Source organism: uncultured Nostoc sp. (assembly GCF_964245575.1).
In the GTDB taxonomy this organism is placed as follows: Bacteria; Cyanobacteriota; Cyanobacteriia; order Cyanobacteriales; family Nostocaceae; genus Nostoc.
In genome coordinates this window covers 1-53,058 of the sequence record NZ_CAXTNP010000017.1, presented here as the reverse complement: position 1 = coordinate 53,058, position 53,058 = coordinate 1, and the positions used below count along the sequence as shown (strand labels likewise).

General features: G+C 42.1%; 54 protein-coding genes and 2 pseudogenes. 23 read left to right on the top strand and 33 right to left on the bottom strand.

The window, feature by feature from the left end; genetic code table 11:
- Positions 1 to 124: 124 nt before the first annotated feature.
- A complete protein-coding gene (locus ACFFAP_RS04750; RefSeq protein ID WP_375510143.1) occupies positions 125 to 1,000 on the bottom strand; it encodes an SDR family oxidoreductase in 876 nt (291 codons plus the stop codon).
- 298 nt (positions 1,001 to 1,298) lie between these two features.
- Positions 1,299 to 1,676, bottom strand: a complete 378-nt coding sequence (locus ACFFAP_RS04745; RefSeq protein ID WP_375510142.1) for a hypothetical protein — start codon at positions 1,674 to 1,676, stop codon at positions 1,299 to 1,301.
- A 128-nt stretch (positions 1,677 to 1,804) separates the two neighbouring features.
- Between ACFFAP_RS04745 and ACFFAP_RS04740 the strand changes: the two genes are divergently transcribed.
- Both ACFFAP_RS04740 and ACFFAP_RS04735 read left to right on the top strand, forming a co-directional pair.
- Entirely contained in the window at positions 1,805 to 1,993 is a 189-nt protein-coding gene (locus ACFFAP_RS04740; RefSeq protein ID WP_179071541.1) for a hypothetical protein, read from the top strand.
- Positions 1,994 to 2,630: 637 nt separating this feature from the next.
- On the top strand, positions 2,631 to 3,581 hold the full coding sequence (locus ACFFAP_RS04735) for a GUN4 domain-containing protein (RefSeq protein ID WP_375510141.1): 951 nt from the start codon (positions 2,631 to 2,633) through the stop codon (positions 3,579 to 3,581).
- A gap of 52 nt (positions 3,582 to 3,633) precedes the next feature.
- On the opposite strand, the gene ACFFAP_RS04730 is transcribed toward ACFFAP_RS04735, so the two are convergent.
- The 3 genes from ACFFAP_RS04730 to ACFFAP_RS04720 all read right to left on the bottom strand — a co-directional run bounded on the left by ACFFAP_RS04730 (position 3,634) and on the right by ACFFAP_RS04720 (position 6,298).
- The gene (locus tag ACFFAP_RS04730) at positions 3,634 to 3,798 is read right to left on the bottom strand and encodes a hypothetical protein (protein WP_375510140.1); all 165 of its coding nucleotides are present in this window, start codon (positions 3,796 to 3,798) and stop codon (positions 3,634 to 3,636) included.
- 714 nt (positions 3,799 to 4,512) lie between these two features.
- Positions 4,513 to 5,415: a S1 RNA-binding domain-containing protein gene (locus tag ACFFAP_RS04725; RefSeq protein WP_375510139.1), complete on the bottom strand. Its 903-nt coding sequence runs from the start codon at positions 5,413 to 5,415 to the stop codon at positions 4,513 to 4,515.
- Between the two features lie 142 nt (positions 5,416 to 5,557).
- On the bottom strand, positions 5,558 to 6,298 hold the full coding sequence (locus ACFFAP_RS04720; protein ID WP_375510138.1) for a dienelactone hydrolase family protein: 741 nt from the start codon (positions 6,296 to 6,298) through the stop codon (positions 5,558 to 5,560).
- A gap of 295 nt (positions 6,299 to 6,593) precedes the next feature.
- On the opposite strand from ACFFAP_RS04720, the gene ACFFAP_RS04715 reads away from it, so the two are divergent.
- A complete protein-coding gene (locus ACFFAP_RS04715) occupies positions 6,594 to 7,577 on the top strand; it encodes a GntR family transcriptional regulator (protein ID WP_375510137.1) in 984 nt (327 codons plus the stop codon).
- Positions 7,578 to 7,634: 57 nt separating this feature from the next.
- The gene (locus ACFFAP_RS04710) at positions 7,635 to 8,831 is read left to right on the top strand and encodes an FAD-dependent oxidoreductase (protein WP_375510136.1); all 1,197 of its coding nucleotides are present in this window, start codon (positions 7,635 to 7,637) and stop codon (positions 8,829 to 8,831) included.
- A gap of 14 nt (positions 8,832 to 8,845) precedes the next feature.
- Here ACFFAP_RS04710 and ACFFAP_RS04705 read toward each other — a convergent pair whose 3' ends face one another.
- From ACFFAP_RS04705 to tig, 4 genes are all read right to left on the bottom strand, one after another.
- The gene (locus tag ACFFAP_RS04705; RefSeq protein WP_375510135.1) at positions 8,846 to 9,766 is read right to left on the bottom strand and encodes an alpha/beta fold hydrolase; all 921 of its coding nucleotides are present in this window, start codon (positions 9,764 to 9,766) and stop codon (positions 8,846 to 8,848) included.
- A gap of 104 nt (positions 9,767 to 9,870) precedes the next feature.
- Positions 9,871 to 11,211 carry an ATP-dependent protease ATP-binding subunit ClpX gene (clpX, locus tag ACFFAP_RS04700; RefSeq protein WP_375510134.1) on the bottom strand — a complete coding sequence of 447 codons (1,341 nt, stop codon included), beginning with the start codon at positions 11,209 to 11,211 and terminating at the stop codon, positions 9,871 to 9,873.
- A gap of 9 nt (positions 11,212 to 11,220) precedes the next feature.
- The gene (gene clpP, locus ACFFAP_RS04695) at positions 11,221 to 11,919 is read right to left on the bottom strand and encodes an ATP-dependent Clp endopeptidase proteolytic subunit ClpP (protein WP_229492674.1); all 699 of its coding nucleotides are present in this window, start codon (positions 11,917 to 11,919) and stop codon (positions 11,221 to 11,223) included.
- A gap of 489 nt (positions 11,920 to 12,408) precedes the next feature.
- A complete protein-coding gene (gene tig, locus ACFFAP_RS04690) occupies positions 12,409 to 13,848 on the bottom strand; it encodes a trigger factor (RefSeq protein ID WP_375510133.1) in 1,440 nt (479 codons plus the stop codon).
- Positions 13,849 to 14,765: 917 nt separating this feature from the next.
- Here tig and ACFFAP_RS04685 point away from each other — a divergent pair.
- From ACFFAP_RS04685 to ACFFAP_RS04670, 4 genes are all read left to right on the top strand, one after another.
- Positions 14,766 to 15,809 carry an aspartate-semialdehyde dehydrogenase gene (locus ACFFAP_RS04685; protein WP_375510132.1) on the top strand — a complete coding sequence of 348 codons (1,044 nt, stop codon included), beginning with the start codon at positions 14,766 to 14,768 and terminating at the stop codon, positions 15,807 to 15,809.
- 133 nt (positions 15,810 to 15,942) lie between these two features.
- Positions 15,943 to 16,827, top strand: coding sequence for a 4-hydroxy-tetrahydrodipicolinate synthase (gene dapA / locus ACFFAP_RS04680; RefSeq protein WP_375510131.1), 885 nt, complete (start codon positions 15,943 to 15,945; stop codon positions 16,825 to 16,827).
- 278 nt (positions 16,828 to 17,105) lie between these two features.
- Entirely contained in the window at positions 17,106 to 18,878 is a 1,773-nt protein-coding gene (locus tag ACFFAP_RS04675; RefSeq protein ID WP_375510130.1) for a ribonuclease J, read from the top strand.
- A 299-nt stretch (positions 18,879 to 19,177) separates the two neighbouring features.
- Positions 19,178 to 19,762 carry a hypothetical protein gene (locus ACFFAP_RS04670; RefSeq protein WP_375510129.1) on the top strand — a complete coding sequence of 195 codons (585 nt, stop codon included), beginning with the start codon at positions 19,178 to 19,180 and terminating at the stop codon, positions 19,760 to 19,762.
- A gap of 71 nt (positions 19,763 to 19,833) precedes the next feature.
- On the opposite strand, the gene ACFFAP_RS04665 is transcribed toward ACFFAP_RS04670, so the two are convergent.
- Positions 19,834 to 21,030 carry an anion transporter gene (locus ACFFAP_RS04665; protein WP_375510128.1) on the bottom strand — a complete coding sequence of 399 codons (1,197 nt, stop codon included), beginning with the start codon at positions 21,028 to 21,030 and terminating at the stop codon, positions 19,834 to 19,836.
- Positions 21,031 to 21,543: 513 nt separating this feature from the next.
- Between ACFFAP_RS04665 and ACFFAP_RS04660 the strand changes: the two genes are divergently transcribed.
- Entirely contained in the window at positions 21,544 to 21,921 is a 378-nt protein-coding gene (locus ACFFAP_RS04660) for a Mo-dependent nitrogenase C-terminal domain-containing protein (RefSeq protein ID WP_375510127.1), read from the top strand.
- Between the two features lie 128 nt (positions 21,922 to 22,049).
- Here ACFFAP_RS04660 and ACFFAP_RS04655 read toward each other — a convergent pair whose 3' ends face one another.
- Entirely contained in the window at positions 22,050 to 23,930 is a 1,881-nt protein-coding gene (locus tag ACFFAP_RS04655) for a caspase domain-containing protein (RefSeq protein ID WP_375510126.1), read from the bottom strand.
- A gap of 201 nt (positions 23,931 to 24,131) precedes the next feature.
- Here ACFFAP_RS04655 and ACFFAP_RS04650 point away from each other — a divergent pair, with 201 nt between their 5' ends.
- The 3 genes from ACFFAP_RS04650 (at position 24,132) to ACFFAP_RS04640 (ending at position 26,155) form a co-directional block, all read left to right on the top strand.
- Positions 24,132 to 24,599 carry a hypothetical protein gene (locus ACFFAP_RS04650; RefSeq protein ID WP_375510125.1) on the top strand — a complete coding sequence of 156 codons (468 nt, stop codon included), beginning with the start codon at positions 24,132 to 24,134 and terminating at the stop codon, positions 24,597 to 24,599.
- Positions 24,600 to 24,940: 341 nt separating this feature from the next.
- Positions 24,941 to 25,114, top strand: coding sequence for a 50S ribosomal protein L32 (gene rpmF, locus ACFFAP_RS04645; protein WP_094328804.1), 174 nt, complete (start codon positions 24,941 to 24,943; stop codon positions 25,112 to 25,114).
- Positions 25,115 to 25,549: 435 nt separating this feature from the next.
- Positions 25,550 to 26,155: a sulfite oxidase-like oxidoreductase gene (locus tag ACFFAP_RS04640; RefSeq protein ID WP_375510124.1), complete on the top strand. Its 606-nt coding sequence runs from the start codon at positions 25,550 to 25,552 to the stop codon at positions 26,153 to 26,155.
- A 111-nt stretch (positions 26,156 to 26,266) separates the two neighbouring features.
- On the opposite strand, the gene ACFFAP_RS04635 is transcribed toward ACFFAP_RS04640, so the two are convergent.
- Both ACFFAP_RS04635 and ACFFAP_RS04630 read right to left on the bottom strand, forming a co-directional pair.
- Entirely contained in the window at positions 26,267 to 27,649 is a 1,383-nt protein-coding gene (locus ACFFAP_RS04635; RefSeq protein WP_375510123.1) for an aldehyde dehydrogenase, read from the bottom strand.
- Positions 27,650 to 27,844: 195 nt separating this feature from the next.
- Complete coding sequence (locus ACFFAP_RS04630) at positions 27,845 to 28,990, bottom strand: response regulator (protein ID WP_375510122.1); 1,146 nt, start codon at positions 28,988 to 28,990, stop codon at positions 27,845 to 27,847.
- Positions 28,991 to 29,176: 186 nt separating this feature from the next.
- Here ACFFAP_RS04630 and ACFFAP_RS04625 point away from each other — a divergent pair, with 186 nt between their 5' ends.
- Both ACFFAP_RS04625 and ACFFAP_RS04620 read left to right on the top strand, forming a co-directional pair.
- A complete protein-coding gene (locus tag ACFFAP_RS04625) occupies positions 29,177 to 29,521 on the top strand; it encodes a CU044_2847 family protein (RefSeq protein ID WP_375510121.1) in 345 nt (114 codons plus the stop codon).
- Positions 29,522 to 29,530: 9 nt separating this feature from the next.
- Complete coding sequence (locus ACFFAP_RS04620) at positions 29,531 to 29,911, top strand: AAA-like domain-containing protein (protein WP_375510120.1); 381 nt, start codon at positions 29,531 to 29,533, stop codon at positions 29,909 to 29,911.
- Positions 29,912 to 29,960: 49 nt separating this feature from the next.
- On the opposite strand, the gene ACFFAP_RS04615 is transcribed toward ACFFAP_RS04620, so the two are convergent.
- The gene (locus ACFFAP_RS04615) at positions 29,961 to 30,170 is read right to left on the bottom strand and encodes a hypothetical protein (protein ID WP_375510119.1); all 210 of its coding nucleotides are present in this window, start codon (positions 30,168 to 30,170) and stop codon (positions 29,961 to 29,963) included.
- A gap of 205 nt (positions 30,171 to 30,375) precedes the next feature.
- On the opposite strand from ACFFAP_RS04615, the gene ACFFAP_RS04610 reads away from it, so the two are divergent.
- Complete coding sequence (locus ACFFAP_RS04610; protein WP_375510118.1) at positions 30,376 to 30,507, top strand: hypothetical protein; 132 nt, start codon at positions 30,376 to 30,378, stop codon at positions 30,505 to 30,507.
- An 8-nt stretch (positions 30,508 to 30,515) separates the two neighbouring features.
- Here the strand turns inward: ACFFAP_RS04610 and ACFFAP_RS04605 are convergent.
- From ACFFAP_RS04605 to ACFFAP_RS04565, 9 genes and pseudogenes are all read right to left on the bottom strand, one after another.
- A pseudogene (locus ACFFAP_RS04605) lies at positions 30,516 to 30,815 on the bottom strand (type II toxin-antitoxin system VapC family toxin); the annotation flags it as partial.
- 38 nt (positions 30,816 to 30,853) lie between these two features.
- Complete coding sequence (locus ACFFAP_RS04600; RefSeq protein ID WP_375510117.1) at positions 30,854 to 31,063, bottom strand: hypothetical protein; 210 nt, start codon at positions 31,061 to 31,063, stop codon at positions 30,854 to 30,856.
- Between the two features lie 113 nt (positions 31,064 to 31,176).
- Entirely contained in the window at positions 31,177 to 32,892 is a 1,716-nt protein-coding gene (gene ureC / locus ACFFAP_RS04595; protein ID WP_375510116.1) for an urease subunit alpha, read from the bottom strand.
- 63 nt (positions 32,893 to 32,955) lie between these two features.
- The gene (locus tag ACFFAP_RS04590) at positions 32,956 to 33,261 is read right to left on the bottom strand and encodes an urease subunit beta (protein ID WP_375510115.1); all 306 of its coding nucleotides are present in this window, start codon (positions 33,259 to 33,261) and stop codon (positions 32,956 to 32,958) included.
- A 21-nt stretch (positions 33,262 to 33,282) separates the two neighbouring features.
- Positions 33,283 to 33,585 carry an urease subunit gamma gene (gene ureA / locus ACFFAP_RS04585; protein WP_375510114.1) on the bottom strand — a complete coding sequence of 101 codons (303 nt, stop codon included), beginning with the start codon at positions 33,583 to 33,585 and terminating at the stop codon, positions 33,283 to 33,285.
- Positions 33,586 to 33,627: 42 nt separating this feature from the next.
- The gene (locus ACFFAP_RS04580; RefSeq protein WP_375510113.1) at positions 33,628 to 34,467 is read right to left on the bottom strand and encodes an urease accessory protein UreD; all 840 of its coding nucleotides are present in this window, start codon (positions 34,465 to 34,467) and stop codon (positions 33,628 to 33,630) included.
- Between the two features lie 74 nt (positions 34,468 to 34,541).
- On the bottom strand, positions 34,542 to 35,828 hold the full coding sequence (locus tag ACFFAP_RS04575; protein ID WP_375510112.1) for a photosystem II assembly protein: 1,287 nt from the start codon (positions 35,826 to 35,828) through the stop codon (positions 34,542 to 34,544).
- Positions 35,821 to 36,759 (bottom strand): radical SAM protein, encoded by a 939-nt coding sequence (locus ACFFAP_RS04570; protein ID WP_375510111.1) that lies wholly within the window; start codon positions 36,757 to 36,759, stop codon positions 35,821 to 35,823. Before ACFFAP_RS04570 ends, ACFFAP_RS04575 begins: the two co-directional genes overlap by 8 nt.
- Before the next feature lie 66 nt (positions 36,760 to 36,825).
- Positions 36,826 to 37,605, bottom strand: a complete 780-nt coding sequence (locus ACFFAP_RS04565) for a methyltransferase domain-containing protein (RefSeq protein ID WP_375510110.1) — start codon at positions 37,603 to 37,605, stop codon at positions 36,826 to 36,828.
- Positions 37,606 to 37,702: 97 nt separating this feature from the next.
- On the opposite strand from ACFFAP_RS04565, the gene ACFFAP_RS04560 reads away from it, so the two are divergent.
- Positions 37,703 to 37,819, top strand: a complete 117-nt coding sequence (locus ACFFAP_RS04560) for a type II toxin-antitoxin system HicB family antitoxin (RefSeq protein ID WP_375510109.1) — start codon at positions 37,703 to 37,705, stop codon at positions 37,817 to 37,819.
- Positions 37,820 to 38,066: 247 nt separating this feature from the next.
- Here the strand turns inward: ACFFAP_RS04560 and ACFFAP_RS04555 are convergent, their stop codons facing one another.
- The 4 genes from ACFFAP_RS04555 to groES all read right to left on the bottom strand — a co-directional run bounded on the left by ACFFAP_RS04555 (position 38,067) and on the right by groES (position 41,217).
- Positions 38,067 to 38,687, bottom strand: a complete 621-nt coding sequence (locus ACFFAP_RS04555) for an SMI1/KNR4 family protein (protein WP_375510108.1) — start codon at positions 38,685 to 38,687, stop codon at positions 38,067 to 38,069.
- Between the two features lie 129 nt (positions 38,688 to 38,816).
- The gene (locus ACFFAP_RS04550) at positions 38,817 to 39,002 is read right to left on the bottom strand and encodes a DUF4351 domain-containing protein (protein ID WP_375510107.1); all 186 of its coding nucleotides are present in this window, start codon (positions 39,000 to 39,002) and stop codon (positions 38,817 to 38,819) included.
- A 136-nt stretch (positions 39,003 to 39,138) separates the two neighbouring features.
- On the bottom strand, positions 39,139 to 40,773 hold the full coding sequence (gene groL, locus ACFFAP_RS04545) for a chaperonin GroEL (protein WP_375510106.1): 1,635 nt from the start codon (positions 40,771 to 40,773) through the stop codon (positions 39,139 to 39,141).
- Between the two features lie 132 nt (positions 40,774 to 40,905).
- Positions 40,906 to 41,217 carry a co-chaperone GroES gene (groES, locus tag ACFFAP_RS04540; RefSeq protein ID WP_100898362.1) on the bottom strand — a complete coding sequence of 104 codons (312 nt, stop codon included), beginning with the start codon at positions 41,215 to 41,217 and terminating at the stop codon, positions 40,906 to 40,908.
- 309 nt (positions 41,218 to 41,526) lie between these two features.
- Between groES and ACFFAP_RS04535 the strand changes: the two genes are divergently transcribed.
- The 3 genes from ACFFAP_RS04535 (at position 41,527) to ACFFAP_RS04525 (ending at position 43,008) form a co-directional block, all read left to right on the top strand.
- Positions 41,527 to 41,751, top strand: coding sequence for a hypothetical protein (locus ACFFAP_RS04535; protein WP_375510105.1), 225 nt, complete (start codon positions 41,527 to 41,529; stop codon positions 41,749 to 41,751).
- A 79-nt stretch (positions 41,752 to 41,830) separates the two neighbouring features.
- A complete protein-coding gene (locus ACFFAP_RS04530) occupies positions 41,831 to 42,001 on the top strand; it encodes a hypothetical protein (RefSeq protein ID WP_375510104.1) in 171 nt (56 codons plus the stop codon).
- A 329-nt stretch (positions 42,002 to 42,330) separates the two neighbouring features.
- On the top strand, positions 42,331 to 43,008 hold the full coding sequence (locus ACFFAP_RS04525; protein WP_012407592.1) for a response regulator transcription factor: 678 nt from the start codon (positions 42,331 to 42,333) through the stop codon (positions 43,006 to 43,008).
- Between the two features lie 69 nt (positions 43,009 to 43,077).
- Here the strand turns inward: ACFFAP_RS04525 and ACFFAP_RS04520 are convergent, their stop codons facing one another.
- Positions 43,078 to 43,386, bottom strand: coding sequence for an NIL domain-containing protein (locus ACFFAP_RS04520; RefSeq protein WP_190892551.1), 309 nt, complete (start codon positions 43,384 to 43,386; stop codon positions 43,078 to 43,080).
- Positions 43,387 to 44,022: 636 nt separating this feature from the next.
- Here ACFFAP_RS04520 and ACFFAP_RS04515 point away from each other — a divergent pair.
- Together ACFFAP_RS04515 and ACFFAP_RS04510 are read left to right on the top strand one after the other, a co-directional pair.
- The gene (locus ACFFAP_RS04515; RefSeq protein WP_375510103.1) at positions 44,023 to 45,294 is read left to right on the top strand and encodes a WD40 repeat domain-containing protein; all 1,272 of its coding nucleotides are present in this window, start codon (positions 44,023 to 44,025) and stop codon (positions 45,292 to 45,294) included.
- Positions 45,295 to 45,468: 174 nt separating this feature from the next.
- On the top strand, positions 45,469 to 45,654 hold the full coding sequence (locus tag ACFFAP_RS04510) for a hypothetical protein (protein ID WP_375510102.1): 186 nt from the start codon (positions 45,469 to 45,471) through the stop codon (positions 45,652 to 45,654).
- A gap of 130 nt (positions 45,655 to 45,784) precedes the next feature.
- Here the strand turns inward: ACFFAP_RS04510 and asnS are convergent, their stop codons facing one another.
- Together asnS and ACFFAP_RS04500 are read right to left on the bottom strand one after the other, a co-directional pair.
- Complete coding sequence (gene asnS / locus ACFFAP_RS04505) at positions 45,785 to 47,176, bottom strand: asparagine--tRNA ligase (RefSeq protein ID WP_375510101.1); 1,392 nt, start codon at positions 47,174 to 47,176, stop codon at positions 45,785 to 45,787.
- Positions 47,177 to 47,178: 2 nt separating this feature from the next.
- Positions 47,179 to 47,541 carry a hypothetical protein gene (locus tag ACFFAP_RS04500; protein WP_375510100.1) on the bottom strand — a complete coding sequence of 121 codons (363 nt, stop codon included), beginning with the start codon at positions 47,539 to 47,541 and terminating at the stop codon, positions 47,179 to 47,181.
- A 128-nt stretch (positions 47,542 to 47,669) separates the two neighbouring features.
- Between ACFFAP_RS04500 and ACFFAP_RS04495 the strand changes: the two genes are divergently transcribed.
- Positions 47,670 to 47,945, top strand: coding sequence for a DUF6439 family protein (locus tag ACFFAP_RS04495; RefSeq protein ID WP_041565907.1), 276 nt, complete (start codon positions 47,670 to 47,672; stop codon positions 47,943 to 47,945).
- Positions 47,946 to 48,015: 70 nt separating this feature from the next.
- On the opposite strand, the gene ACFFAP_RS04490 is transcribed toward ACFFAP_RS04495, so the two are convergent.
- The gene (locus ACFFAP_RS04490; RefSeq protein ID WP_375500918.1) at positions 48,016 to 48,465 is read right to left on the bottom strand and encodes an ATP-binding protein; all 450 of its coding nucleotides are present in this window, start codon (positions 48,463 to 48,465) and stop codon (positions 48,016 to 48,018) included.
- A gap of 389 nt (positions 48,466 to 48,854) precedes the next feature.
- A complete protein-coding gene (gene rlmD, locus ACFFAP_RS04485; protein WP_375510099.1) occupies positions 48,855 to 50,261 on the bottom strand; it encodes a 23S rRNA (uracil(1939)-C(5))-methyltransferase RlmD in 1,407 nt (468 codons plus the stop codon).
- Between the two features lie 202 nt (positions 50,262 to 50,463).
- Here rlmD and ACFFAP_RS04480 point away from each other — a divergent pair, with 202 nt between their 5' ends.
- Positions 50,464 to 50,949, top strand: a complete 486-nt coding sequence (locus tag ACFFAP_RS04480; protein WP_375510098.1) for an allophycocyanin — start codon at positions 50,464 to 50,466, stop codon at positions 50,947 to 50,949.
- 537 nt (positions 50,950 to 51,486) lie between these two features.
- On the opposite strand, the pseudogene ACFFAP_RS04475 reads toward ACFFAP_RS04480, so the two are convergent.
- A pseudogene (locus ACFFAP_RS04475) lies at positions 51,487 to 53,058 on the bottom strand (hypothetical protein); the annotation flags it as partial.

Below are 53,058 nucleotides of genomic sequence, written 5' to 3'. Positions count from 1 at the left end.
GGAATGGGGAATGGGGAATAGGGGAATGATTTATTGTTTGTTTGTCATTTATATCGTTTCTTCTACTCCTTACTCACCAGTACAGACGCGATTAATCGCGTCTCTCCTACTCCCCATTCCCCTTTCAAACTGCTAGATAGCGCCGCAAAAAACTTTCTAATGTCTCTAACTGGAAGTTAAAAATCGCCTCTAAATTGGCAATTTCATCTTTTGTACAGAAAAACTCATTTGCTAGCAATGTGCGATAAGTTCCCAAAGCTTTTTGGATTTGGGGATTAATTAAACCCAATGCACTCTGTAACCCATCAACGGCAAATAGTGGTGAGTTAATTATTACTGGTTGTTTGTTGAAGATCCGACCAAAAATCCGGGGAATATCTTCTCGTAATAAAATCTCCGGCCCTCCCACTGAGAAAATCTGGTTTCGAGCGCCTTCAACTGTCACAGAATCCACCACTATCCTTGCTAAATCATCGGTACTGACAATTGAGGTACGGTTTTTGCGATCGCCAATGAGCAAATACAATCCCGTTTCCCGAAATTGTTCTACTAGTGGCAGCAAGTTAGATGCTAATCCAGATGGGCGTAAAATAGTGTAATTTAAGCCACTAGCTGCCAAATATCGCTCTACTGCTCGTTTGGCTTTGAACACAGGAGCTTCTTCATATCCGCGATCGGCTCCCAATACGGAAATAAAGACAAAATGCTCTACGTCATTGGCTTTTGCTTGGTCTATTAATTCAATATTGGCGCGGTAATCTAAGGATAGGGCATCGCTATCAGAACCGTGGGCGCTGATAATATACTTGACACCTCGACTAGCTTTCTGGATATCTCTTTCTTCTAGCAAGTCACCGATAAAGATTTCTGCACCCCGGTGTTCTAACTCGCTGTAGCGCGAAGTTAAGCGGACAAATGCCCGCACAGACTGTTCTCGTTGCCGTAGGAGTCGCACAACTCTGCGACCAATTCCTCCCGTTGCTCCAGTTATTAGAAACATAATAAATACCTAAATTGAATACTTTCAGCGTTTATAGCGATCGCTCGTTTATATGCAATACACTTTGACCTCACTTCCATTCCTCTCTCCTAAAAGGAGGAGCCACTGCGTTGGGCGGCGAGCCACTCTTGTTGCATCTGGCGTCAGAGGCTTTGAATCTTACTCCCCTTCCCTACTAGGGAAGGGGTTGGGGGTTAGGTCTCTATTAGCCAATAGATCACACCTTTATTTATCTTAATCTCTAAAAATTATCCCCTACATCTACAAAGATGTGGGGGATAGGGTAATGGGATTAGTTTTACTGGCTCAACAAGTCAATAGCTTGTTCAAACGACATCTTAGCCTTGTGCAAGTTCAGCAGGTTCTCCTGGTCGTATCGGTCAGGATAACTCATTTTCCTGCCCTCCAAAGTGATCCGAATTAGTGCTGCTTGCTCATCTGTGGGTGAATTCATCTCTTCTATAGCAGAACTGATTACCTGGATAGCGTTAAAGTTAGGGAATTTTAACCCTTTACCTTGCTTCATTTGTTGCAGCGCTAAAAGTGGAAATGCCATCAGAGTTACGATGTACGAGGTTTTGTATCCTGCATTAAGAGTAGGTTTTATGCCGTATCTACGACACAAGTCGCGTAATTCTTTAATAGTCTTGATTTCAAGTTCGGAACGCGTGAACATAAAATAGTAGTGTCCATTTTTGAAATTGGATATTGGTGGTTGTACTTCCGGCAAGTTGTAGCAACCACCAAAAAACAATCTATTGTTTTGGCACCAAGTAAATCAAGCCTTGTTTATATTTCTCAATAATGCCTAATCCTAAAGGGAATCCACAAAATTTACAACCAATTAAATCAAATAGAGAAGAATCATTAACAGAGAGAATTAACCTACGCATTACCAAGACTATGAAGGAAGAACTATCCACCAAGGATGATCCTCCAGAATTTTGCCGTCGTGCAATCCAGGAAGCATTAGATAAAGATAGAGAAAAGTAATCTCAAAGGGATAGTTGTTACAAGTGTGTGAATTACTGCAATGAGTCAGCAATCAAGCATATTGCTTTCTCAATATGCTTGATTGCTTGCGGAAAACACCGAAATGAGTAAGTCAAATGCGATTTTGCTTGCGGAAAACACCAAAATGAGAAAGCAAACTGGGGTTTGAGAAAGTAAGAGCTTCTTTTGCTTGCGGAAAACACCCAAATGAGAAAGCAAACTGGAGTTTGAGAAAGTCAAAGCTTCTTTTGCTTGCGGAAAACACCCAAATGAGAAAGCAAACACAGCTTTTGAGTAAGCAAAATGGCATTTTGAGTAAGTCAAATACCATTTTGCTTATTAAATTCGACTTGATCCATTTTTTCAATGCATTAACTAATAACTTAAGTAATTACGTTAAAAAGATTTGTAGGTTGGGTTGAACGGAGTGAAACCCAACAAAGAGAAAGAAAATGTTGGGTTACCCTGCTGGATCTTGCTACGTTCCTCAACCCAACCTACATTGGAGTTATTTTTTAGGCAAAACCTACGCAGTATTGGGCTGAGTTAGAATCGTTGAACAAGGATTTAGAGCAGTAAGTATAATGCCTTGGCAAGTTTTGCTGGTATAGAAAAGTGGATGTGAGGAGACTTATAGATGAGTGACGAAGATCAGTATGATGTCTTCCTTTGCCACAATAGCAAAGACAAGCCTGAAGTAGAAGAAATTGCTCATGAATTAACAAGACAAGGAATTAAACCTTGGCTAGATAAGTGGGCACTTTGTCCTGGTTTAGCATGGCAGTCTTTACTAGAGGAACAAATAGAAAATATTAAATCAGCAGCAGTTTTTGTAGGTAGCAGTGGATTTGGCCCCTGGCAAAATCAAGAGATGAGAGCTTTTTTAAACGAATTTGTAGAGAGAGGCTGTCCCGTGATTCCCGTTTTGCTTGGGAATACACCAGACGAGCCTAAACTCCCAATTTTTCTTAAGGGTCATACGTGGGTTGACTTTCGGACAGATACAGAGGCTATGGAGCAGTTAATTTGGGGTATTACTGGAAAGCCGCCAGAGCGAAAACCAAAGCTACAGCCAGTAATTCAAGCCGATGACCTCAGTTCTGATAAGGGAGTAAACTACACGCGATTGCAACATTTGCTAGCAGCAGGCAAGTGGAAAGAAGCGGATGAGGAAACTTTAGCTGTTATGCTCAAGGCATCTAGCAGAGAAAAGGAAGGCTGGTTTAATTACGAATCCATGAATAATTTTCCCTGTACTGACTTACGCACCATTGACCAACTTTGGGTAAAATATAGTGATGGGCGCTTTGGCTTCAGCGTTCAGAAGAAAATTTATTTAAGCGTTGGTGGGAAGGCTGACGGTGTAAGAGAAGATGAAGCCTGGGACAAATTTGGCGATCGCGTAGGATGGAAAGTGAAAGGAAACAAGTGGATAAGCAGGTATGATGAGATAGCTTATAACACTTCAGCACCAGAGGGATACCTCCCATTTTTACGCAGTAAGTCAGGTGAGCAACTAGTATTTTATTCCTTAAGAATACTTCTTACTTCTTTTCTCGCATTGAGACTTGTGAAGTCTAACATATAAGCACTTCAGACTTTTATAAATATTTGTAATAAGGTTGTTTTCTACGAGTTAATCAACATTTCAGAGATCCGATACCTGGCACTGGCGGCTGATAGCAATTTGCTTGAATAAACTTTTTTGCTACCTCCTGCACTTCAGTGCTTTCTGACACCCTCTGTTTGTCCCAAGGTAAACTCAACTGTCCTGGTGACTTTTTCGGCTTAACTTTAATCTTCATTCCCGCTAACAGACCGCTCCCTCAGCCCTAGCGGGAAGTCAAAAATCAAAAGTCAAAAGTCAAAAGTTTATTTTTCTAGCTTTGCTTTAGTTGTTACGATTGATTTAGCAATAATTCTAATTAACTGTTCACACTAAATGGTTCGGATAAGGTTTTTTGATGACACGCCCTAGATGCAAAGACGCGATAAATCGCCGTCTTTACAATAATCAGTCCTTTGTAGAGACGGCGATTTATCGCGTCTCTTGCCTTAACCGAACCGTATTGCGAGTGGTGATGTGATAGTAAAATGCAGGTTGAAAATTTCGGGGTGAGCTAGTCATAAAGTCAGATAAATTATTGTTTAGTCCTCTTGAGAGGACTTTCCCTATTAGCCGTAGGTTTCTAACCTATGGCGGGTGATAGGTTCAAATGTAAGATTCTAGACTCACGTATTTGCATCATTGCAGAATATTGGCATTGCCCACACGTCCGCTTCAGAATAAATTCTGCGGCTCATAGCGAAAGTCATCTATAGCTGACTGAAATTCTTGTTTTACCGGCATTCGCAGCTAGAGGCTAGAAAAAAGTCTGGGAAAAGTTTTCCCAATTTAAAATCCCCCCACATCTTTGTAGATGCAGGGGGAGTATAAACAATTCAAAATTCCAAATTCCAAATTCAAAATTGTTTCAGATGGGGATTTAAACGCTTTGTGCAAGCAGCCCATTTCAAAACTATTCAGAAGCTTTGTTATTAGCTCTATTAGCACGCGCCTCAGCCGAAGCCATCACCTCTTCCATATTCTCCAGCACTTCGCCAGGGAAGTTTTCCAAAACTCTGGTAGAAAGAGCAACCCGCCCTTTACCCTCATCCAAGTCAATAATTACAGCTTTAATTGGCTGACCAACTTGAAATACCTTTTCTAATGAGTCGATGAATTTTTGGCTTACCTGCTTGATATGAAGCAAAGCCCCCATACCATTTACATCAACAAACACACCAAAAGGTTTGATACCAGTAACTCTACCTTCCACCAGTTGACCTAGTTCTAATAAGCTGAAGTTGCTAGAACGAGTTGCTAATCGCTGGGAAAGGATGAGTTTGTTGGTGTTTTTATTAATTTCCAAAAACCCGACAGTCAGATTTTGACCTTTGAGGGCTTCTAAATTATCACGCTCTGCCAGGTGCGATCGCGGAATAAATCCCCGCAAGGAGAGAATATCAACGGTGACACCACCTTTGTTCACACCCATAACCTTTACTTGCACAGTCTGAGCATTTTCCTGCATTTCGGCCAGTCGTTCCCAGATGTGCTGAATTTCTAACTGCTTTCGAGAAAGGGTGACTTGCCCTTCTGCATCCTGATCTCGGATAATCAAAAACTGCATTTCTTCTTGTAATGGCAGCACCTCCGATAAATCGGTAACTGCTCTCAAAGAAGCCTCATCGCGCGGCAGAAAAGCTGACGACTTGCCACCAATATCGACATAGGCTCCATCATGGTCAAGTTGGAACACTTTGCCATGTACAACCTGTCCCTTTTGAAACTGGTAGTCGTGTTTTTCTAGCGCTTTGGCAAAATCATCCATCGTAAACGACGAATTGGCTGTTTGAGAAAGTTTCGATTCGGAATTCATGACTTTTGAAGATTAATTGTTTTTTGATATGGTGCAACTGGAGTTTAGATTGTCATTTGTCACTTGTCATTTGTCATTTGTCAGTTGTCCTTTATTATTCACTAATGACTAATGACTAATGACAAACTTGATTGTGTATGCTTCAGTTCAGTTGACCAAAGAGTTGTTTTACCTGCTCCCAAGCATCAGCAGCAGCTTTAGGATTATAACTGCCACGATGGTCACAGAAAAATCCGTGGTCAGCTCCATCGTAGCGAAACACACGATGAGGAATTTTATATTTTTCTAACTCTGCTTCAATCTCATCTACTTGTTCGGGTGGAATGCTAGCATCTTCTTTGCCAAAGAAGGCATAGAGAGTGCCTGGAATTTCTCTGGTGCGGGTGAGAGTGGGAGCTACACCTCCTGGTGTGCGGGTGGTAATTCCAGCACCGTAGAAGGAAGCCGTAGCTTTAATATCTGGTAAAGTGGCTGCAAGATATGCAACGTGACCACCAAAGCAGAAGCCAATACAGCCAAAACCATCTTTTTTGACTTGAGGCAGATTTTTCAGGTAGTCAATTGCTAGTTGAATATCGCTCAATAACTCTGAGGCTTGAGTTTGCATGGCGTAGCCTCTGCCCGTTTCAATATCTTCAGGTGTGTATCCAGTTTCAAAGCCAGGAGCAGTCCGTTGAAAAAGTGCAGGTGCGATCGCTACATACCCAAGTTTGGCAATTCGTTCTGTAACATCCCGAATGTGAACGTTGATACCAAAAATCTCTTGTAATACTACCACTCCAGGATAAGATCCAGCTTCTTTTGGCTCTGCCAGATAAGCGGAAATTTGAATATTATCTTGCAAAAGATTAACTGTTGTGGTAATTATTGCTTGCTCTGTCATAATAATTTTTACCAGTGCGATATGATTAGCCGTGTGTTTATTTGATATAACTATGCCAGTATGCCCAGGTTATTTCCATTTAAATTATCAATTACCAATAGTGAGCACATTAGAAATTTGTACCAGAAAAACTTCATGTGTAAATAAAGTATTTGACATGTAGCAAATGCAGCTGGTCAGTAAAAGAGTGTTGAGTTAAAAGTGCTGAGTAGGAAAGCAACACTTAAATACTCCCCACTCCGTACAGATGCGATTAATCGCGTCTCTCCCCACTCAGTATTCAGGAGGTTTGCTGATGATTCAATTCCGTATTCAGCCAGACAGCGAAATTCCCGCATCAACCCAGCTGTTTAATCAAATCCGGTTTGCGATCGCTTCTCGGCAATATCCCCCTGCTTACAAATTGCCAAGCACAAGGGCATTAGCAATGCAAACTGGGTTACACCGTAATACCATTAGCAAAGTTTACCGTCAACTAGAAGAAGACGGATTTGTTGAAAGTATGGCTGGTTCAGGAATTTATGTTCGTGCCCAAGGTCATGAGGGCGGTAGCAGGCTGCAATCACCAATTCTCAAACAAAATCCTGATGCATATCAAGTTGTCCAGAAAGCACTTGACGATCTGCTTTCGCAAGGATGTTCACTCAATCAAGCCAGAGAGCTATTTTTAGCAGAAATTGACTGGCGCTTGCGTTGTAGTGCGCGGGTACTGGTTGCAGTTCCATCTTATGATATGGGTGCTGGTGAGTTGATGGTGTATGAATTAGAGCGATCGCTAAAAATACCAGTTCAGTTGGTCGCAATGGAAGAATTAACAGCTGTGTTAGATAAAACTACCTCTGCGACAGTAGTCACAAGTCGGTATTTTATCAGTAATGTGGAAGCGATCGCAGCTCCCAAAGCTGCACGGGTAATTCCTCTGGATATCTACGACTACAGCAAAGAACTCAGCCTATTGAAAACCTTACCAAAAGAAAACTGTGTAGGCATAGTTAGCCTCAGTTCCGGGATTGCACGAGCAGCAGAAGTCATCCTCCACGGTCTGCGGGGGGATGAACTACTGGTGATGACTTCGCAACCAAAAGATGCTTATAAACTTCAAGCAATGGTTAAACGGGCTGAGGTAATCATAAGTGATCAAGCCAGTTTTGCGGCAGTACAAGCAGCCGTACAAGCCTGTGACGAAGATATTATTCGTCCACCGAAGCTGATTAAGGTTGAAAATTATATCGGTACTAACTCGATTAACTTGCTAAAACGAGAACTGGGTTTGGGTTAATCCAAAGATAGTTCGACCAATATCTTTGAGAGCAACTGATACAGGAGGAATAAGGTAGTGCAAATTGTGATTGTGGGTGCAGGTCCAACAGGTGCAACACTTGCCCTGCTCCTTGCAAAACGTGGTATTGCTGTAACATTAATTGAAGCAGCAAAAGACTTTCATCGTGTTTTTCGCGGTGAAGGATTAATGCCCAGTGGGTTAGATGCACTAGAGCAAATGGGTCTATCGGCATTGTTGGAGCATATTCCTCATCGACAACTCGACGCATGGGAATTCATTCTAGGTGAAAAGCAGTTGTTTCGAGTTGATGAACCAATGGGAGCAACCCGACCCTGTACACTGGTTTCACAACCACCGCTACTCAAAGCACTGATTTCGTCAGCTCAAACCAATGATGGGTTTGAATTTATCCAGGGTGTTCCAGTCAAAGATTTACGCTGGAGTAATCAACGTGTCGCAGGTGTAGTACTAAGCGATGGCAGAGAATTTACTGCTGACTTAGTGATTGGGGCAGATGGTCGAAATTCCCTTGTACGACAACGTGTAGGATTGGAATTGGTACGCCAGCCCAAAAATATTGATATTCTCTGGTTTAAACTTGCCGCCAGTCCTGAGTTTGCAACCGATAATGTATTTCGTACTATAGTAAATGGCGATCGCGTATTTAGCATCTTTCACGGAGCAGAGTCAGGGAAACTGCATCTGGCTTGGGTGATGTCCGCAACCGAAAACACTGACTCCAAGCAAGCCAACTGGGCAGAGATTTTTGCCTCACTATCACCCTCATGGCTAGCAGAGCATTTCCGTAATCATGCAGACACCATCGAATCCCCGATTCGGCTTTCTGTTGTGGTTGGTTATTGTCCACAATGGCACGCACCAGGGGTACTACTTCTAGGTGACGCTGCACATCCAATGTCTCCTGTCCGTGTTCAAGGAATTAATTTAGCATTCCGTGATGTGATTGTCGCTGCTAATCATCTTGTGCCGTTGTTGCACAAAGAAACTGGACACCAGGATATTGACATGGCATTATCGCACATCCAAGCAGAACGTGAGCCAGAAATTATCCGCGCCCAGCAACTCCAGTTAGAAGAAGCTAAACAAGGCGAACTACTGCGAAAAAATGCACTGCTGCGTTCGCTGTTGATTCAACTTGCTCCCTTGCTCCGTAAAATAATTAAAAAGTCTTGGTTAAAGCGACAATATAAAATGCGTCAAGGCATCACACAGGTACACTTAACTGTCTAAAAAACCGCCATCAGTTATCCGACTTGTGGTTGTGGGGTATTAATTTGCAAAAACTCTTGTACCCGTTGCAAATAAGTTGGCGCATCTTCCAACATTGGGAAATGTGCTGTATTGGGAATCATCACAAATTCCACTTTGTCACTCAGTGCAGCTGCTTGACGCCCCATCTCGGCTGGAATGATTTTGTCATATTCCCCCGCCACAAGCAGAGTCGGCACTGTCAGCTTGGCAAACTCTTGCGGCATCACTTCAGATTGAGCCTTACTGACTGAAGTAAAAATTGTCCCTAAAGCCGCATCATAATCTGCTTCGAGAAAATCTTCCAAAAAAGCTTGCCGCTCAGAATGTGGTATGGAACTATGCAGAAATCTGGCCATAAACATCTGGTCAACAAATGGAATTTTGCTTAACCACTTGGGACGGAATTTTACTACATAGCCACCAAATTTATGAAAGGCACTAAAGGATTTTTCGTCGTACTCAAAAACGCCGCTACAAGTTAAAATTCCTCGTTCTACTCGTTGGGGGTAGCGGTTAAAAAATAAAGTAGCAACAGACGCGCCCATTGAGTGAGCATTGATATAAACACGCTGAAGATGCAACCCATCTAACAAAGCTGCCAAATCATCAGCGTATTCCTCTAATTCATAAGTTAACTCTCTGATTGCCTGCGATTCATCCTGGGGGGATTCAGATTCGGCAACAGCTTCACTTGCTTCGGCTATGGTTGGCTTCCCACCAGAACGACCAAATCCCCGCAAATCGTAGAGTAAACAATCAAATTGCTCTGATAAAGCATTAGCGGTATTTTGCCAATACCTAGCCGAACCAGCCCAACCATGCATGAAAATCATCACTGGTTTTACTAAAGAACCAGATGGTTTTTTCACCCATTCGTAATAATGCTCAACGCCACGAACTTTAATATAAGGCATTAGTCATTAATCCTTTGTCAGTTGTCATTAGTCATTTGTCCTTGGTACATAGTTATTATTCCTTAGTTTTTGCCCAATGACTAATGACCAATGACTAATGACTATTAGGCTGATTCTGGCTTCGGTAGTGAAGATGGATGTATTATCAGTTCGGCAGTCGATCGCTTCTCAACCATCTCTCGTGTTACTGTACAGCGTGTCACATCCTTACGGGATGGTAACTCATACATAACATCCAACATTAGTTCTTCGATAATGCCCCGTAATGCTCTCGCACCAGTTTTACGGCGGTAGGCTTCTTGAGCGATCGCTCGTAAAGCATCTGGTTTAAAATCTAACTGGACATTATCCATCTTCAGCAGTTTTTGGTACTGCTTGACTAAGGCGCTGCGTGGTTGGGTGAGAATCGCCATCAACGCTTCTTCATCTAGCGGATCTACTACTGCTACCATTGGTACGCGCCCAATAAATTCGGGAATCATGCCAAATTTTACTAGATCATCTGGTGCTAAATGGCGAAGAGTATCTGCTGCCCGTTTTTCTTTCGATTGGCCTTCTCCAGGTTGCACAAAGCCTATTGCTTTTTTGCCAACTCTCTGATCCACAACCTTTTCTAAGCCTACGAAAGCACCACCACAGACGAACAAAATATTACTTGTATCAATCTGGATGCAGTCTTGATAGGGATGCTTGCGCCCTCCTTGGGGTGGTACATTGGCGATCGTTCCCTCTAACATTTTCAGCAAGGCTTGCTGCACACCTTCGCCAGAAACATCGCGGGTAATTGACGGGTTCTCACTTTTGCGAGCGATTTTGTCAATTTCATCAATGTAGATAATTCCTCGTTGCGCTTCCTCTATATCTAAATCTGCCACTTGCAACAGTCGCAGCAAGATATTTTCCACATCTTCTCCCACATACCCAGCTTCTGTCAGCGTCGTAGCATCAGCGACGGCAAAGGGTACATCCAGGATTTTCGCTAGGGTTTGCGCTAAGAGAGTTTTGCCGCAACCAGTCGGGCCAATTAACAAAATGTTGGACTTTTGCAGTTCTACAGCATCATCTGCCGCAGCTTTGCCACTGGTTTTAGACTGAATGACCGCCAACCGCTTGTAGTGATTGTAAACGGCTACTGACAGCACTTTTTTGGCTTCGTCTTGACCAATAACGTGTTCGTCTAGATACTTTTTAATCTCTCTTGGCTTGGGTATTTGATTAAACGAAATACTAGAAGATTGAGTACGCCGTTTTTGAGGTGGTTCTGCTCTTGGTGCCGGTTGTGCTGCCGCACCATTGGTATCGAGTAACTCCTCGTCTAGTATTTCATTACACAAGTCAACGCATTCATCGCAGATGTAGACTCCCGGCCCCGCGATTAATTTACGCACCTGCTCTTGAGACTTGCCGCAAAATGAACATTTTAAATGGGAGTCGTACTTAGACATACCAGCCTCTTATTTCAGAATGGTGACGTTTTCCCCTGCTGTGGGAAGATTTTGCCTGGAAATGACCTGATCAATTAAACCGTAGTTCTTGGCTTCTTCTGCCGACATGAAAAAGTCGCGCTCAGTATCTGCTTCAATTCTTTCTATGGGTTGACCAGTATGATGAGCCATTAACTGATTCAACTTAGCCTTAATATAAAGAATTTCTCTGGCTTGAATTTCAATGTCAATGGCTTGACCTTGAGCGCCACCAAGTGGTTGGTGAATCATAATCCGGGAGTCGGGCAGAGACATTCGCTTACCGGCAGCCCCTGCTGTCAACAAAAATGCCCCCATGCTGGCGGCTAATCCAAAACAGATGGTAACAACATCAGGGCGAATTTGTTGTATTGTATCATAAATTGCCATCCCTGCGTAGACTGAGCCACCGGGAGAATTAACATACAATTGGATGTCTTTTTCTGAGTCTTCGGCGTCTAGGAATAACAACTGAGCCACGATTGAGTTGGCTACAGTATCATCTATTGGCGTTCCCAAAAAGATAATCCGCTCTCGCAGCAGGCGGGAGTAGATGTCGAAAGCCCTTTCTCCCATGCCAGACTGTTCCACCACCATCGGCACGATGTTGCTAGGGCTGTTCAACTGGGAGTTAATGTTGATTCGACTTTGGTTGCTGATGGGGTTATTTCCCGACTGCGATACAAGCATACAAGCTTTCTTTGACGATAATTTTAGGACAAATGTTTCAGCAGCAAATGCTGCCTTTTCGACGAATGGGATTTTTATAGGTACGTGTTAACCATTATGCCTCATATAATTTCCTCTCGTGTAACACAGTATCAAGCTCAGGCGATAACATGTGTGACAATTTGCTGAGAATTGATTCATTCTTTAATTATTCTGCCCTTATCCCTGAGTTTTCAAGAGTTAAGAGTTATGGGGCATTGGGCACTTGTTTGTACTGAGCGGCTTGTGCCGAGCGACTTGTACTCTTGCTAGTCGAAGTAAGCCGAGGTAAGTCGCAGTAAGTCCAAAGGAGCCGAAGTATTGAGCATTTGGGCATTGGGCATTGCACAATAATTAATAGTACTTCTCCCCCTGCTTCTCCTGCTCCCTGCTCTCTCATCTGTTTTAACTTACCCATTTCACCAGTACTTTAACTCAGAACTGGTGAACTTATGGCTGTGGGATTTTTAATTATCCTTCTGTGACTTCTGTCGAAGCTTCGCTGGTTTCTTCCTCTGTCTGAGGTGCATCAGCATCAGCATCCGCTTCTGCGGCTTCTGTTTCTTCTGCGGGACTTAAGGAACCTTCGGGTACAAGTTCAACTGAGGAGTGTTCTAATAACCAATCAATGGTCTTTTCGGTTAATAGTTCGTTTTCCACGATTGAGCGCAGTCTATCTTCATCAACGTCTTGCTCCTCTGGGTACTGTTCCAAAAGTTCTGTGACTCTGGCTGCGATTTCTTCTGGTGTTACCTCGATAGATTCGCGTTTACCGACTTCGCGCAACGACAAGGAACGTTTGATGCGTTCAATTGCCTCAGTGCGCGATCGCTCCCGCAATTGAGGAATAATATCTTGAGTAAACAACTTCTTTACATCCAATCCCTGCTGAGACAGCCGCATTGCTGTTTGCGTTAGCATTGCATCCACTTCTTGCTCAATCATGGTTGCTGGTAAGTCAACTTCTACGTGCTTGAGCAGTTCCGTTAACAACGCTTCCTGTTTATTTGTTTTTGTTTTGTCATCCGCCTCTTTTTGATATCGCTCTACCAAAGAAGCGTGTAACTCCTCTAAGGTTTGAAAATCGCTGATTTCTTGGGCAAAATCGTCATTTACTTCTGGTAGTTCCTTTTCCTTCAGTTCTTTGAGCGTCACTGTGAAAGTTGCCGCTTTTCCAGCTAAATCTTCATTAGCATAAGGATCTGGGAACTGTGCTGCAATTTCTCTGGTTTCTTCCGGATTCATCCCCACTATTCCCGAAATAAAGCCTGGAATAAACTTATCTTCCTGCAACTCAACTTGAAAATCAGTTGCTTCGGCTCCGGGAATCGGTTCTGGTTCGGCTGTTTCGTCTTCGCCCTCGACTTTGGAGAATACACCTTTAAAATCGACTACGGCAATATCGCCGATTTGGGCTGCACGTCCTTCCACAGGAATCAATGTCGCTAATTCTTGACGTTCCTTGTCAAGGGTAGCGTCCACTCGTTCTGGCTCGTACTTCACTTCTTCAGCTTTAGCTTGCAAATCAGTGTACTGAACTAGATTCACTTCTGGTTCTACATCGACAGCAGCCGAAATCGTCAGAGGTTTTCCAGGTTCATAATTCTTAATTAAATCCTCAAAAGAGGAGCGCAATTGTGGCTGACCTATTGCCGGGATAGCTTCTTGTTTAACCGCTTGCTCAATGCCGTCTTGAATTAATTCTTCCAGCGCTGCTGCCTTAATACGAGTTGTACCCAGCCGTTGTAGCAATATTGGCCGAGGCACCTTGCCTTTACGAAACCCAGGAATATTGGCAGTACTCGCTAAATTTTTAATGACCTGTTCGTAAGTTTGCTTGGTAATTTCCGGCGTAATCTCTATTTCCAGGCCAATTTGGCTGGCGGGAAGTTTTTCCTGGGTAACTTTCATGCTTCGTCTCTAGTTTTCTGGTATTTTATACTCCAAGTACACACAAGATGCAATAATTGTTTGCGTTATGGCTTGATGTGTCTTAAGGAAATGGGAGTTTGCCAAAAGGCTTTATGACATCCAAGGATGGATGTTTGTCCTGGGGCAAAGATCCAGTTTACTGCCAATGACCAAGGACTTGACATTTTCCCTTCATAACAATTTAGTTAATGGGGGCATAGGGTATGGGGCATGGTGAAGAGGACTTGGGGACAAGGAGAATTAGGACAAGGCGAAAGACTTGTTGCAAGCTCTCACCTCTTGTCCCTAATTCTCCTTCTCTCCCCTGCTCCCCATTCTCTACTCTCCACTCCCTCTGAAACTTAGGAATTAATTATTCAGTGGGCTAACACCGTGATATCCTGGTTCTCAGCGACTGATTAGTACTCCCAATTTAAAGTTATAGTATTGAGTCTAGCTATTATTAAGTTGTGATACAAGAGCGCATCTATTACCTAACCGTATAGCTGATTTTTATGCTGTGCTGGTTTTATCCATTTTGCTCGTAGTATATTCATCATCTTGGTAAGCAACTTTGAAGCTAAGACGTTCGTTGCCTTATAAGTGGGATGCCTGTGAAACGCCTAAGTGCAGATATCTCCATTTTTCTGCTAAATGGCTGTTTGTTGTATAATAATATAGTTTAAATCGATGGAAAAATTGCATAGCCATTGTTGGAGAGTGCAATATAACTTAAATTATTAAATAACCAATAAAATAAATGTATAAAAATTTAGAGATTGACAAAAATAGACTAAATTAGAGAGAAATCTAAACCTAATTGAAAATGTATTTCCAGGTTGCGATCGCCATTTAAATATAAGTAAATCTTCAACTGTTCCAAATTGCAAAAAAACCTCTTAAAGGAGGAAGTGAGTTTGTCTAAATCCTATCGTGTAGCTATTTTGGGAGCGACTGGTGCAGTTGGCACAGAGTTGCTGGAATTATTAGAAATCCGTAATTTTCCGATTGCTGACTTGAAGCTATTGGCATCAGAGCGGAGTGTAGGGCGATCGCTGCGGTTTAAAGGAGAAAATATACCAATAGAGGCAGTGAGCGATCGCGTCTTTGAAAATGTGGATATAGTACTAGCTAGTGCAGGTGGTTCCACATCCAAAGCTTGGGCAGGAATTGCCGTCCAAAAGGGCGCAGTGGTAATTGACAACTCCAGTGCCTTTCGGATGAACCTGGAAGTTCCTTTAATAGTACCAGAGGTGAATCCACAAGCCGCAGCTAATCACCAAGGCATTATTGCCAACCCCAACTGCACAACAATTTTAATGAGTGTGGCAGTATGGCCATTGCATAAAATTAAACCAGTGCAACGCATTGTAGCCTCAACCTACCAATCTGCTAGTGGTGCTGGTGCTAGAGCAATGGCAGAAGTCAAAAGGCAAACAAGCGCTATACTACAAGGACAGCCGCCAGTAGCTGAGGTATTGCCTTACCCACTGGCATTTAATTTATTCCCGCATAACTCAGCATTAAACGATTTGGGTTATTGTGAGGAAGAAATGAAAATGGTCAACGAAACCCGAAAAATATTTGGTACGCAGCAAATCAGAATCACTGCAACCTGTATACGGGTTCCCGTACTCCGGGCCCATTCAGAAGCCATTAATTTAGAATTTGAGACTCCCTTTAGTGCAGAAAAAGCCAGAGAAATTTTAAATTCCTCCCCGGGAGTGAAGTTGGTAGAAGATTGGAAAACTAACTATTTTCCGATGCCAATTGAAGCAACTGGTAAAGACGAAGTTTTAGTGGGAAGGATTCGTCAAGATATTTCTCATCCCTGTGGCTTGGAATTATGGTTGTGTGGTGACCAAATCCGCAAAGGCGCAGCATTAAATGCAGTACAAATCGCTGAATTGCTGGTAGAAAAAAATCTACTCAAACCTGCTAAAGCTTACGTTTCAAGCTAGTCATTAGTAAAAATAAACAACTAATGAAAAAGAGCAAATGTGCAAATTACAGTTGAAAGAAATTTGCAGATAGGTTATTACAATAGAAAACCACCAAGATATAAAAACATGGGTAATCAGGAGTGAAAACAGGGTGGGAGATTTTGGCAATGTTTTAACCGCTATGATTACGCCGTTTAAAGCAGACGGTAGTGTAGATTATGATGTAGCGGCAGAACTGGCAGCACATCTAGCTAACAACGGTACAGATACATTGGTAGTGTGCGGCACAACAGGAGAATCCCCTACTCTAAGTTGGGATGAGGAGTACCAGCTGTTTGTCGAGGTATTGCAGTCTGTAGCAGGAAAAGCCAAGGTGATCGCAGGTTGTGGTTCAAATTCCACCAAAGAAGCGATCGCAGCCACCCAAAAAGCGTCTAAAATAGGAGTAGATGGTTCCTTACAAGTTGTTCCTTATTACAACAAACCGCCACAAGCGGGATTGGAAGCGCACTTTCAGGCCATAGCACAAGCCTGTCCCGACTTACCTTTGTTGTTATACAATGTCCCCGGTCGTACCGGACAAAACCTTCAGCCAGAAACAGTTGCCCGGTTAGCTGAGGTTAGCAATATTGTCGCAATTAAAGAATCCACTGGCAGTATAGAACAGGCAAGCGAAATTCGTCGCTTGACACCAAAAGAATTCCACATCTATTCTGGTGATGATTACATGACTTTGCCCTTGTTAGCGATCGGGGCAAAGGGCGTGGTAAGTGTGGCTTCTCATCTGGTAGGAAACCAACTACAGCAGATGATCCAAGCTTTTAGTGCGGGGAAAATTGAGGTCGCCAGCGAGATTCATCTCCAACTCTTCCCGTTATTTAAAGCTTTATTTCTCACTTCAAATCCGATTCCAGTGAAAAAAGCACTGAAACTTCAAGGTTGGCAGGTTGGTTCAACTCGTCCACCCCTATGTGAAGCTGACTTAGAAGTAAGTCAAAAGTTAGAAGCGGTTCTGAAAGAACTTAGTTTAATCTAACCACCATCCGATTAAGCACTGTTAATTTGCTGCTTTCTAATGATACATATAAACAATGGTCATAATTGTTCATAAGTTGCAATTTAAAAATCTGTGTTAGGACTGATAGACATACTATAAATTCTTCAGTGTCCAGTCGATTTTATTTAATAAAAAATTGAAATCTTCAATTAAAACTTGATTGCTTTGGGACTGAATTAAGAGACAAATGATGTTGTCTTAAATAAAGTTCGTTAACTCTCAACTAAATTAACCACAAATAACAATCTAAGGAGAAAATGGCTAAAAACGAAGCTAATAATTCCGCCTTGAAAATTATTCCTTTGGGCGGTTTGCACGAAATTGGGAAAAATACCTGTCTTTTTGAGTATGATGATGAAATTATTCTGTTAGATGCAGGATTGGCTTTTCCCACAGAGGCGATGCATGGAGTAAATATTGTTCTGCCAGATACGACCTATCTGCGGGAAAATCGCCACAAAATTAAAGGGATGATCGTTACTCACGGTCATGAAGACCATATTGGCGGGATTGCTTTTCATCTTAAGCAATTTGATATCCCGGTGATTTATGGGCCCAGACTAGCAATGGCAATGCTAGAGGGTAAATTAGAAGAAGCAGGAGTGCGCGATCGCACAGAAATCAGAACAGTTTTACCACGTGATGTAGTGCGGATTGGCAAAAACTTTTTAGTGGAATATATCCGTAATACCCATTCCATCGCTGATAGTTTCACTGTTGCCATTCATACTCCCCTTGGTGTAGTCATTCACACAGGGGATTTTAAAATTGACCATACCCCAGTGGATGGTGAAAAGTTTGACTTGCAACGGTTAGCAGAACATGGTGAAAAAGGTGTTCTTTGCTTACTAAGTGATTCTACTAATTCTGAAGTACCAGGATTTACACCTTCAGAACGCTCAGTTTATCCAAACTTAGAGAGAGTATTTAGTCAAGCCACTGGACGATTATTCGTCACTACCTTTGCTTCTAGCGTCCATCGCATCAACATGATTTTGGATATTGCCAAGAAGCAAAACCGTGTAGTGACGATTGTGGGGCGTTCCATGCTGAACTTGATTGCTCATGCCCGCAATTTAGGTTACATCAAGTGTGAAGATAATCTGCTGCAACCATTGCACGCAGTCCGCAATCTACCTGATGAAAGAGTACTAATTTTAACTACAGGTTCTCAGGGCGAAACGATGGCAGCAATGACCCGCATCGCCAACAAAGAACACCCTCACATCAAAATCCGCGAAGGAGATACGGTAGTATTCTCTGCTAACCCAATTCCCGGAAATACGATCGCAGTAGTCAACACCATCGATAAATTGATGATTCAGGGGGCGAAAGTGGTCTATGGGCGGGACAAAGGGATTCACGTCTCCGGTCACGGCTGTCAGGAAGAACAAAAGCTGATGATTGCCTTAACTCGACCCAAATTCTTTGTGCCATTTCACGGCGAACATCGGATGCTGGTGAAACACGCAGAAACGGCTCAGAGTATGGGCATTCCCGCAGAAAACATGATTATTATTCAGAATGGTGATATTGTCGAACTGACTGAAGATGCCATTCGCGTCGCTGGGAAAGTGCCATCTGGTATCGAATTGGTGGATACTACTAGTTCGGGTATGGTAAGTGCCAAAGTGTTGCAAGAACGGCAACGCATGGCTTCAGAAGGCATTATTACGATCGCAGCTGCCATTGATTGGAATGGTAAACTGTTGGCAAAACCAGAAACTCACCTCCGGGGTGTAGTTACAAGTGTAGAGCGATCGCTGCTACAAACCTGGGTAAAACAACGAATTGAAGAAATCCTCACTGTGCGCTGGACAGAATTTGCACCTAGCGAAGGTCAAGCAGCAGATATAGACTGGGGTGGATTGCAAGGAACTTTAGAACGAGAATTGCAACGTTCCATCCGTCGGGAATTGCAATGTCAGCCATCTGTGACTTTGTTGATGCAAATCCCTGATGAGCCACCCGTAAAAGTTGCTGATGGTAGAAGACGGCGGACTCGGACTGCTGCTCAGGTAGCATCATAGAGAATTTAAGATAAAAATCTCACGCACAGGCGCAGAGACGTAGAGTTTTTCTAACGTCTTTGCGCTTTGACGTGAGATATAGTCTTTTACTATAAATATAGAAACCACTTAACAGATGAGGTTAGCCAATATCGCCATCAATTTTTACACTTGCGTCTAAAGATGAATGAAAAAATACATCTGACGTACAAACTTATGTAAATAATTAGCAGGTGTTGGGTAGAAGCGCAGTGTTAAAGCTGAATAATATCAGGTATTAACTCAACCAACACTAATTCTTTTTCATAAGAGGAGAAAAGATGTACAACCGAGTGACTTTTTGGGGTTCTATATTTTCTGCCTTTCTTTTTTATACCGGATTTACCTTCAATATTCCGATAGCAAATGCACAAGTAAAGCCAAATCTATTGATAAATTCATCGGTATTCAAAGCGATAGTTCCGGTGGGCGAAGTGCCATGCTCAACATTTCTACAACCCTATTTTGATTGGGAAAGAGGAAGTTTTCTCAATTTTGTAACCGCCTCTGTAGTTTTTAACAACGCAGCAAACAATCTAGTTACTTACACCACTGGAACGCTCAATCTAAATGGCAATAACCTCACAGGTGATTTTACACAACTGTTGAGTAACCGATTTATTAGTTTGCCAGGAGAGGGGCCTTTTAGTTTCCCTTCTCAACCCTTCTCCATCAATCAACCAGCTTCCATCGGTATAACGCTTGCAGCCGATGGTTCAGTAACCTGGGTTCAGCGAAGCAATAATACGAGCTTTAATTACAAGGCAATTTGTTATTCAAATAATACTGCAATCTTATTACCTTTATTCAGTGCAGACACTTCATCTGGAGTCATAACGTTTGGAAAGGGCACTGGCCCAAAGTAAACTAGAGTTAGCAACATACACTAAGATAATTTGATTTGCATGACTCACTTTAGTAATTAGAGCGATCGCCCTCAATGAACCCAGAGATATAGTAGAACTAAAGTGGATAAGGTTAGTGGCGCTCCAAAACGCAGGTGTTCCCAAAAAGTTAGCTTGTAACCTAAATCGGCAGCAGCTTCTACAACTATCAAGTTGGCGACTGAACCAAACAAAGTCAAATTACCAGCCAAAGTTGATCCGGCTGCCAACAAAAGCCAATACTTAGTATCACCTGGAGGAACCAGGGGATGCAATAAGAGTACAGCAGGCACATTAGAAATTAAGTTAGATAAGACAACAGTTACACCCAAAAAACTCGCAGCAGAGTTGATTGCATGGGTAAATGGCTGGAGCAAATTCAACTTTTGTGTGACTCGCGTCAGGATAAACAATCCAGAAAACATTACCAGCAAGTTCCAATCGACCTTTTGCAAAATGCGTTGCGGTTTAACCCGGCGAGTGATTAGCAATAAGCTAGCAGCAACTAAAGCAGACTCCGCTAAGGGTAAGCCGGCAGTGAATGCAATTAGCAACCCAATTGTGATGACTAATGTTTTTTTAAATAAAGGTTTAAAAATCCGTTGATTGCCAACTGTTACCTGTTGGCAAGGTTTGACTGAGCGCACATCTGGGTAAAGTAGCCACAGTAATCCTACTTGAATTACCAATCCTGCTAGGGCAACTGGGGCCAATACACGCAGAAAATCTAGATAGGAGATGCCTGAAAAGGAGCCAATCAAGATATTTTGGGGATTACCGCTCAAGGTTGCTACCGAGCCTATATTAGTTGCACCTGCGATCGCTAGTAAATAAGGAATCGGATTTAAACCCAAAGCTTGAGTCAGGCTCAAAGTTAAAGGTGTGAAAATCAACGCTATAGTGTCATTGAGAAAAAAGGCGGAGAGAATACCACTACCAAAAGTTAAGGCAATTAACAAACCTAGAGGACTGCGAGTGATACTCAATATCACCGACAGTGATCGCCTAAAAAACCCTGCATAGGATAGGTTGGCATTAATTACCATCATGCTCAAGAGAAATACGATGGTATTGGCATCAATGGCCTGCCATGCTTCCTGTAAATTCAGAACACCTAAAGCAATTAAAAAGGTAGAACCGACCAAAGCAATGGTGGTGCGGTTCATGCGTAAACCAGGAATGTAGCCCAAGGCTAATCCCAGATAAGTTAGCCCTAAGACGCTATAGATTGCAAATTGAAGAAAAATCACTTTCTTTACCGAGACTTTGCGACGACCGATATTTCATGACTAGCCGCTCTGCATCTACTAAGAAAGCCAACCCACCTGGTTTTAAGCCGCAACAGACTTCTGTGTGCTACGGCATTCCAGCAATCAACAGGACGCTCTGAGGTGGGAGAGTGGGAAATACTGAGAGGAAAGACGCCTACTAGGGTATTACTGATATTTATACTCAGCAAAAATAGTTGCTGGAAGACCTTATATTAAGTTCTGTAAATGTTACACTAAAACCTATCCAATGACGGATGTCTTTATTAAAATCTAAACTATATCAAGTTATGAACAAGATCCTAATATTACACTACCGATCCCCAGAAATTTGCGATTAACTTGACGTAGTAATAAATTAAGTTCTGACTTAAGTGGCTAATCAGGTATTACATTATATCGCAGTCAGGACGAGATTCTTCCGGGAAACTTCGTTGCCACATTGTATATATTCATCAAAAAGATGAATAGCCTCAATAACATAGAGGATTAACCATGAAGGTATTCGATAATACCACAAAAAAGATTTTTCTGGCAAGCTGGGTATCAATCAATCAACCAGAGACTAGTGACCAGAAAGTAACCCAGTTAAACCGTTCTGCTTCCAAGCCTTACTGGGATATTCTCCAACCCCTACGGCAACGGCTAGAAAACATTCAAGTCCGCGATCGCCAACTAGCTCACCGCTTGTGCAAACTGATTCCATCTCAGTGTCCCTTCGAGCGAAATGTCAAATTATTTGGGAAAACCCTGTTTCACATTCCGCCCATGTGTAAGCTCAACCCCTTATATGAAGAAGTGGTTGGTTTACGTTTCCGAGCGCTGTGCTATCTAGCCGACGAATGTGGCGAAGATGTGTCACAGTACTGCTAATACTGTGAGCGGATAGCTAAGGTTTAGCCTGTGCTGAGGGAAAAGTTACGAGTCAGGAGTAACGAGTCTTGAATTAAAAATATAACTTTTAACTCCTAACTCCTAACTATTTTTTTACTATTTTTTTACTATTTCTTTTGCCATTTTTGGATGGCATCCTGAGCATCTTCATAAGCAGCTGTCTCTTCTGGCACTAAAGCAGCGGTCGCAATTGCGGCATTACGTTCTCCTTCGGCGGCGCGACGCTTGGCCAAGTCTAAAATTTTCTCACTCCAGTTATTTATCGATTTTTGGGCAGTATCAAAGCCTGGTTGACCTGCTGGTACTTTATTGGCAACTTCAATCGCACGATTGTAGGTAGACGCCTGTTCAGACTTAATTAAGGCATTAGCTGCATCTAAAAGAGTTTTGTTACTCACATACTGCTTGCCCTCTAACCGCCACAGGTTAATTGCTGCTTGTGCTTTGGCGTATGGGGCTTCATCTTTGGTGATTAATCGAGCAGCAGCAATAGCGCTAGCATACTGTCTTTGTTTAACACGTCCCTCTGCTAAATCTAAAATCATCTGGCTCCAAATCTTAATATTCTCCTGAGCTTGATCGTAAAGTGGTTCACCGGGTTGAATTTTCCGGGCTGTTGCGATCGCCATGCCCAAATCGCTAGCCTGAGTTTGTCTAAGCGACATTTTCGCCAGGTCTAATACTGCTTGATTGCGATTTTTTGACTCGGAACTAGAAGTTATTTGGGCGCTAGATTGGTTTTTAAGTCTAACTGGTGGAGTGCGATCATTTGGTAAACTCTGGACAACCTGGCGATCGCTCGCAGCAGCATTGGGTGATGTGCTTGATATTTGCTTAATTTTAAAAGTTTCTTGATTACGGAGAAAAACTACGGCGATTAAACCTGCTACTAGCAGGCTGCCTCCGCCCCATAAAATAAACTGTTTCCAAAGAGGGATGCTTGGCTGATTCGATGGCAATCGAGAAACGTAACCTTTAGATGAATTAGGGATAAATCTTCCGCTCGGATTCACTCCTAAAGAAGTTTCCGCAATTGGCTGGGAAACTAAGCCGGTAGCTGACTCATGGACTTGTTCACCTTTAGATTTTTCGACCTTGTGAGCCTTCACCTGTTGGGAGGAGTTCACAGTAGCTTCTCCCCATCTACCCCGATCTGCTGAAGTTTTAGGGTAATCGTCGAGGGGAGGAGCTGCAAGGGCAACAGCAAAGGATTCTTCCGGATAAATCACCGGTTCTGATTGAAAGTCGCTTTCCATTGCCAATTTTGGCAAGATTACCTGTGGTCTTGATGGGATGATCGTGGCAGGGTTTTGGACAGGACGCCAGTGGTGGTGACATAATTTTGGCATGAGCAGGCTTAGGTAGGTTTCTAAATCTGCCAAGTTGCTGCCATTACCAGAACGCAAAGCTTCTAACAAGGCTGCTGTAAAGAATCCGTGACCTAGTTCGCTACTTTCATGGGAAAATTGCTCTGGTTGGCAAGAAAGAATTGTCGCAAGCTGTAGTTCTTGGGCTAATTCTATTGTTTCTTCGCCAACCGGAGCATCCGCTTGAGTGCCAAAAGCGCGGTTGATATCGAGTAGTAGCAATACATTTAGATCGGTAAGTTGCAGACTTTGCATTAGCGATCGCAATTCTATGCCTGTCTCTTGCACGAGTTCGGGGTTACCCTCTGCTGGCATTAAGTAATCTTTGCCCTTGTAGTTGACCCCATAACCGCTAAAAAATAACCACAGATAATCTTCTGGTTGCCAACTTGTAGCTGCCAAATCCTCAAGCAGCAGCAAAATATTCTCTTTAGTCGGATAAGTTGATCTATCCCCAATCGGCGGGGAGGTATCCGTCATTAGCAGGCAGTGTTTGGGGAGAAAGCCTGCCTCTGTCACCAAAAAATCCTCTAGTGCCTCAGCATCTGCTTGGGCATAACTTAAAGGTTGAAATAACTGATATTGATTGATGCCAATCGCGATCGCCCAGTAATTTGCCATCCCGCTATTTGTCAGTTATTGTTTGCTGGTCTTAAAATTGCGGTTGGCTTTGCCCGAAAAAACAAAGCTAACCTATGTCTTATAGTCTAAGTGATTCTAATCGAATCTTCAGTTAACATGTAATTTTTATTACCTTAATTACCTGGAAAATACCTTTTACCTAATTTCAATAAAAGATCATCACTAAGGAGATAGAAGGTCATGAGCAAGATTTCTGCTCACCTACCATCATCGATCACTCCCTTTTCATTTATTAGCCAAATTGCCGGAAGAATCCGGATAGTTCCTTTATTAGTTTTGCTCATATCTACCATTCCTACGTGGTTTTTGACGGAAGCGATTGCACCGCAGGTTGTGCGAGCTTACACCGCTAGAGTTGATCTAGCTATTGACAGCCTGCCAGATGAAAACTACGAAACCGTTCTCAAAAGGGCGGAAGCAGCCGCTAGAGCATCTGCTCAACGGAGCTTCGACCAAGATATCTTGGTGACAGATGTTTCAATCATTGTGTCCGTACAAAATAAGGGAGCGATCGCACCAGTTTTGGCATTAGATGTCAGTCGTCCCCAATGGCGATCGCGTCCCGATGCTCAAAATTGGGCCACTTACTTCAAAACTGCGCGATCGCTACTTTTCTTGGAAAATAGCCAGGACTTACCCAAAAAATAGCCGAAACCCTTATTTTCAGTAGGGGCAATTCATGTAGACGCTGCATCGGTGAGGGGGTCGCAGTCTTCTCTATGAGACGCTGCGCGATGGCGGTTCCCGTCGAAAGCATTGCGTAAAGCCTACGGCATAGCAACTCTTAGAGACGCTACGCGAACGCTTAGAGCGAGTCATCTCCCTTGGCGCTAGCCTCTCCCAATGTGATTCGAGGAGACGATGCCGCGCAACGAGCGTCACCCCCGAACCCGGAGGGCTTAAGGCAGGGTATTGCCTTTACTGTTGTCCTTCGCGTCAGTGGATGGCCTAGAATAAGAAGGTTGTCAAGAATCGCGATATCTGCTGACATGGCTGTTCCTAAGAAGAAAACTTCAAAATCAAAACGAGATAAACGTCGAGCTACCTGGAGGCACAAAGCCGTCGTCGAAGCTCAAAAAGCCCTTTCTCTGGGCAAATCAATTTTGACTGGACGTTCTACATTTGTTTATCCAGCTGCTGAAGAAGAGGAAGAAGAATCATAATTTTCCAGTCAGGAAAAGCGTGAACAGCACCGATAGATTTGATTGCCAAAGTCACCAATCAAACTTCTTACCGTTGGATAAATGCTTTTTCTTAGCTTTCCTGATTGCATTATGAATCCTAGATACTCTACACAAGCTCATTAGATCAAAAAAATTGGTAGTGAGTAATTGGGAATATCCATTACCCATTACCTATCATTCATGAGTAACGATCAAGCAATCATATAAAGATTGAAGAAGAATTCAGCTATTCTCAATTTCAGAAGCAAAGCCGGAGACGTTTTTGTTGGTCTGGTCAAAATCAAGACGCTCTCTTCGAGACGCTGCGCTATCAAAATACCCAACTGAATTCTGTTTTGGTAAAACATCTGGTGCTATTGGCAACTCAGCAAAAAAGTTTGTAAATATCTTGAGAAAACTTATTTTTCTCTAACTATGCTAGGAAAATTTTTTCAGAAACCAGGCAAAGAAGAGAGCGATCGCGTCCCTCCTGGTCAACATTTAGCTAAAGGTTTCCCGGTATTAACTTACGGTGAAACTCCCCAAGTCAGCACTGAGGAATGGGAGTTTCGAGTTTGGGGTTTAGGAAAATCTGCTACCTTTAGTTGGTCAGATTTTATGGCGCTACCTCAACACGAATTCACAGCTGACTTCCACTGTGTAACGCGCTGGTCTAAACTTGATGTCAAATGGACTGGCATTAAAGTTACAGATTTTATGGGTCTGATTGAATTAGACCCGAAAGTAGCCCACATTATGGAACACTGCTATGGCGGCTACACTACCAATATTTCTGTAGAAGATTTTCTGCGCGAAGAAAACTTCTTTGCTTTTAAAGTCTTTGGTGAAGACCTTCCATCTGAACACGGTGGGCCGATGCGGTTAGTTGTGCCCCACCTCTACGCTTGGAAAAGTGCTAAGTGGATTAATGGTTTGGAATTTTTAGCTGCTGAAGAACTTGGTTTTTGGGAACGCAATGGCTACCATCGCCGTGGTGAACCTTGGGCTGAGGAGCGTTACAGCAAAGCTTTTGGGTTTTAATAATTAATAGTTAAGAGTTAGGAGTAGAGACGCGATTAATCGCGCCTGTACAGGAGTTAGGAATTTAGAGTTAAAAATTCATAATTCATAACTCCTAACTCCTAACTTTTTTTAACCCAGAAGTTTCTTTATGAGTGGCAATTTGCCCTGATATGGAGCGTATCGCCATTTTAAATCGAGCCAGAAGGAGTTTTGCAATACACTTTTCTTATGGGAAAAGGTGTCAAAGCTAGCTTTACCGTGATAGTTACCGATACCGCTATCTCCCACTCCACCAAATGGTAAAGACGAGACACCAACCTGCATAACTGTGTCGTTAATACAGACTCCACCAGAGGAAGTTTGCTGCAAAACTTGCTTTTGCAGGTTTTTATCTTGAGAAAATAAGTACAACGCCAAGGGTTTGGGTCTAGAGTTAATCAAAGCGATCGCTTCTGCAATGTCAGTATATTCAATCATGGGTAAAATAGGCCCAAAGATTTCTTCCTGCATTACAGAATCTTCTAGTGAGACATTATCAATCAGTGTAGGGGCAATATAACGCTCTGAAGGTTGATTTTCTCCACCGATGACAACTTCACCATCTTTGAGAAAACTCACCAATCTATCAAAGTGTTTTTGACTGATAATCCGGGCATAATCAGGACTGTTTACAGGATTCTCACCATAAAATTCTTTTAAGGATTTTTCCAGCCCATCTATTAAATCTTTCTTGATTGTTTTATTAACTAAAAGATAGTCGGGGGCGATACAAGTTTGTCCAGCATTAATAAATTTGCCCCAAGTAATTCGTTTGACAGTGTGTTCAAGATTAATGTCAGTATCTACAATGCAAGGACTTTTGCCACCCAATTCTAAAGTCACTGGTGTGAGATATTTTGCTGCTGCTGCCATGATGATTTTGCCGACGGCTGTACCACCAGTAAAAAAGATATGGTCAAACTTTTCTGCAAGTAATTTTTGACTTGCTTCCACGCCTCCTTCAATCACTGCAAGATAAGCAGGGTCAAAATTTTTGGCAATAATCTTAGCTATGATATCAGACGTATGAGAAGCAATTTCTGAAGGTTTGATAATTGCACAATTACCGGCTGCGATCGCACCTATTAACGGTGAGATAATTAACTGAAATGGATAGTTCCAAGGCCCAATAATTAAGACAACCCCTAACGGTTCTGGATAAATTTTCGCTGAGTAGGAAAAGAAATCCCAGGAAACCGCTGCTTTTTGGGGTTTAGTCCAGTTTTGAAGATGTTTGATGGCGTAATCAATATCCTTAATTACGCTGATTTCTGTAAGGTAAGTTTCTACTTCTGGTTTATGTAAATCCGCTTGTAATGCCTCGACTATTGACTGTTCATGCTCAATGATTGCTTGCTTAAGATTTTTCAGTTGTTCAATGCGAAAAGTTACATCTTTAGTTTTGCCCGTTTGAAAAAACTCTCGCTGAGTCTGGATAATATTGCCAATGTTAGATAATTCAGTGGTAATCATTGTTTTCTCCTATCAAAAAGTATTTATTTAATCTTAATGCTGTTATCTCAGCATATTTGATTCGTCAATTCTTAGCGTTTTATTTTCCAATGGAATTTTTTAGTTTAAATTATCGGTAGATAGTAGTAAAGTTATAAATAATGAATTGCTAGGATAAAAAACTCTACAATTCCTAATTTATAATTACTAATTTTCTCATATATTAGTGGGTAAAAGCACAATAAATACACTACCTTTGCCCAACTCAGAATTAAGCAGAATAATGCCTTGATGTGCTTCGACAATTCGACGAGCAAGATACAGTCCTAAGCCACTACCAGAACTCTTATGACTGCCTTGGCGAAATCGTTCAAAGATGGTGGCTTGTTCTTCAGGGGGAATACCTGGGCCAGTATCCGCTATCTCAATTCTAATGTAGTCAACGGAATTGGATTTTTCAGATAACTCAGATTGATTACTTTTGTCGAACTGGCGCTGAGAAGTAAAACGAATAGTAATAGACCCAGCTTCGGTAAATTTGATCGCATTTCCGATGAGGTTGGTAAATAGACGATGCAGTTCCAAGCGATCGCCCATCACTGTGTTTGTGATTGACTCTTCAGTAACGTCCAAATTTAGGGACAGTGTTTTATCTTGAGCTAAGGGTGACAATTCTCCAGTCACTTCATCTAGCAACTGACCCAGATTAACTGGTTGAAACGCTAAACTTTTGCGACCCGCTTCAAAACGATAAACTTCCAATAAAGTATTCACCATAGAAAGCAGGTTGATATTGCTACGGGCCATGATGGCGATTACTTCCTGCATTTGCGTTGATAATGTTCCCAATGCACCTTGCTGAAATAGCATCAACATCCGATCGGCGGCTACTAAGGGAGTGCGTAAGTCGTGGGTGAGGCGGGAGACAAAATCTTCTCGCTGACGGGCAATTTCATCACGTTCATCCATACTATGCTTCAAACGTAGGAGCGATCGCACTCGTGCCAGCAATTCATCTACTGTTACAGGTTTGCGGATAAAATCATCAGCACCCAAGTCTAAACCGTGGGCGACGTTGGGCGCATCGTGGGCAGTGATCAGCAATATGGGGATGTATTGCGGCAATTTCATTTGACCACGAATGTGCTTGGTGACTTCGTACCCGTCCATACCTGGCATCATCAGATCCAGCAGAACTAAATCACAAGGAGAAGCTTTCAATTCTGCCAAGGCCGAAATCCCATTTTCTGCGGTGCTAATCGTGTAACCCTCTTCTTCCAAAATAGTTTTGATCAAAAACACGTTATCAGGAGAGTCATCCACAACTAGAATTTTGTCAGAGCGAGAAGATTGTGAAGTCATATAGATGCAAGGTATGGGGTAAAAGTAAATTTTTAGAGTAATTGCTTTATTGGTATAGTTTTACTAGATATTACCCTTAGATATATTTTCTCCAAAAAAAATTGTTTATCTAACAAATTTATACAAATTGACTTTCAAAACTACTTTACTTACCTTTTTTAGATATAGCCACAAGCTAATTAAATTATGGCTCGTAAGCTTCTAGAACTGAATACAGAGGATGGGGGCACAATTTTGGTAGCAGTTGAACTACCAGATGCATCAGTAGGTCGTGTATCGTCCACTGGTGAGTTACCTATAGAAAAAGTAGAGGCTAACTTCGACGCAGTTAAGGAATTGATTGTTCGCGGGTGTCGCCCAATTACAAAGGCGTTTCGTACCTTGCAGCAAGAATCGCAACCTGTAAGTGGAGAAGTTGAGTTTGGGGTAAATTTTACCGCCAAAGGCTCGGTTTATGTGGTCGAATCCACTGGGCAGGCATCACTGAAGGTGAAAATAACTTGGAAACTGGCACTAGAAGAAAACAAGTAATAAATTTTCATGAATTGGGAATTAGTTAAAGCTTGTACCGTGGCGATCGCTACCCCAGAAGGTTACATCCAAGGCACGGGCTTTTTTATCTCACCCAATGGACATTTACTCACCTGCGCTCATGTAGTTGAGTCAGCAGGAAGTTGGGAAAAAGTGCGAGTCAATGGGCAAGGGGTTGAGTTGATTTATTTAGGCGATCGCACCCGTGTGATTTCGCCATATGCACAGCATGAGCTGACGTTAGAACAACTATTGCAAATTGCCCCGACCGAAGAAGGCTTATATAACAACCATCTACTCCGCTATTGGTCAACATTAGAAAATAATCCAGAACTACAATCAGCCATGAAGCAAGTAGTTATCGCATATTTAACTGAAATTCATATTTAATCAGCAAAAAGGCATATTACTTTCTCAAAACTTCATATTCAATAAGCAATCAAGCATTTTGAGAAAGCAAAATGCTTGATTGCTTACTCAAAAAGGCATATTGCTTTCTCATTTTGGTGTTTTCCGCAAGCAAAATGCTTGATTGCTTACTCAAAAAGGCATATTGCTTTCTCATTTTGGTGTTTTCCGCAAGCAAAATGGCATTTAACTTTCTCATTTTGGTGTTTTCCGCAAGCAAAATGGCATTTGACTTTCTCAATATGCCTGTTTGCTTGTTTATTTAAGTAATTCACGCATTCATTTTAGTGTATCGTTGAGCCGAAAGCTTGCGATCGGTTCATTCAGCAAGAATCTTTCAACGGCTGACTGGTAACTGTGCTGGCTGGTCGGTTAAATATTGGCGATTGTTCGCTTAGGGTTTGAAGCCATGAACCAAACATTGAAAACCACGACTACTGAATTAAATGCCCAAGTCTATTGTTAATGCATCGGAGCGATCGCATTTATTTCTCAGAGGTGAGGTTATCCAAAACTTGCTGGAATTCTGCTGTGGAAGGAATAGCGATCGCACCCATTACACAATTTGCACTGACTGAGTGTTAATTTATGTGAAATTAACCAATTTTACATCATTTGTAAACAATGTTGCATTTAGAGATTTTGCAGTTGCTGCAATTATTGCGTCAGGAAGCCTGAGTTTGTATTGTTTGCGAAATGCAATTGTTAAATTTTTAATATTACTATGAATATCAATGATTGTAATTTTATTTAAAAAATCAATAACTTGTGTTTTTTCTAAACTGAGACTCGGATAAGAGAGCAATTCAATCTCAGTAATCACTGAAATCAAATATTGTCCTGATAGTAATGGATTTCCTAAGCGACCACCCAAAAAATACAAGACTACATTTGTATCTTAAAAAATCAAAGGTTGTCTCAACACTACTCATCCCTAATTTGCTGCTGATATTCCAAAGGGTCTTGAGTTAGTTGAATTACACCCGCATACTGGTTTAAATTAAACTCTTGTTTTTGTTGTGATTGATGAGCTTCTAATATCTTCTCAATTTGCTGCCAGTCCTGATAATCAATCAACACCGCTACCGGACGCATCGCTTCATCAGTCACTATTTTTTTATTAAAAGGTAGCATGATTTTCTACATCAGATGCAACGTTTAACTATTTGATCGTAACTCCAAAACAAAAAATTTATCAGGGCAATATTACTCTCGTCCTTAAAAGCGATAAATTGCTCGGTCATGAATTAGAACAAAAAGTATCTTTGTGCCATTGGTAAAACTGTCGCAGGTTCACAAATTAGCAACTCACCATCAGCCCTGACTTGGTATGTTTCTGGATCTACTTCAATGTGGGGTAGTGCATCATTCAGCTTCATATCCCGCTTACTTAATTGGCGTGTCCCAGAAACTGCAACTACTGCCTTTTGTAAACCTAACTGGCTGGGAATTTCTTTCTCTAAAGCTGCTTGGGAAACAAAAGTTAATGATGTAGCATGACGTGCCCCTGCAAAACTACCAAACATCGGTCGCATATACACTGGTTGGGGTGTGGGAATACTGGCGTTAGCATCGCCCATTTGCGACCATGCAATCATCCCGCCTTTAATCACTATCTCTGGTTTCACGCCAAAAAATGCAGGACGCCACAAACATAAATCTGCTAATTTTCCCTCTTCCACTGAACCCACATATTCAGCAATTCCGTGAGCGATCGCTGGATTAATCGTATACTTAGCAACATACCTTTTTGCCCGAAAATTGTCTGCTTTTTGCTCTGTTCCTTGTGGGTTAAGAGTTCCCCGTTGCACCTTCATTTTGTGAGATGTCTGCCAGGTGCGAATTATCACTTCCCCTACCCTTCCCATTGCCTGGGAATCAGAAGAAATCATACTAAATGCGCCTAAGTCGTGCAAAATATCTTCGGCGGCAATGGTTTCTCGGCGGATGCGGGACTCGGCAAAAGCGACATCTTCAGCGATCGCTGGGTCGAGGTGATGGCATACCATCAACATATCCAGGTGTTCATCTAAGGTGTTGAGGGTGTAAGGACGTGTGGGATTGGTGGAAGATGGCAGAACGTTGGCTTGGCTGCAAACTTTGATAATATCTGGTGCGTGTCCGCCGCCTGCGCCTTCGGTGTGGTAGGTGTGGATGACACGATTCTTGAAAGCAGCGATCGTATCTTCGACAAATCCGGCTTCGTTTAGGGTATCAGTATGAATCGCTACTTGCACATCATATTCATCGGCAACACTAAGGCAGGTATCAATTGCTGCGGGTGTGGTTCCCCAGTCTTCATGAAGTTTTAACCCCATTGCACCGGCGGCTACTTGTTCTACAAGTCCTTGGGGTTGACTGGCATTACCTTTACCCAAAAATCCTAAATTTACGGGAAAAGCATCAGCAGCTTGCAGCATTCGGTAAATATTCCAAGGGCCGGGGGTGCAGGTAGTGGCATTTGTACCTGTGGCAGGGCCAGTACCACCGCCGATCATTGTGGTAATACCGGAAGCGATCGCCACTTCAATTTGTTGGGGACAAATAAAATGAATATGGGCATCGATACCGCCAGCAGTGAGAATCATTCCTTCACCAGCTAAGGCTTCAGTACCGGGGCCAATAATAATATCTACATTATTTTGAATATAAGGATTTCCGGCTTTACCAATTTTGAAAATCTTGCCATCTTTAATGCCGATATCTGCTTTGACAATACCCCACCAATCGAGGATTAAGGCATTAGTAATCACTAAATCTACAGCACCATCGGAATTAGAAATGGGGGATTGTCCCATTCCATCTCGGATGACTTTACCGCCGCCGAATTTTACTTCATCGCCGTAAGTAGTGAAATCTTGTTCAACTTCAATAAATAATTCTGTATCTGCAAGTCGGATGCGATCGCCTACTGTTGGGCCATAAGTTTCGGCGTAGGCGCGGCGATCCATTCTGTAAGGCATATAAAATCCTTCTTTTTAACGCAAAGGGACGCGGAGGGAAGCGCAGAGGTACGCAGAGGGTTTTTAGAGGTTTCCGTTAATTTTGGCGTTGAAGCCGTAGACTTGGCGAATACCGACGAGGGGGACTAGAGTTATTTCTTTTTCATCGCCTGGTTCAAAGCGGACTGCGGTTCCTGCGGGGATATCGAGGCGCATTCCTCTGGCTTGTTCTCTGTCAAAATTTAAGGCGGTGTTGACTTCATAAAAGTGATAGTGGGAACCAATTTGTATAGGGCGATCGCCTGTATTTGACACTTGCAATTTTATAGTTGGACGACCAACATTTAGTTCAATTTCACCTTCTGGTGTGATAAGTTCCCCAGGAATCATAATAAATTTAAAGTTCTAAACTTAACGAATTGGATTATGTATTGTTACTAACTTGGTGCCATCAGGAAAAGTAGCTTCTACCTGTACTTCATGCACCATTTCTGATATTCCTTCCATGACATCATCCCGCGTCAATAAAGTTGTACCATAACTCATTAATTCAGCTACAGTTTGCCCATCTCTTGCACCTTCTAAAATGGCAGCAGAAATATAAGCGATCGCTTCAGGATAATTTAGTTTTAAACCCCTTTCCTTACGTCTTTCTGCTAATAAAGCAGCAGTAAAAATTAATAACTTATCTTTTTCCTGCGGCGTTAGTTGCATTCTTATCTCTTCCTTCGCGTCCTTCGCGTCTTCGTGGTTCGTTTAAACCTGCCACACTCTTGGTATACAATTACCACGATTCAAAAAAGAAACTCGCAGTAGTTGCCAAACATTTGTAAACCAGTTTCTTACCTCAGATGTAGAAGCACCGCGATATCGACACAATAATCCATGTTGTAATCGGCTAACACCCGCTTCTCCTTTCCCATCCCATAAATTTCGCGTTTTTTCGACAATTTCTCCTGAAACTGCACCACCAACCCAAACTAGACTACCTACTATTGGTTTTCCTGCCAAGCCGTGGGGACTATGAAAAGTTTCTTCGCTACCCCGTAACCATTGCCGATCAATCCACAAGGGAATATCTTGTTGCCAAATTTCGGTGTGCGATCGCCATTCTCCTTGCAAGAATTTTTCTCCTCTAGCACTGCGACCAAATCGGGTAATTTCCCAGCCTAACCAACTGCCCCCGGTTGCTAATTCTACCCGTAAATCTTGCCGAAAAATCGCGTCGTTAAATAAAATTGTCTCTTGCGGCAACCATTCTAAACAAGCACCAGCATCAACTTGCATCTGGATAGTTTGTCTAGCTTGTAAGCCATTACTGCGGTATATCTTGCTTGCAGCAGCTGTAGTGATTAAGACTTGGGCTTGGGATTGGAGGTGGATGTTAGAGGATAAGCGATCGCCTCCCACCATTCCCCCAGCTGTATGTAAAATGACGCTATGACAGACTTTTTCCCCTTCTGGATAGAATGGGCGTTGTACCTTCAGAGGTGCTTGTTGGTGATTGTAAATTAATTGGGTTTTACCCTGGCGATCGGCATAGACTAAATTAAGTTTGCCATGCCAACCTTCTGCTGTTTGCTGATTGCAGGTCATTTATAAATTTAAGGTTAAAATTCACATACCTTATATTTATTTAATACATTCTCTGCTACTTTACCTGCAATTTCTCATTCTTTTCTTGCCAAAATTGCATAATCATCTAATGTATAGTGTAACTGATGCTTATGAGCAAAATATTGCTGTAGAAGTGGACTCATATATAGTTGTTTTGGTAATTTTTCTCGAGCAAACTTACCAAATTCAATACCGGACAAAGGTATTCTTAAACCTGTTGAGGTTAGATATTTATACCAGACTAACTCTAATCCAAGTTCTGCCAGAAATTTGTCCACTACGTTTTTTTCTTGTTCTTGATTTTCAACTTGGTGAACATCGTAAATTTTGAATAACTTATTATCTTGCACAATTAGCAGAATATAACCTGAATTTTTTAAGCTTGTGGCAAATATTTGCTTGTAAGTATTATTAGCTTCAACCCTCTTGGTTTTATCTATAAAGAAGCAGTGCGAAATTACGATAAAGTCGAAAAAATCTTTGGGTAAATTATTCGATTGAGTTTTCCAAGTAAAAATATCAGCAGTAACAAAGCGGAAGTAAGCATTTACTGGGTTTAGCCGCGACTCTATATATCGTCGCCAAAACTGAAGTCCACGAAACTGGAAGGCATCTTGTTTTTCTAAAGAGTAGTAAGATATGTGCATTTGCGGGATATGAAAAAAACCGCTACTACTTTGGAGAAATAAAGCTAAACCATAAGCAACTGTTCCTGGGCCTGCTGCAATATCAAGGATATTAACCTTACTTAGTAGTAAAGCATCCTGGTAAATGAGAAACCAAGCTAAATATATGCAATATATATTTTCTAAAAAATACTTCATAAAGTAGACATGAGGAGTTAGACTAAAACGATAGTCTGGGTCTTGTCCAACTTTTAAATTATTAATATCCTCAAGAGCATCTTCTAGCTTAACAAATAACTGTTTTTCAGGAATCCTACTAAATTCTTCTTTAAGATATTCAACTAAACTTGATTCCAAATTATCAAATATCCGCTCATCAATCCCAGTAGATTGCAGTTCACATTCATCGTGCTGTATTAACTTAAAAACTTTAGAGATATATTTAACAAATTCCTCATCTGGCATTAAGATGAAATTATCTTTTTGCTGGGATGCTTCTGTTAATTGTTTACTTAAAGTTTCTGTTTGTCGTTTGTATTCTTGGGAATAACGTTCCAGTTGAAGTTTATCCCTAAATAGTTTTTCTAACCATGAGAATCTTGCACCTGACTTTTGAATCTCTTGTAATAGTTGGACTGCACGTCGGATATCGCCGCGTTTTACAGATAATTTGAACTGCTGACTTCGCCACCAATTTCCGATAGGATTATTCATAACCAAATCCCTCTTTACCTTCCATAATTTCTACACCCGGAAGCGCGGAAACTAACTTTTCCTTAAATTTCCTATAGCTTAATTTCTCATGCTCATACCACCAAGCGTATTTTTGCTTAATTTCTTCAGCTTCTTGGCGAGTTGATGCAATGAGAGAACGACTATTGCTAGCATGAAAAGCTTGAATTACAACTCTATCGGCGATGGCTAGTTTGTCAATAAAAGCAGCTTCATCAGTTGCTAAAGTAGGAAGTAAAGGGGTAATAGTGATAGATATTTTAGGAACAAAACCTTTATAATAATTAATACTTTGTTTAATTTTAATGATAGCATTTAGTCTGGCTTTAATACTGGGCGATCGCGGTTCAAAATCTTTTCTCACTAATTCACTCCCAGTAGGGATGCTCATATTAATTCGCAATCGCTTAAATCGCTGTAAATAATCAATATCTCTAATAATAATTGGGCTACGAGTTTGAATCACCAAAGTTGGAGTTGGATAACCGTCAATCCCCACATCTAGCATTACCTCCAACAACCGACGAGTCAGTTGATGTTTAGACTCAAGTGGTTGATATGGATCAGTAACGCTACTTATGTATATACTAGGAGGAGTCTGGGGATTTTTTTCATACCATTTTTTTAATTCTTTCGCTAAAATTTCAGCAGCATTTTCCTTAAAAATTACCCATTTACCCCAATCTTGGCGCATTTGAGCATTAGGACTAAATGCAGCAGCATAGCAATAACTACAACCGTATTGACATCCACTGTAAGGATTTAGTGTGAAATCATAATTACCAATAAAACCAGTAGCTTTTGTTAAAAGTGATTTAGCATTTTGTGCAAAAACATTGACATCTCTAAACTTTTCTCTGACTAATTTGGTAGGAATGCATTCGCAATAACCTTGATATTTTGGTTGTGCCATGTGAATCCTGATATTTATTGAGAGTGAATTAACGCACCCTACTTCTTATGATTCCCATTTTTCTTTTTAAATAACTTCTCCAAGGTGTACGCTAGTGCGATAGACCATATAGACAAAACCACTCTCATCACGAAAGCGCTGATATAATTCTTGAAAACTATTAATAAGCTGTTCGTATGCCAAGCCTTCACGCGGGAGGTAAGAAGCACTCATTGCTCGTCCAATAAGTCCAGTTAAATCTAACTGTTGCCTATAAGTAAAATTATATTCGTGGATGTTAATAAAAAGGGGAGTTACTAACAGTGGTTCTACCGACTGCATTCGAGATTCTGCTGGGTGATCATTAGATGCTTCGCGGACTATTCGGCTATATTCTGTGGTTAATGCATCTTCTTGATCGCGATTATTCCACACCACAGCCAAGCGTGCTGATGGTTTTAAAATGCGGTGAAATTCCAATAATGTTGGTTCGGGATTGAACCAGTGGAAAGCTTGAAAACAAGTAACTAAATCAACTGATTTATCAGGTAGCTGGGTAAATTCTGCTGTTCCATCGCGAAACTCTATCAAAGGATGTGCTTGGATAGCTTTTCGCATCGCCGCGTTTGGTTCTATGGCGATGACATTAACCCCCCGTTCCGCTAACAATCTTGAAGCAATTCCTGTACCTGCACCAATATCTGCTGCTACGAGTTGTGAATTTTCACCTAATCCTTCTAAGATAATATCAATTGCATCTGCGGGGTAGCTAGGTCGATATTTTACATAATCCTCTGCTCTGTCAGAAAATCGGTTGAGTGGGTTTAAGGTATGTAAGGGGGTTGTTTCAGGATTAATTTGGCTCATGGGTTTTTATGTAAAAGTAGAAGTGCGATCGCTGTAGTTCAGAAAAGCGATATCATAACAATTAAACCGCTCTAAACAGTAACATCTACATACAATAATGGAAATATTGCTAAACATCCACATTGAGAAATTACCAGAAGGCGTTTATTTAGCAACATCTGATGAACTTCAAGGTTTAGTAGCTCAAGGACGGACTGTTACTGAAACTTTATAAATTGCTCGTGATGTAGCGGGTAAATTATTAGAAGCACAATCTCAATATCAAAAACTAGATTATTTGCAACCAATAGCTGAACAATTTAACTATCCTTTAGTTATAGGTTAGTAGTCAATTCATGAGACGGCTAGCTGGGTTTAGCTACAGACAAATTATCAAAATCCTAAAAACCTTTGGCTTTGTTTTTCATCGTCAAGCAGCAGAAAGTTATGAAATCTAGTTTAATCCTGAAAATAACCCTATTTTATTCACTTTTATCACAGCCTTCTGCTATAGCTAACATCATGTTTGTGAGGTTATTAAAAATAATTTCTGCTTCTTCATCTTCAATTGTCTGTAGATATACTTTTGAAAGAAATGCAAAACATTGATGTTTACAAGCAACAATTATATATGAGTGAGGGTCATGATAAAAAATAGGAAACCAATCTGATTTCCAAATATCAGCATTAACAATTTTTACTTGTAATTCATTTTCTTGTTTATTTAGTTCTGGGATAATAAATCCATTCGTCAGATCAACCATTTCAGCTAATTCTTCATTTAAATCTTTCTCCCACTCATAATCAAGTTCGGCATCATCCCACAACCCCATTAGGTGGTTGTATTCATCAATTGCATTTTCTAAGGAAAGAAAAGTGTATCCATGAAAAAACTGCGCTATTTTTTCTCCTTTACATATACGCATACCATTCCGCCATTGGTAAAGTTCATAAACTTCTCTTGGCAAGCTAAAGGGCAAGTTTTTAACTTTTTTTTCAATTTCTTCATAAGTTAATCCTGGTTGCAGAGAAGAAGCATAAGAGGGTTTGTTTTGCTGCAACCAATTTATAATTCTGTCTAAAGCATCTGTTAACAGTGACATAGCTCCAGAGATTTTTACTTTTATAAACAGTTGCCTCTAGATTAACTTCTCTTTATACTTAGGGTGCAATTCAAATAAAAACAACCGCTCCATAAAACAGCAAATTTCATAGTTTGATTAAGCTTGTTATTACTGCTCTAACCAAGTTACCAAATCAGCAACTTCCGAAAAATCCAACAATGCCTCTCCTAAATTTTCTAACTGTTCAGCAGATAAATTCCGAACCTGCTCAAGTAACGATCCATCAATATCACCAAAACGCCGTTTAAGCTGACGACTTATCAATTTAAACGCTTCCTTTTGAACTTCATTCATTAGCAGAATATTTGTACTACTATTTTTGCGCCCCTAGCCTCCGGCAAAACAGCTTCATCAAAGACAGTTCAAACAAAAAAACAGCCGCCTCCACAAGGGAAGCAGCTGTTTTCAGAAATTATGTAACTACCAAGTATTAGTAATCGAAGTCGCCGCCGCCAGCACCAGCGCCAGCAGGAGCGCTATCCTTAGGCTCAGGCTTGTCAACTATAATACATTCGGTTGTCAACACCATACCAGCGATGGAAGCAGCGTTTTGCAGAGCAGAACGAGTCACTTTGGCAGGGTCAACAATACCAGCAGCTAACAAATCGACGAATTCGTTTGTCGCAGCGTTGTAGCCAATGTTGAAATCCTTCTCTTTGACGCGTTCAGCAATAACAGCACCATTCTGACCGGCGTTTTCAGCAATCCGCTTCAGAGGTGCAGGTAAGGCGCGAACAACAATCAAAGCACCAATCAACTCTTCATCCTTAAGGTTGCTCTTTGCCCACTCTTCCAATTCAGGAGCAAGGTGAGCCAGAGTTGTACCACCGCCGGGAACGATACCTTCTTCCACAGCAGCTTTGGTGGCGTTGATAGCGTCTTCTAGGCGCAACTTCTTGTCTTTCATTTCGGTTTCGGTCGCTGCACCCACTTTCACTACAGCGACACCACCAGAGAGTTTAGCAAGACGCTCTTGTAATTTCTCTTTGTCGTAAGAAGATTCGGTTTCATCGATTTGACGACGAATCTGTTCAACACGAGCCTTAACAGCAGCTTCGTTACCTTCGGCAACAATTGTAGTGCTGTCCTTGGTGATAGTGATGCGGCGAGCTTTACCCAGGCTATCCAGCTTGGTGTTATCTAGCTTCAAACCAGCATCTTCGGTAACTAGTTGACCACCAGTTAAAACGGCGATATCTTCTAGTAGTGCTTTGCGGCGATCGCCAAAGCCAGGAGCCTTAACAGCAGCTACGTTAAGTACACCGCGCAAACGGTTTACTACCAAGGTTGCCAAAGCTTCTTTTTCAATATCTTCGGCGATAATTACCAAAGGACGACCAGCACGAGCTACTTGCTCTAACACTGGTACAAGGTCTTGTACCAAAGCAATTTTCTTATCGGTCAGCAGTAGGAAAGGCTCATCAAAAACCGCTTCCATCCGTTCAGCGTCGGTAGCGAAATAGGGAGAGATGTAGCCTTTGTCAAAGCGCATCCCTTCAGTGATTTCCAACTCGGTGAACATAGATTTCCCTTCTTCTAGGGAAATTACGCCTTCCTTGCCCACCTTATCCATTGCTTGGGCAATCATCTGACCAACTTCTTCGTCATTACCAGCCGAGATCGCACCAACTTGGGCAATGGCTTTGGAATCTTCCACTGGACGGGCGTGTTCAGCAATTTTTTCTACCAGGAAGGCAGTAGCTTTGTCAATACCGCGCTTCAGCGAAATTGCATTAGCACCAGCTGCAACGTTCCGCAAGCCTTCTTTGACGATCGCATGAGCTAAAACGGTAGCAGTGGTGGTGCCATCGCCCGCAGCATCATTGGTCTTAGAAGCAGCTTGACGAATCAGAGCTACGCCAGTGTTTTCAATGTGGTCTTCTAATTCGATTTCTTTGGCGATCGTTACACCGTCATTAACAATTTGCGGTGCGCCAAATTTCTTTTCTAGGACTACGTTACGACCTTTGGGGCCAAGGGTAACAGCTACAGCCTCAGCCAAGATGTCAATGCCTCGTTCTAAGGCGCGACGGGCGTTTTCGTTGTAGATAATGCGCTTTGCCATAGGTGTCTAAATTCCGGGAGTAAGTCAATTTTTTGTTGAACTGGGCACTTGTACTGAGCGAAGTCGAAGTATTGGGCATTGGGCATTGGGCATCGGGAAAGCTCTTTCCCATTCCTCATTCCCCACTCCCCACTAGATAACAACTGCTAAAATATCTTTTTCAGAAAGCAGTACATATTCTTCTGTGCCGAGTTTGATGTCAGTGCCAGCGTACTTCGAGTACAGCACCTTATCGCCGACTTTAATTTCCAATTCTTGACGGTTTCCGTCGTCATTGCGCTTGCCAGGGCCAAGAGCCACTACTTCCCCTACCTGGGGCTTTTCCTTGGCGGTATCCGGCAAATACAGACCACCTGCGGTCTTTTCCTCAGAGGCGTTCACTTTTACGAAAACGCGATCGCCTAAAGGTTTAACTGTAGAAACGCTTAGAGATAAAGCTGCCATATTATTTCTTTCCTTTAGAGTTTAGCACTCTCAACTCCTGAGTGCTAATCTACCGAAAAGTAGCGTCCAATGGCAAGAATTCTTTGAGTACGGGTTCCCGCACTCAAAGATTGCGGGTCTACTGAAGTATAAATGCTTAATTATTTCTACCCTTCAGGTTTTGTTCCGTAAGTTACGAAGAGAGTAAGGAGTGGAGAGTTAGGAGTTATAAGAATTCTTCCCCCATTCCCCATTTCTTACTCCTCTTCTGGGTCAACTTTATTTGCAAAGCTTGGAAATTGTTATGAACTGTAATCAGGGAGCCGCTCGATGAGTAACATTACAGTGATCCAGTCTAGCCATCAAATCCCCAAAACCGCTAATTCACTAGAATATAAAGCCCAGAGTAATTGTCTAGAAATTTTAGGAGTTGCCGAAATTCAGCGACACATTTTTATTTGCGCTGACCAGACAATTGCTAACAACCGCTCAAAACGAACTAGTCTGGAATCCTGGGAATACTTAAAAAAAGGGACTAAAAGAGTTAAAATTTGATGAGCCGCAACAGAGTAATCCCATTTGCGTCTATAGAACTAAAGCCAACAGCTTGCGCGTTTGTTGTTCTAGACCCATAATGGTGGTTTACCTTGATGGTGTCTGGTATCGCCAAGCAAGCCCGGAAGTTACCCTGCGGATCATCCAAGAACACTTAATAGGCAATAAGGTGGTAGAAGAATATGCATTTTTAACCCATCCTTTGCCAGAAACTTCCCTAGTTTCTTGTGAACACCTCATAGAGGTTTAACAACCGAAGGATATGGTACAGCAGTAAGCTTTAAGAAAGTGCGGGTTGGTTTTGAGGTAGGGTCATCTTTAAGCCAATACTTACTTGTAAGTCAGAAGGATTATTATTTAATCAGTGTTTTTTCGCCCGTCACTTTCAATGCGATATATAATAGCGCATTATAGATACTACTGCTATACGTATCCTTGCTGGACTTTTGCTATCCAGCTACTAGTCTCTTGAAAGTGCTCGGCATTTTTGAGACTTCGAGACAGCAAAGGCAAGTTAAGTAGGAAAAAGGACAACATCTCCAAATAACCCACCATAGAGGATAAATATTCAAGACTTTGATGGACCGAAGCGCGACAAGTGCCACTGCTATGAAAGAGCCCAGCATGAAAGATCACAAACGACTTCTATTGATTGATGATGACCCTAACCTCATCTTGCTGGTGAAGGATTACTTAGAATTCCGGGGATACGAAGTCATCACCGCCGAAAATGGACGTGAAGCTCTGGAAATTTTAGAGCAAGATGTTCCAGACATGATTATCTGCGACGTGATGATGCCGGAAATGGACGGATATACTTTTGTAGAACAAGTCCGGCAAAACGAACGCACCAGCTGGATTCCGGTTCTTTTCCTTTCAGCTAAGGGACAAAGTGCAGACCGAGTTAAGGGTCTGAATAAAGGTGCTGATGTTTATATGGTCAAACCCTTTGAACCAGAAGAACTCGTAGCGCAAGTTGAATCCTCGCTGAAACAAACTATCCGTTGGAAAGAACACCAAGCAAAAGGAGGCGAAAACGGTTCCCGTATCCAGGTTCCCTTCGATGTGCAATTAACCCCAACCGAACTGAAAGTAGTCCAGTTTGTCGCTAGGGGTTTAGCTAACCGGGAAATTGCTGAAGAACTAAATGTTAGTCAGCGCACGGTTGAAAGCCATGTGTCCAACATGTTGGGCAAAACTAATCTCCACAACCGCACTGAACTAGCGCGGTGGGCGATTGAAAATCAAATGGCCTAAACCCAGTTAAGAGTTAAAAGTTAGGAGTTATGAATTTTTTAACTCCTAACTCCTAATTCCTAACTAAATCTACCAACCATCTTCTTCAGGGCTGGATTGGTGCAAAACTTCTAAATCCAGTTCATCCAGGTAAGTTAGGGCGCTTTCAATCTGAGAAACAGTACCTCGCAGTTCCAGATCGAAGCAGCTATATTGTGGCACGTTTGCGCTTACCTGAGCATCAGCAATAATGACTATGACCCCATAGTGAGAAACCAGTCGTGAAATGACTGGTTCCTCATGCAAGTCTTTAGGAATGCGAACTTGGATACGAGTTTGGGTGCGTCTATTATCTAAAATATCTGTATTAGATTTTACTTGTTTATTTGGAATTGCCATTCTAGCTTCCTACTCGACTTCTGGGATGAAGGTTTTACTTTGCACAATTCTTTTAACACTAGCGTCACTTATCCCACGCAGGCAAGCAAGAAAGTATTTGCCTTTGCAAACCACTAATCTAAATGTAGTAAATGTGAATAATTGCTCATAATTCAGTAGTTATGAAGTTAATTTTTATTATACGGCGGTTTTCGAGCAGATTGAGTATAGCCAATCTGTAGGGTTACAACAATTGTTGTAACCCTAATTTATTTTGTATAAAAGAAATATTATTGCAGATGCATATTCTAAATATTTGAGCCTTCGGTGTATTTTCCTTTACCTGTCTAGGTTGAAGCCTTGTTTCTGTCTCAAAAATGTTTAAGTCTCGCTAGGACAAAGTGGCTTTGGTAACACTTTTGAAGTTGACGAGCGTGGCAAAACTAAAGTCTTAAAAATGCTGACTGAGAATAACCCCAAAGCCATTGAACTATTTAAGTAGGAAGCAAAGGTTTTGAGTCAGCTAAACAATGCGGGTATTCCCAATCTGACTAAGGAGTTGTACTGGCAAAATATGCGCTCAAGATTTCTCCCCTTTTGGCAGATTTAATAGACATACACTATTAGATAAATTCCCCCACAGGTAACAGCGAGGTTATGAGAGAACACGACCTAGTTTCTTCTTCTAGTGCAGCACTAGAGGGATTAGAGGGCATTAGATATCGTTTGCACGGTGGTTCTACAAAAGAAAAAGTGGATGCTCTTTTAGAAGCATTTCAATATGGGCTTAAAGGAATTGATTTAGTAATCCAGGCATTGGGCGATGATGTCAGAGAAGTGCGGCAATCAGCTTTGCTCTTATTGTCCTACAGCAGCGAAGCTAATGCTGAACAAGCCATATTGAATTATCTGCCCTTTGCAAAAATGCAATGCCTGTATACCTTGACAGAATTTAATCTAGATTGCTACAACCCTGAACAACATCATCCATATTATTTTGCGATCGCAGACTACAATAACACCCTTATTTGCTATTGGGATCTGTTTTATAAGCAATCTTTCGTTAATATTTGGCATTTGGAAACAGGTCAAAGTAACAAAGATTTTGATCTGGCGATGGCTCACGAATTTTGTTTAGGCAAAAGCAGCAAGGTGTGTATCATTAGCTTTCAGGACTTTCTCTGGCCATTAGATACAGAAACACAAGAGCCGATTGGCACTTATCCCGATTACCTTATGCGTACTGTTCAAGCCCATCCCCATTGCTTGGCTATCTGCCCAACTAAACAGCCATTAGTTGCTACTGGCTATACTCAAGGCAGAACAGGAAAGTTAGATATATGGGATTATGAAACATATACTCGTCGTCTCCATCATCAATTTCAAGATGTGGCTTTAATTCCTTATGATAATTCATGGAATCAATCAAAGCTAAACCTTTGGTTGACTACACCCCTTCTCTTCACCCCTGATGGAAAGTTCTTGGTTGCACGTTTCAAGCAGAGATTGCAGAATAGGCTACAACTATGGAATACCGAAACAGGAGAACTTACTCAAACATTAGATAATCTGCCTGCCCTGACAGTAAATTCACTTGCAAATCGCCTTGATGGGCAAATTTTGGCTTGCGGAATTCGGGAAAACAAGGTGTGTGTGTGGGAATTGATCAGCGATCGCATTCTCTATACATCTTCGGGTGTTGCTCCTTGCCTTATAAGTTCAGATGGTAGAGTCTTCATCTGCTGTACAGACAATTACGAAATAGTTGTTTGGGATTTAGCAATGAACAGAAAATTATGTACATTGCAGAGCCATACAGCGCCAATTGGTTATGTTGCCATGAGTAGCAATTGTGAATTCATTGCTAGTTATAGCATTGATAGAAAAATTAAAGTTTGGGCAGTGCCAGAGTCCCTTAGATACCTGTAGCAACCTGTAAATAACGTTTGAAGTGAGAACAGATTATTTGCAAATAACGGGTAGTTTATCTAAGAAAAACCTTATGCAGGATAACTACAAATAAATATAGCTGCTGCCAGTGGAATTTTAGCAGGTCTGGTGTTAAATAAAAATGTAATTAGCAAGATTTTAAGGAGTGAGATTATGCGCGAATCAGTCATTTATCAACAAATCCTAGAAGAAGGCGAAGCGAAAGGTGAAGCAGAAACAACAAGAAAGTTGGCTTTAAATTTGTTGCGAATTGGAATGAGTTTAGAACAAATTGCTCAAGTTACTGAATTATCTATTGAGCAAGTTAAAGTTTTACAAGAGGAGATTCAAAAATCTTAATTTTAATTAATCGTTTTAGAAAATACATGGCTATACAAGCAAAACCCGCATTCGCGGGTTTCAAAGTTTTTATTAATCCGCACAGACGGAATTGGTTGGTATAAACGCGATAACAGGTCTAAAATTTAAACTAAAACTCAGCACTTTGTGGTGTACGCGGGAACGGAATCACATCACGAATATTTCCCATACCAGTCATAAATTGCACGAGTCGTTCAAAACCTAGTCCAAAACCAGCGTGGGGGACAGTACCATAACGACGCAAATCAAGATACCACCACAAGTCTTCTGGCTTTAACCCTTGTGCTAACACGCGGCGTTCTAAGACTTCTAGACGTTCTTCGCGCTGGGAACCGCCGACAATTTCACCAATTTTAGGTGCAAGAATATCCATTGCGCGGACGGTTTTTTCATCGTCGTTCAAGCGCATATAAAAAGCTTTGATTTGCGCTGGATAATCTGTAACGATCGCAGGCTTTTTAAATAATTGTTCAGCCAAATACCGTTCGTGTTCTGATTGTAAATCTAAACCCCAACTTACTGGATATTCAAATTTAACATCAGCTTTTTCTAAAAGTGCGATCGCTTCTGTATAAGTTAGACGCTCAAATTGATTATTAATAATATTTTCGGCTGTCGCCAATACAGATTTATCAATGCGTTCATTAAAAAATTCCATGTCTTCTGGGCAAGTTTCCAACACATATTTAAAAATGTGTTTGAGAAACGCCTCAGCTAAATCCATATCGCCTTCTAAGTCACAAAAAGCCATTTCTGGCTCAACCATCCAAAATTCTGCTAGGTGGCGCGAGGTGTTGGAATTTTCTGCACGGAAGGTAGGGCCAAATGTGTAGACGTTAGAAAACGCCATCGCCATAACTTCCGCTTCCAACTGACCGCTAACTGTTAAATATGTGGGTTTAGCAAAAAAGTCTTGGCTGTAATCTACTGCTTGATTTTCTGTGCGGGGAATATTCTTTAAATCTAAACTGGTAACGCTAAACAGTTCACCCGCGCCTTCGCAATCGCTAGCAGTGATGATCGGTGTGTGTACCCACAAAAAGCCTCTTTCGTGGAAGAATTGGTGAATTGCTGTTGAACAAGCATTTCTGACGCGGAAAACTGCACCAAAGGAATTGGTACGCGATCGCAAATGTCCAATGGTTCGCAGAAACTCAAAGGAATGGCGTTTCTTTTGCAGAGGATATGTATCGGGATCGGCTTCTCCGTAAACTTTCACCGTCTCGGCTTTCAACTCAATTCGCTGTCCTTTACCCAGAGAAGCCACTAATACCCCTGTCGCCTCGACAGCAGTACCCGTATTTAATTTTTTCAATATAGCTTCATAATCTGGCAAATCCTGATTAATCACGACTTGCAAATTAGCTAGTGATGAGCCGTCATTGACTTCAATAAAAGCAAACCCTTTGGACTCGCGCTTTGTCCGCACCCAGCCTTGCACTTGGAGGGACTCATCAGGTTGGCCACTTCGCAATATTTCTGCAATCCGTCGATTTACCATATTTATCCAGCATAAGACTTTAATATCCAGCCTATGATAACGCCCATTCCACCAAAGCGGACGACTTGCCAGAAAGGTTTTTTGAGGCTACGCCAAGAAAATAACTGGCTTTCTAAGTTTAGTTCTAGCATTTCCAACTGCTGTTGAATTTGCCGTAACTCTGCTTTGATTTCTGGTGTCTGAGATTTATTGTGCTTTAGTTGATCGCGGCGCTGTTGCCATTGTGCCTGTTGTTGGCGATCGCGTTGCACTTGATCGTAACGTTCTTTTAAGGATAGGAGCGATCGCTCTACTTCCTCTATTTCTTGTTCAAAATCTGGTTCTGGAGTTTCCCCTGGCTGTTGTGATTGTTTAGACGGCTTCATGTACAAGTAGTAAACTAAGATTAAATGCGAGTCTGCCAATAGTCAAAATTAAAACTATGAGTTTTGACTCAGCACTCAGCACTGGCTCAACCATAGCTATCCGCTAACAGCACTCAGCACTCATAATTATGTCCCAATCTACCCAGCTGCCGAAAACCAGTCAACTGAATGAACTTAGTACTCTGGAATTAGCTCAAGCCCTCATGGAAAGACTAAGCATTTCCCCTAACGATTGGCATCGCCTCAAGTCTAACCGCAATTCCCGCGCTAATGAACAAGTGGCAGCTGCTATTGTGTATCTTTTAAAGAATCAGCCACAAGAAGCTCAAGCTAGATTAGAACAGGCAATTGGTTGGTTAGATCGCTCTATTTCTGCCCCTCCCTGTCCAACTCACGGGAAGTAGAGAATAGGGAATAGGGAATAAAAAATCAATTAACTAATGACTTTTATTCTCTACTCCCCTCTTATGGTTTTTATCGTCGCAGAGATAAACGGGGACGATTTTCCATTTGTTTACAAAGCCTCAATTCTGTGCCTTTGCGGTTCCACTCCACCTGATCAAAAATTTGATGCAGAAGACATAAACCACGACCACTTTCTGACTCATCTGGTGGGAGATAGTCTGTTGGTTCTTCTTCATTAGTAGATGAAGGAGTAAAGCCGCTACCCTGGTCTGATATTATCCACCAATATTGATTATCTATTAAGGAAAAACGAACTACAACTGTTTTACTAGGATCAAGATTATTGCCATGTTTAGCTGCGTTTACTAAGGCTTCTTGAAGTCCTAGCCGCAGTTCTGCTTGTAATTTTGATGGGATTTCTGCCAACAGTAAATCTAATATTGGACAAAGGTAGAGGGTTGAGGCAAAACTAATAGTGCCCCAATAACGTGCAACTGGACGGAGTGAAATAGTAATCACAAAAGAAACCCCATAGCTTTCAGTTAGCTAGACATCAGTTTGCTATTACAGGCACCCTGATAAAATTGAGGTGGTCATGCTGCCTTCAAACTTGCGTCTTTAAAACTAAATTTTGAAAATGCTAGGGAGCATTAGCTTTATAGTATGAGTTGGGATTGTTTAGATAGATAACGGCTGGAATAGTTTTGATAATGAATTAAGCAACTTAAAAAGATGCTAGGAATTTGACAGAGTATTGCCATACTCTACTTAATTGCCGATTTTTCATTTACACAATCCAATTCATATTTCTAAGAACCTATGCAACTTGAATTTATTTAAACAAAATGAATTTTTATTTTTGCCTTAATTCAATTTTAGCATCTTTAGTATGCACCAGACTAAAAATTTCAAATTTCAGTTTTTGTAAAGGAATTACTATCCTTGTCCAAATGTGATAGCACAAGAAAGGCGGCAGCTTCAACATGAGCCGTTTGAGGGAAAAAATCAGCAGGTTGTACCCGTGTGATAGTATATTGCCCATCTTGACAAAGCAATTTCAGGTCACGGGCAAGGGTGGCTACTTTACAGCTGACGTAAACTATCCGAGATGGTTTCAGTTGCCGTAAAGTATCGATGACTGCGCGATCGCACCCCTTACGTGGCGGATCGAGTATTACTACTTCTGGTATTGCCTCCATTTTTGTCAGCAATTTCTCTACTGCCCCGACTTGGAATGTCACATTATCAATTCCGTTGCGGTGGGCATTTAAAATAGCTTGTTCTACTGCTGCTGGTTGCACTTCTAATCCTGTAGCAATCCGTACTTTTTTGGCGAGGGGTAAAGTTAAAGTTCCAATACCACAGTAGGCATCAATTAGCAACTCATGCCCTTGAAGATTGAGTTCTGATTGAATTACCTGTAATAGTGCCTCTGCTGTTTCTGTATACACTTGGAAAAATGTATCTGGGCGCACTTGAAATTCCAGTCCAGCAAACTTTTCACGCAGGTGTGGGACTCCAGCGATGCAACGGGTTTCTGATCCAAAGATAGCATTTGTGCGATCGCTATTGCGATTGAGCGACACTCCTACTAACTGCGGATAACGCTTTAACCATTCCTGGGCTTGGATTTCAATTCCTGATAAATTCCAGTCCTTCACCACCAAAGTCAGCAACATTTCCCCAGTGCGTCGGCCAATGCGTAAACCGAGATGGCGAATTTGTCCAAGGTGGCGCTGTTCGTCATAGATTCGCCAACCCCGTTGTTGGATATCCTGCTTAACTTCGGCAAGTAAGGGATTTAATCGCGCGTCTTGGACTGGACATTGATTTAAGTTAATTAATTGGTGACTACCTTTTTGGTAGTAACCAGCTTGTACCTGTCCTGTTGCCGATAACAACAGAGGATATGTAGATTTATTACGATAGCTTAAAGCAGAAGGGGCGGCGAGTACCGGATCTACCGGTGGTTGAACAAAACCGCCAATCCGTTCTAAAGCTTGGATAACTTGATTTTGCTTGGCTACTAGCTGGTAATTATAATTAATATGCTGCCACTGGCAACCACCACATTTATCCGCCACAATGCAATTGGGTCGGATACGGTGGGGGGATGGCTCTAATAGCTGCTGGAGCTTCCCATGAGCGTATTTTGGTTTAACATGTACCAAGCGGACAATGGCGCGATCGCCTGGGATAGTATCCGGGACAAACACTACACGCTCATCAGCGCGTCCTACTCCATCACCTGTATCACTCAGGTTAGCGATCGTTACTTCGATTAATTCACCTTGTTGCCAAATTAATTTAGTCATTGGTCATTAGTCATAAGTCATTAGTTATTGGGCATTGGGAAAACACTTTATTTATCCTCTTGTCCCCTTGTCCCCCTTATCTCCTACCCACTTCCCACTCCCCAAATAGATAAATTCAATACATAAGTAGCTCCTATCCCTTCACTTGTGTACCTCCAACTCGCTAAACTAACAGATAATATTTAAGGTGATTTCAATCATCATGACTGTAATTAGCCAAGTTATTCTCAAAGCCGACGACGAACTGCGTTATCCCAGCAGTGGCGAACTTAAAAATATCAAAGACTTTTTGGAAACCGGCGTACAACGGACGCGGATTGTAACTACCTTAGCCGAAAACGAAAAAAAGATAGTTCAGGAAGCAACCAAACAACTTTGGCAGAAACGTCCTGACTTTATCTCCCCTGGAGGTAATGCTTACGGAGAACGCCAGCGCTCTCTATGTATCCGTGATTTCGGTTGGTACTTACGTCTAATTACTTATGGTGTGCTTGCCGGTGACAAAGAACCAATTGAAAAAATCGGTTTGATTGGCGTGCGGGAAATGTACAATTCATTGGGCGTTCCCGTACCTGGAATGGTAGAAGCGATCAATTCCCTCAAAACAGCCTCCCTGAGCTTACTGAGTGCAGAAGACGCTGCCGAAGCAGCACCCTACTTTGATTACATCATTCAAGCGATGTCTTAATACAAAGTGTGTGCTGGTTTTAGGAGTATACTTCCGGTCTACTAGAGTGAGTGCAATATATTAGCGCTCGATAGGCATAAGATACCCAATTTGATCATACCTTCCCCACATTTGGTAGTGGCTGTGGCAAAATCTCTGTCAAGTTACTAACCAGTTGTGGGGAAATTTATTTAAGTATAGTTATGGGGCATTTCTCAAAGGATGAAGGACATACGGACATAAAAAACCGACAGTCCTTGGTTAAGGCTGTCGGCAATTAAGTGTGTTCCCTATTAATGACTCGGCTAGAGTTCAGTTGTCATTAATTATGCCTAGTTAGCGATCACATGGAGACGATCCTAATCATAGATATGTGTGATTCTCGTCACATGATTGTTACAACTAAACTGCATATACCCGAATAATTCCTGAGCATCAGTAAATATCCGTAAGTTCTCGTAAGAATATATACGCTAGCAAATGCTTTTTCAGCTTAAGAGCAAACAACACCAATTAGACACTCAGGGGTTAAAACACGAGATAAAGGAATTAACAAACTCATGCCCCGTTTGCCAAAGTGCTGTAGGAGAAAGAGCTATCTGCAAAGATAAATTTTTCAAAGCCAGTTGTAGACAAGGTAATGGTGTTTTCATTGTTGTTGAAACTGATGTTGGCACTTTCAAGGGTATTGCCAGAAATAACACCAGATACAATCAGTTGGGAGCGTTTGAAAGCGCCCAAATCCAGGGTGTCAAAACCTTTACCACCATCAACACTCGCAACGCCAAATCCTTTCAAGTAGTCATTCCCAGTGCCCAGATCAATCTTGATCCCGCCACCGATAGAGACTTTTTGTTGAACTCCATCTAGGATACTGGTGGCGATAAGAGAGTCATTCCCATCGCCAGTCTTGATGATTCCTTGTCCATAAATGCCGTATGCAGTACCACCAATTGTTGAAGATGCCTGTCCAGTAAGTTTGTCACAACCATTGCCCTGATCAATGACTCCATCGTTGACGATGCCATAGGCAGTGGAGTTTGTTCCAGAACTGTTCCCATAACCCGTAATCGTGTCGTTGCCCCACCCTGTAGTAATGGTGTCGTCTTTAGTGTTCTGAATGCCGATTCCAGCACCGCCATCACCGATGCCGCCAGTACTGGTGTCACTGTTGCCGCCGTTCCCTGTGCCGATGATCGTGTCGTTTGCATTCCCTGTATTCAAACTGCCACTATTGGCGATGCCTGTCCCAGTAGCACCATTGGCGCCATTGCCGTCTTGGTCTATGCTGTCCTTTTTGCCACCGTTGCCGCCAGTACCTGTGCCAGTGATCGTGTCTTCTCCGTCTCCAGTATCCAGTTCCTTATTATTAGTAATACCAGTTCCAGTACCGCCATCACCCCCGTTGAAAAACCCCTCGCCGCCGTTGCCGCCAGTACCTGTGCCAGTGATTGTGTCTTCTCCATTCCCTGCATTCAGAGTGGTACTGTTGGTGATACCGATCCCATCTCCGCCGTTGCCGCTGCCGACCCCATTTCCGCCATTGCCGCCAGTACCGATACCAGTGATCGTGTCTTTTCCGTCTTCTGTATTCAAACTGCCATTGTTAGCGATGCCGATCCCAGTTCCGCCCTCGCCAGTACTACCGCCGTTGCCAGCGGGACCGCCGATGCCGCCAGTACCTGTGCCGATGATCGTGTCATTTCCATAGCCTGTATTCAAACTGCCACTGGTGCTGATGCCTGTCCCAACTCCACCATTGCTGCCGCCGCCTCGTAGATTAAACCCACCGTTGCCGCCAGTACCTGTGCCAGTGATTGTGTCTTTTTCGTCTCCTGTATTTAGAATGCCACTGTTAGCAATGCCTGTCCCAGTTCCGCCGTCGCCATCAGGCTCATTGCCCCCCAAGATATCGCCGCCATTGCCGCCAGTACCAGTGCCGGAAATCGCGTCTTCTCCATCCCCTGCATTCAGACTGCCACTGTTAGCGATGCCTGTCCCAGCTCCACCGAACGAGCCACCAGCCAAGGCACCGCCGCCATTGCCGCCAGTACCAGTGCCGGAAATCGCGTCTTCTCCATCCCCTGCATTCAGACTGCCACTGTTAGCGATGCCTGTCCCAGTTCCGCC

Coding starts and splice junctions, on each gene's coding strand:
- ACFFAP_RS04495 (WP_041565907.1), top strand. CDS start 47,670: ATGTCCCAATCTACCCAGCTGCCGAAAACCAGTCAACTGAATGAACTT.
- ACFFAP_RS04530 (WP_375510104.1), top strand. CDS start 41,831: ATGGTGGTTTACCTTGATGGTGTCTGGTATCGCCAAGCAAGCCCGGAA.
- ACFFAP_RS04650 (WP_375510125.1), top strand. CDS start 24,132: ATGAGCAAGATTTCTGCTCACCTACCATCATCGATCACTCCCTTTTCA.
- ACFFAP_RS04735 (WP_375510141.1), top strand. CDS start 2,631: ATGAGTGACGAAGATCAGTATGATGTCTTCCTTTGCCACAATAGCAAA.
- ACFFAP_RS04515 (WP_375510103.1), top strand. CDS start 44,023: ATGAGAGAACACGACCTAGTTTCTTCTTCTAGTGCAGCACTAGAGGGA.
- ACFFAP_RS04625 (WP_375510121.1), top strand. CDS start 29,177: ATGGCTCGTAAGCTTCTAGAACTGAATACAGAGGATGGGGGCACAATT.
- clpP (WP_229492674.1), bottom strand. CDS start 11,919: ATGCTTGTATCGCAGTCGGGAAATAACCCCATCAGCAACCAAAGTCGA.
- ACFFAP_RS04640 (WP_375510124.1), top strand. CDS start 25,550: ATGCTAGGAAAATTTTTTCAGAAACCAGGCAAAGAAGAGAGCGATCGC.
- ACFFAP_RS04535 (WP_375510105.1), top strand. CDS start 41,527: ATGAGTAACATTACAGTGATCCAGTCTAGCCATCAAATCCCCAAAACC.
- ACFFAP_RS04555 (WP_375510108.1), bottom strand. CDS start 38,687: ATGTCACTGTTAACAGATGCTTTAGACAGAATTATAAATTGGTTGCAG.
- ACFFAP_RS04510 (WP_375510102.1), top strand. CDS start 45,469: ATGCGCGAATCAGTCATTTATCAACAAATCCTAGAAGAAGGCGAAGCG.
- groES (WP_100898362.1), bottom strand. CDS start 41,217: ATGGCAGCTTTATCTCTAAGCGTTTCTACAGTTAAACCTTTAGGCGAT.
- rlmD (WP_375510099.1), bottom strand. CDS start 50,261: ATGACTAAATTAATTTGGCAACAAGGTGAATTAATCGAAGTAACGATC.
- ureC (WP_375510116.1), bottom strand. CDS start 32,892: ATGCCTTACAGAATGGATCGCCGCGCCTACGCCGAAACTTATGGCCCA.
- asnS (WP_375510101.1), bottom strand. CDS start 47,176: ATGGTAAATCGACGGATTGCAGAAATATTGCGAAGTGGCCAACCTGAT.
- ACFFAP_RS04715 (WP_375510137.1), top strand. CDS start 6,594: ATGATTCAATTCCGTATTCAGCCAGACAGCGAAATTCCCGCATCAACC.
- ACFFAP_RS04500 (WP_375510100.1), bottom strand. CDS start 47,541: ATGAAGCCGTCTAAACAATCACAACAGCCAGGGGAAACTCCAGAACCA.
- tig (WP_375510133.1), bottom strand. CDS start 13,848: ATGAAAGTTACCCAGGAAAAACTTCCCGCCAGCCAAATTGGCCTGGAA.
- ACFFAP_RS04670 (WP_375510129.1), top strand. CDS start 19,178: ATGTACAACCGAGTGACTTTTTGGGGTTCTATATTTTCTGCCTTTCTT.
- ACFFAP_RS04660 (WP_375510127.1), top strand. CDS start 21,544: ATGAAGGTATTCGATAATACCACAAAAAAGATTTTTCTGGCAAGCTGG.
- ACFFAP_RS04575 (WP_375510112.1), bottom strand. CDS start 35,828: ATGAATAATCCTATCGGAAATTGGTGGCGAAGTCAGCAGTTCAAATTA.
- groL (WP_375510106.1), bottom strand. CDS start 40,773: ATGGCAAAGCGCATTATCTACAACGAAAACGCCCGTCGCGCCTTAGAA.
- ACFFAP_RS04560 (WP_375510109.1), top strand. CDS start 37,703: ATGGAAATATTGCTAAACATCCACATTGAGAAATTACCAGAAGGCGTT.
- ACFFAP_RS04655 (WP_375510126.1), bottom strand. CDS start 23,930: ATGGCAAATTACTGGGCGATCGCGATTGGCATCAATCAATATCAGTTA.
- ACFFAP_RS04635 (WP_375510123.1), bottom strand. CDS start 27,649: ATGATTACCACTGAATTATCTAACATTGGCAATATTATCCAGACTCAG.
- ACFFAP_RS04610 (WP_375510118.1), top strand. CDS start 30,376: ATGCCCAAGTCTATTGTTAATGCATCGGAGCGATCGCATTTATTTCTC.
- ACFFAP_RS04580 (WP_375510113.1), bottom strand. CDS start 34,467: ATGACCTGCAATCAGCAAACAGCAGAAGGTTGGCATGGCAAACTTAAT.
- ACFFAP_RS04630 (WP_375510122.1), bottom strand. CDS start 28,990: ATGACTTCACAATCTTCTCGCTCTGACAAAATTCTAGTTGTGGATGAC.
- ACFFAP_RS04720 (WP_375510138.1), bottom strand. CDS start 6,298: ATGACAGAGCAAGCAATAATTACCACAACAGTTAATCTTTTGCAAGAT.
- ACFFAP_RS04740 (WP_179071541.1), top strand. CDS start 1,805: ATGCCTAATCCTAAAGGGAATCCACAAAATTTACAACCAATTAAATCA.
- ACFFAP_RS04745 (WP_375510142.1), bottom strand. CDS start 1,676: ATGTTCACGCGTTCCGAACTTGAAATCAAGACTATTAAAGAATTACGC.
- ACFFAP_RS04565 (WP_375510110.1), bottom strand. CDS start 37,605: ATGAGCCAAATTAATCCTGAAACAACCCCCTTACATACCTTAAACCCA.
- ACFFAP_RS04590 (WP_375510115.1), bottom strand. CDS start 33,261: ATGATTCCTGGGGAACTTATCACACCAGAAGGTGAAATTGAACTAAAT.
- ureA (WP_375510114.1), bottom strand. CDS start 33,585: ATGCAACTAACGCCGCAGGAAAAAGATAAGTTATTAATTTTTACTGCT.
- ACFFAP_RS04550 (WP_375510107.1), bottom strand. CDS start 39,002: ATGAATGAAGTTCAAAAGGAAGCGTTTAAATTGATAAGTCGTCAGCTT.
- ACFFAP_RS04480 (WP_375510098.1), top strand. CDS start 50,464: ATGACTGTAATTAGCCAAGTTATTCTCAAAGCCGACGACGAACTGCGT.
- ACFFAP_RS04750 (WP_375510143.1), bottom strand. CDS start 1,000: ATGTTTCTAATAACTGGAGCAACGGGAGGAATTGGTCGCAGAGTTGTG.
- ACFFAP_RS04675 (WP_375510130.1), top strand. CDS start 17,106: ATGGCTAAAAACGAAGCTAATAATTCCGCCTTGAAAATTATTCCTTTG.
- ACFFAP_RS04705 (WP_375510135.1), bottom strand. CDS start 9,766: ATGCCTTATATTAAAGTTCGTGGCGTTGAGCATTATTACGAATGGGTG.
- rpmF (WP_094328804.1), top strand. CDS start 24,941: ATGGCTGTTCCTAAGAAGAAAACTTCAAAATCAAAACGAGATAAACGT.
- ACFFAP_RS04525 (WP_012407592.1), top strand. CDS start 42,331: ATGGACCGAAGCGCGACAAGTGCCACTGCTATGAAAGAGCCCAGCATG.
- clpX (WP_375510134.1), bottom strand. CDS start 11,211: ATGTCTAAGTACGACTCCCATTTAAAATGTTCATTTTGCGGCAAGTCT.
- ACFFAP_RS04725 (WP_375510139.1), bottom strand. CDS start 5,415: ATGAATTCCGAATCGAAACTTTCTCAAACAGCCAATTCGTCGTTTACG.
- ACFFAP_RS04730 (WP_375510140.1), bottom strand. CDS start 3,798: ATGAAGATTAAAGTTAAGCCGAAAAAGTCACCAGGACAGTTGAGTTTA.
- ACFFAP_RS04520 (WP_190892551.1), bottom strand. CDS start 43,386: ATGGCAATTCCAAATAAACAAGTAAAATCTAATACAGATATTTTAGAT.
- ACFFAP_RS04620 (WP_375510120.1), top strand. CDS start 29,531: ATGAATTGGGAATTAGTTAAAGCTTGTACCGTGGCGATCGCTACCCCA.
- ACFFAP_RS04570 (WP_375510111.1), bottom strand. CDS start 36,759: ATGGCACAACCAAAATATCAAGGTTATTGCGAATGCATTCCTACCAAA.
- ACFFAP_RS04600 (WP_375510117.1), bottom strand. CDS start 31,063: ATGCTACCTTTTAATAAAAAAATAGTGACTGATGAAGCGATGCGTCCG.